48 protein-coding genes (1 of these 48 only partly in view) are annotated in these 56,541 nt (G+C 71.4%); 23 read left to right on the top strand and 25 right to left on the bottom strand.

All coding sequences use genetic code 11. The annotated features are described in order from the left end of the window. Positions 1-1,223, top strand: partial view of a glycoside hydrolase family 65 protein gene (locus E0493_RS14355; protein WP_160937752.1) — the 3' portion only. The gene continues 1,165 nt to the left of window position 1, outside the view; the window shows 1,223 of its 2,388 coding nt (coding positions 1,166-2,388); its start codon lies off the left edge, out of view; the stop codon is at positions 1,221-1,223. Between the two features lie 203 nt (positions 1,224-1,426). Here E0493_RS14355 and hydA read toward each other — a convergent pair whose 3' ends face one another. Further along, on the bottom strand, positions 1,427-2,923 hold the full coding sequence (hydA, locus tag E0493_RS14350) for a dihydropyrimidinase (RefSeq protein ID WP_160937750.1): 1,497 nt from the start codon (positions 2,921-2,923) through the stop codon (positions 1,427-1,429). Between the two features lie 129 nt (positions 2,924-3,052). On the opposite strand from hydA, the gene E0493_RS14345 reads away from it, so the two are divergent. From E0493_RS14345 to E0493_RS14335, 3 genes are all read left to right on the top strand, one after another. Further along, positions 3,053-3,916: an alpha/beta fold hydrolase gene (locus tag E0493_RS14345; protein ID WP_160937748.1), complete on the top strand. Its 864-nt coding sequence runs from the start codon at positions 3,053-3,055 to the stop codon at positions 3,914-3,916. Positions 3,917-4,196: 280 nt separating this feature from the next. Then, positions 4,197-4,973, top strand: coding sequence for an aquaporin Z (gene aqpZ / locus E0493_RS14340; protein ID WP_235913787.1), 777 nt, complete (start codon positions 4,197-4,199; stop codon positions 4,971-4,973). A gap of 104 nt (positions 4,974-5,077) precedes the next feature. Continuing rightward, on the top strand, positions 5,078-5,323 hold the full coding sequence (locus E0493_RS14335; protein WP_160937744.1) for a hypothetical protein: 246 nt from the start codon (positions 5,078-5,080) through the stop codon (positions 5,321-5,323). Between the two features lie 15 nt (positions 5,324-5,338). On the opposite strand, the gene E0493_RS14330 is transcribed toward E0493_RS14335, so the two are convergent. Both E0493_RS14330 and E0493_RS14325 read right to left on the bottom strand, forming a co-directional pair. Then, positions 5,339-8,479 carry an efflux RND transporter permease subunit gene (locus tag E0493_RS14330; protein ID WP_160937743.1) on the bottom strand — a complete coding sequence of 1,047 codons (3,141 nt, stop codon included), beginning with the start codon at positions 8,477-8,479 and terminating at the stop codon, positions 5,339-5,341. A gap of 10 nt (positions 8,480-8,489) precedes the next feature. Beyond that, on the bottom strand, positions 8,490-9,653 hold the full coding sequence (locus tag E0493_RS14325) for an efflux RND transporter periplasmic adaptor subunit (protein ID WP_160937742.1): 1,164 nt from the start codon (positions 9,651-9,653) through the stop codon (positions 8,490-8,492). 103 nt (positions 9,654-9,756) lie between these two features. Between E0493_RS14325 and E0493_RS14320 the strand changes: the two genes are divergently transcribed. Next, the gene (locus E0493_RS14320; protein ID WP_160937741.1) at positions 9,757-10,395 is read left to right on the top strand and encodes a TetR/AcrR family transcriptional regulator; all 639 of its coding nucleotides are present in this window, start codon (positions 9,757-9,759) and stop codon (positions 10,393-10,395) included. Between the two features lie 193 nt (positions 10,396-10,588). On the opposite strand, the gene mtgA is transcribed toward E0493_RS14320, so the two are convergent. The 6 genes from mtgA to E0493_RS14290 form a co-directional block, all read right to left on the bottom strand. After that, positions 10,589-11,263, bottom strand: coding sequence for a monofunctional biosynthetic peptidoglycan transglycosylase (mtgA, locus tag E0493_RS14315; RefSeq protein ID WP_160937740.1), 675 nt, complete (start codon positions 11,261-11,263; stop codon positions 10,589-10,591). Then, the gene (locus E0493_RS14310; protein ID WP_160937739.1) at positions 11,263-11,895 is read right to left on the bottom strand and encodes a thermonuclease family protein; all 633 of its coding nucleotides are present in this window, start codon (positions 11,893-11,895) and stop codon (positions 11,263-11,265) included. The genes mtgA and E0493_RS14310 overlap by 1 nt, the downstream gene beginning before the upstream one ends. A gap of 69 nt (positions 11,896-11,964) precedes the next feature. Beyond that, positions 11,965-12,879, bottom strand: coding sequence for a YihY/virulence factor BrkB family protein (locus tag E0493_RS14305; protein WP_160937738.1), 915 nt, complete (start codon positions 12,877-12,879; stop codon positions 11,965-11,967). After that, positions 12,824-15,124, bottom strand: coding sequence for a mechanosensitive ion channel domain-containing protein (locus E0493_RS14300; RefSeq protein WP_160937736.1), 2,301 nt, complete (start codon positions 15,122-15,124; stop codon positions 12,824-12,826). Before E0493_RS14300 ends, E0493_RS14305 begins: the two co-directional genes overlap by 56 nt. 239 nt (positions 15,125-15,363) lie before the next feature. Then, positions 15,364-16,302 (bottom strand): SAM-dependent methyltransferase, encoded by a 939-nt coding sequence (locus tag E0493_RS14295; protein ID WP_160937734.1) that lies wholly within the window; start codon positions 16,300-16,302, stop codon positions 15,364-15,366. After that, complete coding sequence (locus E0493_RS14290) at positions 16,299-16,697, bottom strand: DUF423 domain-containing protein (protein ID WP_160937732.1); 399 nt, start codon at positions 16,695-16,697, stop codon at positions 16,299-16,301. Before E0493_RS14290 ends, E0493_RS14295 begins: the two co-directional genes overlap by 4 nt. A 373-nt stretch (positions 16,698-17,070) precedes the next feature. Here E0493_RS14290 and E0493_RS14285 point away from each other — a divergent pair, with 373 nt between their 5' ends. From E0493_RS14285 to E0493_RS14270, 4 genes are read left to right on the top strand one after another with little or no spacing between them, the layout of a single operon-like run. Next, complete coding sequence (locus E0493_RS14285; protein WP_160937731.1) at positions 17,071-18,183, top strand: extracellular solute-binding protein; 1,113 nt, start codon at positions 17,071-17,073, stop codon at positions 18,181-18,183. 4 nt (positions 18,184-18,187) lie between these two features. Then, positions 18,188-19,021, top strand: a complete 834-nt coding sequence (locus E0493_RS14280) for an ABC transporter permease (protein WP_160937729.1) — start codon at positions 18,188-18,190, stop codon at positions 19,019-19,021. A 4-nt stretch (positions 19,022-19,025) separates the two neighbouring features. Beyond that, positions 19,026-19,814 (top strand): ABC transporter permease, encoded by a 789-nt coding sequence (locus E0493_RS14275; protein WP_160937727.1) that lies wholly within the window; start codon positions 19,026-19,028, stop codon positions 19,812-19,814. Positions 19,815-19,831: 17 nt separating this feature from the next. Then, positions 19,832-21,142 (top strand): NtaA/DmoA family FMN-dependent monooxygenase, encoded by a 1,311-nt coding sequence (locus E0493_RS14270; RefSeq protein WP_160937725.1) that lies wholly within the window; start codon positions 19,832-19,834, stop codon positions 21,140-21,142. Positions 21,143-21,196: 54 nt separating this feature from the next. On the opposite strand, the gene E0493_RS14265 is transcribed toward E0493_RS14270, so the two are convergent. The 6 genes from E0493_RS14265 to E0493_RS14240 all read right to left on the bottom strand — a co-directional run bounded on the left by E0493_RS14265 (position 21,197) and on the right by E0493_RS14240 (position 26,751). Next, on the bottom strand, positions 21,197-21,379 hold the full coding sequence (locus E0493_RS14265; protein ID WP_160937724.1) for a hypothetical protein: 183 nt from the start codon (positions 21,377-21,379) through the stop codon (positions 21,197-21,199). A 77-nt stretch (positions 21,380-21,456) separates the two neighbouring features. Continuing rightward, complete coding sequence (locus E0493_RS14260) at positions 21,457-22,191, bottom strand: ABC transporter ATP-binding protein (protein ID WP_160937723.1); 735 nt, start codon at positions 22,189-22,191, stop codon at positions 21,457-21,459. Then, complete coding sequence (locus E0493_RS14255) at positions 22,188-23,030, bottom strand: ABC transporter ATP-binding protein (protein ID WP_160937722.1); 843 nt, start codon at positions 23,028-23,030, stop codon at positions 22,188-22,190. The genes E0493_RS14260 and E0493_RS14255 overlap by 4 nt, the downstream gene beginning before the upstream one ends. 88 nt (positions 23,031-23,118) lie before the next feature. Continuing rightward, positions 23,119-24,018 (bottom strand): nickel transporter permease, encoded by a 900-nt coding sequence (nikC, locus tag E0493_RS14250; RefSeq protein ID WP_160937720.1) that lies wholly within the window; start codon positions 24,016-24,018, stop codon positions 23,119-23,121. Positions 24,019-24,034: 16 nt separating this feature from the next. Continuing rightward, on the bottom strand, positions 24,035-25,126 hold the full coding sequence (locus E0493_RS14245) for an ABC transporter permease (RefSeq protein ID WP_160937719.1): 1,092 nt from the start codon (positions 25,124-25,126) through the stop codon (positions 24,035-24,037). After that, positions 25,123-26,751, bottom strand: coding sequence for an ABC transporter substrate-binding protein (locus E0493_RS14240; RefSeq protein ID WP_160937717.1), 1,629 nt, complete (start codon positions 26,749-26,751; stop codon positions 25,123-25,125). The genes E0493_RS14245 and E0493_RS14240 overlap by 4 nt, the downstream gene beginning before the upstream one ends. A 171-nt stretch (positions 26,752-26,922) precedes the next feature. On the opposite strand from E0493_RS14240, the gene E0493_RS14235 reads away from it, so the two are divergent. After that, the gene (locus E0493_RS14235) at positions 26,923-27,591 is read left to right on the top strand and encodes a phosphoribosyltransferase (protein ID WP_160937715.1); all 669 of its coding nucleotides are present in this window, start codon (positions 26,923-26,925) and stop codon (positions 27,589-27,591) included. A gap of 94 nt (positions 27,592-27,685) precedes the next feature. Here E0493_RS14235 and E0493_RS14230 read toward each other — a convergent pair whose 3' ends face one another. Both E0493_RS14230 and E0493_RS14225 read right to left on the bottom strand, forming a co-directional pair. Continuing rightward, positions 27,686-29,845, bottom strand: coding sequence for an amylo-alpha-1,6-glucosidase (locus E0493_RS14230; RefSeq protein ID WP_160937713.1), 2,160 nt, complete (start codon positions 29,843-29,845; stop codon positions 27,686-27,688). 179 nt (positions 29,846-30,024) lie between these two features. After that, a complete protein-coding gene (locus E0493_RS14225) occupies positions 30,025-31,251 on the bottom strand; it encodes a histidine kinase dimerization/phosphoacceptor domain -containing protein (RefSeq protein WP_160937711.1) in 1,227 nt (408 codons plus the stop codon). 316 nt (positions 31,252-31,567) lie between these two features. Between E0493_RS14225 and E0493_RS14220 the strand changes: the two genes are divergently transcribed. Next, complete coding sequence (locus E0493_RS14220) at positions 31,568-33,241, top strand: alpha-glucosidase (protein ID WP_160937709.1); 1,674 nt, start codon at positions 31,568-31,570, stop codon at positions 33,239-33,241. A gap of 222 nt (positions 33,242-33,463) precedes the next feature. Here the strand turns inward: E0493_RS14220 and E0493_RS14215 are convergent, their stop codons facing one another. Beyond that, positions 33,464-34,102 (bottom strand): flavin reductase family protein, encoded by a 639-nt coding sequence (locus tag E0493_RS14215; protein ID WP_160937707.1) that lies wholly within the window; start codon positions 34,100-34,102, stop codon positions 33,464-33,466. Positions 34,103-34,261: 159 nt separating this feature from the next. Between E0493_RS14215 and E0493_RS14210 the strand changes: the two genes are divergently transcribed. After that, entirely contained in the window at positions 34,262-35,848 is a 1,587-nt protein-coding gene (locus E0493_RS14210; protein WP_160937705.1) for an ABC transporter substrate-binding protein, read from the top strand. Positions 35,849-35,876: 28 nt separating this feature from the next. Beyond that, the gene (locus tag E0493_RS14205; protein WP_160937703.1) at positions 35,877-37,043 is read left to right on the top strand and encodes a M20 aminoacylase family protein; all 1,167 of its coding nucleotides are present in this window, start codon (positions 35,877-35,879) and stop codon (positions 37,041-37,043) included. A gap of 218 nt (positions 37,044-37,261) precedes the next feature. On the opposite strand, the gene E0493_RS14200 is transcribed toward E0493_RS14205, so the two are convergent. Continuing rightward, positions 37,262-38,380: an extracellular catalytic domain type 1 short-chain-length polyhydroxyalkanoate depolymerase gene (locus E0493_RS14200; protein WP_160937701.1), complete on the bottom strand. Its 1,119-nt coding sequence runs from the start codon at positions 38,378-38,380 to the stop codon at positions 37,262-37,264. Positions 38,381-38,606: 226 nt separating this feature from the next. Here E0493_RS14200 and E0493_RS14195 point away from each other — a divergent pair, with 226 nt between their 5' ends. From E0493_RS14195 to E0493_RS14175, 5 genes are all read left to right on the top strand, one after another. Beyond that, entirely contained in the window at positions 38,607-39,392 is a 786-nt protein-coding gene (locus E0493_RS14195) for an SDR family NAD(P)-dependent oxidoreductase (RefSeq protein ID WP_160937699.1), read from the top strand. Between the two features lie 206 nt (positions 39,393-39,598). Next, positions 39,599-40,585, top strand: coding sequence for a YncE family protein (locus tag E0493_RS14190; protein ID WP_160937697.1), 987 nt, complete (start codon positions 39,599-39,601; stop codon positions 40,583-40,585). A gap of 8 nt (positions 40,586-40,593) precedes the next feature. Then, entirely contained in the window at positions 40,594-41,394 is an 801-nt protein-coding gene (locus tag E0493_RS14185; protein ID WP_235913786.1) for a polysaccharide deacetylase family protein, read from the top strand. An 18-nt stretch (positions 41,395-41,412) separates the two neighbouring features. Then, positions 41,413-42,360 carry a sterol desaturase family protein gene (locus E0493_RS14180; protein WP_160937696.1) on the top strand — a complete coding sequence of 316 codons (948 nt, stop codon included), beginning with the start codon at positions 41,413-41,415 and terminating at the stop codon, positions 42,358-42,360. Beyond that, positions 42,357-42,962, top strand: a complete 606-nt coding sequence (locus tag E0493_RS14175) for a DUF938 domain-containing protein (protein ID WP_160937695.1) — start codon at positions 42,357-42,359, stop codon at positions 42,960-42,962. Before E0493_RS14180 ends, E0493_RS14175 begins: the two co-directional genes overlap by 4 nt. 483 nt (positions 42,963-43,445) lie before the next feature. On the opposite strand, the gene E0493_RS14170 is transcribed toward E0493_RS14175, so the two are convergent. Beyond that, positions 43,446-44,711: a cytochrome P450 gene (locus E0493_RS14170; protein WP_160937694.1), complete on the bottom strand. Its 1,266-nt coding sequence runs from the start codon at positions 44,709-44,711 to the stop codon at positions 43,446-43,448. 149 nt (positions 44,712-44,860) lie between these two features. Between E0493_RS14170 and speB the strand changes: the two genes are divergently transcribed. Then, on the top strand, positions 44,861-45,751 hold the full coding sequence (gene speB, locus E0493_RS14165) for an agmatinase (protein ID WP_160937692.1): 891 nt from the start codon (positions 44,861-44,863) through the stop codon (positions 45,749-45,751). A 153-nt stretch (positions 45,752-45,904) separates the two neighbouring features. On the opposite strand, the gene E0493_RS14160 is transcribed toward speB, so the two are convergent. Both E0493_RS14160 and E0493_RS14155 read right to left on the bottom strand, forming a co-directional pair. Beyond that, positions 45,905-47,143 (bottom strand): type III PLP-dependent enzyme, encoded by a 1,239-nt coding sequence (locus E0493_RS14160; protein WP_160937690.1) that lies wholly within the window; start codon positions 47,141-47,143, stop codon positions 45,905-45,907. Between the two features lie 373 nt (positions 47,144-47,516). Then, entirely contained in the window at positions 47,517-48,971 is a 1,455-nt protein-coding gene (locus E0493_RS14155; RefSeq protein WP_235913785.1) for a DUF4403 family protein, read from the bottom strand. A gap of 169 nt (positions 48,972-49,140) precedes the next feature. Here E0493_RS14155 and E0493_RS14150 point away from each other — a divergent pair, with 169 nt between their 5' ends. Continuing rightward, positions 49,141-50,640 carry a M81 family metallopeptidase gene (locus E0493_RS14150; RefSeq protein ID WP_202397138.1) on the top strand — a complete coding sequence of 500 codons (1,500 nt, stop codon included), beginning with the start codon at positions 49,141-49,143 and terminating at the stop codon, positions 50,638-50,640. 462 nt (positions 50,641-51,102) lie between these two features. Here the strand turns inward: E0493_RS14150 and upp are convergent, their stop codons facing one another. Genes upp through E0493_RS14135 form a run of 3 tightly spaced genes read right to left on the bottom strand, consistent with a single transcriptional unit; the run spans position 51,103 to position 54,265 of the window. After that, on the bottom strand, positions 51,103-51,759 hold the full coding sequence (gene upp, locus E0493_RS14145) for a uracil phosphoribosyltransferase (protein ID WP_160937688.1): 657 nt from the start codon (positions 51,757-51,759) through the stop codon (positions 51,103-51,105). An 11-nt stretch (positions 51,760-51,770) separates the two neighbouring features. Further along, entirely contained in the window at positions 51,771-52,997 is a 1,227-nt protein-coding gene (locus tag E0493_RS14140) for a URC4/urg3 family protein (protein WP_160937686.1), read from the bottom strand. Further along, complete coding sequence (locus E0493_RS14135) at positions 52,994-54,265, bottom strand: GTP cyclohydrolase II (protein ID WP_202397137.1); 1,272 nt, start codon at positions 54,263-54,265, stop codon at positions 52,994-52,996. The genes E0493_RS14140 and E0493_RS14135 overlap by 4 nt, the downstream gene beginning before the upstream one ends. A gap of 139 nt (positions 54,266-54,404) precedes the next feature. Between E0493_RS14135 and E0493_RS14130 the strand changes: the two genes are divergently transcribed. The 3 genes from E0493_RS14130 to E0493_RS23425 form a co-directional block, all read left to right on the top strand. Then, the gene (locus E0493_RS14130; protein WP_160937684.1) at positions 54,405-55,103 is read left to right on the top strand and encodes a TetR/AcrR family transcriptional regulator; all 699 of its coding nucleotides are present in this window, start codon (positions 54,405-54,407) and stop codon (positions 55,101-55,103) included. A gap of 180 nt (positions 55,104-55,283) precedes the next feature. Beyond that, positions 55,284-56,138, top strand: coding sequence for a KPN_02809 family neutral zinc metallopeptidase (gene ypfJ, locus E0493_RS14125; RefSeq protein ID WP_160937683.1), 855 nt, complete (start codon positions 55,284-55,286; stop codon positions 56,136-56,138). Positions 56,139-56,355: 217 nt separating this feature from the next. Beyond that, positions 56,356-56,541, top strand: a 186-nt coding sequence (locus E0493_RS23425) for a hypothetical protein (protein ID WP_235913784.1), incomplete at its 3' end; no start/stop codon positions are given.

The following is a 56,541-nucleotide window of genomic DNA, read 5'->3' as shown; positions in this document are numbered from 1 at the left end:
TGCTCGGCTACCGCGGCGCCATGTTTCCCTGGCGCAGCGCCCGCGACGGCTCGGAGCAGACGCCGCGCTTCCAGTTCAACGACCTCTCCGGCGGCTGGACGCGCGACCACACCCACCTGGAACGGCATGTCGGCGCCGCCATTGCCCAGGCCGCCTGGCGCTACGTGCTCGCCAGCGGTGACGAGGCCTTCCTGGAGGCGCATGGCGCCGAGCTGATCCTGGAGATCGCCCGCTTCTGGGCCAGCATCGCGCGGCACGATCCGTCCACGGGGCGATACCACATCCGCGGCGTGGTCGGGCCGGACGAGTACCATCTCCGCTATCCCGGCGCGGCGCAGCCCGGCATCGACGACAATGCCTACACCAACGTCATGGCCGCGCGCAGCCTGACCCTCGCCCCGGCGGTGCTGGAGCGCCTGAGCCCGGCACGCCGCGCCGCCCTTTGCCGGCAGCTGCGCCTCGGCACCGAAGAGCTGGCCGGATGGGACCACATCAGCCGGCGGATCGCCCTTCCCTTCCGGCAGGACGGCACCATCGACCAGTTCGCCGGCTTCGAGCGGCTGCGCCCTTTCGACATCGGCGGCTTCATGGCCGCGCATCCCGGCCAGCGGGTGGACCATGTCCTGGCCGCGCGCGGCGACAGCGTGGATGCCTACGCCGTCGCCAAGCAGGCGGACCTGCTGATGCTGCCGCACACCCTGCCGCATGGCGAGCTGCAGCGGCTGCTGGCGCATCTGGGGCACGCAATGGACGACACGCTCCTGCGCCGTACCCTGGAGGTCCACCTGCCGCACCACATGCATGATTCCAGCCTCTCGCGCGCGGCCTGCGCCGGTGCGCTGGCGCGGCTCGACCCGGCGCGCTCCTGGAGCTTCTTCCGGCACATGCTGCGTTCCGATCCGGAGCAGGCAGCCTCCTCCTCGACCGCGGAAGGGGCGCATCTCGGCGCCATGGCCTGCGCCATCGACGTGCTGCAACGCCACTACCTTGGCCTTCGCGTGCAGGCGGACGCGCTGGCCCTGGATCCGGCGCCGCCATCGCAGCTCGGGCCGGTGCGGATGCGGTTCCGCTGCCGCTTCGGCATGTTCGAACTGCACTGGTCCGGCGAGGCGCTGCGCCTCTGCGGCGCGCCGGACAACGTCGCGACCGCGTTGGTGCGGTACCAGGGGGAGGAACGCCGCCTCGCTCCGGGAGCAACGCTGGAATTTCCTGTGACGGCCTGAAGGAAAGGCCTGAAGGAAGGCTGGGGGAATGAATTCCCCCAGACCCCCATTTTTCTTTTATCGGTTCTGCCTTCCAGGCCACAGTCGCCGGGGCTGTTTCAGCCGCGGTGCGAGCGCATTCCACCCGCGCGGAAAAGCTGGCGAAAAGAAGAAGAGGGGTCCCGAGGGAGAATTCATTCTTCCCCGGTTCCGGCCCTTGAAGGCTACGCCCAGGTCACCGCCGCCGCGTCGAAGCCGTCCGGAACCCGCCCCGTCGGCTTCGCAAGGTCATAGGGCCCGCGCGGCAGGAAGCGCCCGGTGCCGGGCGGTGCCAGCACCTCGCCCTCGCGCACCGCCACCGCGCCGCGCCGCAGCGTGACCGCCGGCCAGCCCTTCACCGCGAAGCCCTCCCAGGGCGTGTAGTCGATGGCGTGGTGCAGGCGCTCCTGGGCGATGGTGGTCTCGCGGTCCGGATCCCACAGCACCAGGTCGGCATCGGCTCCCGGCGCCAGGCTGCCCTTGCGGCCGCCGAGGCCGAAAAGCCGCGCCGCGTTGGCCGAGGAGAGGCGCACAAAGGTCGGCAGGTCGATCCGCCCCTTCGAGACGCCCTCGGAGAACAGCACGGGCAGCCGCGTCTCGATGCCCGGCACGCCGTTCGGGATGGCGTTGAAGGCCGGCATGCCGTCCGGCCGCTGCACCGCCGCGCCGGTGCCGTAGCTGCTGCTGCCGGCGGCGCGCTTGGCGGTGGCGAAGGAGAAGCCGCAATGGTCGGAGGAGACGATGTCCAGCGTGCCGTCCTGGATGCGGCGCCAGACGCGCGCGTTCTCCGCCTTCTCCCGCAGCGCGGGGGAGCACACCGCCTTGGCGCCGGCAAAGTCCGGGCCGGTGAGGTCCTCATGCGAGAGGGTGAGGTATTGCGGGCAGGTCTCGCCCCAGACCTTCAGCCCGCGCGCCCTGCCGCGCGCGATCTCCGCCGCCGCCTCCTCGCAGGAGACGTGAAACACCTGGATCGGCTGGTCCACCAGCTCGGCCAGGGCGATGGCGCGGTGCGTCGCCTCGCGCTCCACCACCGGCGGCCGCGACCAGGCATGCTGCAGCGGGTCGGTCAGCCCGGCCTTGAGCAGCGCCCCGATGCGCCAGCCGATGGCGTCGAAGTTCTCGCAATGCACGGTGACAAAGGCGCCGAGGCGGCGGGCGGTGGCCAGCACGTCGAGGAACTCGGCATCGGTCAGGCGCAGCGGGTCATAGGTCAGAAAGACCTTTAGGCTGCGGATGCCGCGCGCCACCAGGGCCGGGACCTCCTTCTGAAGCACCTCGGGCGTCGGGTCGGTGATGATCTGGTGGAAGGAATAGTCGGCGCGCGACTGCTCCGCCCGCGCGGCGTAGCCAGGGGCGCTGTCGGCCAGGCTGTGGCCCTTCCACTGCGGCAGGAAGCAGATGAAGCTCGTCGTGCCGCCGGCCAGCGCCGCGGCCGAGCCGCTCGCGAAGCTTTCCTCCTGCGCCGTGCCGTCCTGGCCCAGCTCCTCGATGTGGCAATGCGGATCGAGCCCGCCCGGCGTGACGATCATGCCCTTGGCCGACACTTCCTCGGCGCCGCGCGGCAGGTTGCGCCCCAGCGCGGCGATGGCACCGTCGCGGATGCCGATATCCGCCTCGAACACCTCCGCCGCCGTGGCCAGCGTGCCGCCGCGGACCACCATGTCGAACTCGAAGCCGCTCATCGGTTCATTCCCTGTCGCGCAAAGCCGGTGGGCATCGCCAAGCACGAACCGCGCCAATCCTGGCGCGGCGCCTCGACAGGCGTCATGGAAGCCCGCAAGCTGCCCGCCGGCAACCACGGAGGGCGCCCGATGACCAGCCTGCCCACGCAACCCCTGGCCATGCCCGGCGGCAGCGTGCCGCGCCAGCGCGGCTATCTCCAGCGGCCGGACTGCCGCATCTACTACGAGGTGACGGGCGAAGGGCCGGCGCTGGTCTTCGGCCATGGGCTGGGTGGGAACCACCTCTCCTGGTGGCAGCAGGTCGGCCATTTCGCCGGCAGCCATCGCTGCGTCACCTTCAGCCATCGCGGCTTCGCGCCCTCCGACACGCCGCCGGGCGGGCCGGACCCGGCCGCCTATGCCGAGGACCTCGCCGCGCTGATCGCGCATCTCGGGCTGGAGAAGCCGGTCTTCGTCGGGCAGTCGATGGGTGGCTGGACGGGCATCGGATTCGCCCTCGCCCATCCCGGCGCCTTGCGCGGCCTGGTGCTCTCGGCCACCTCCGGCCCGATCGACCCGCGCCGCTCCGGCGCGGCCGCCGCCGAAGCCCTTGCCCGCTGGTCGGAGGAGACCGCCTCGCGCAAGGCGCCGGGCGTGCACCCCGCCATGGGCGCGCGCGGCGCGGCGGAGCAGCCGGCGCTGCACTTCCTCTACCGCGCCATCGACGAGATGAGCGTGGAGCTGGACAAGGAGCGCCTGCGGAAGCGGCTCTACGAGGCCCGCACCCGCCCGGCCAGCGACCTCGCGGCCATCGAGACCCCCACCCTCTGGATCACCGGGGCGGAGGATGTGGTCTTCGCCTCCCCCACCGTGCCGCATCTGATGGCGGCGATGCCCCGTGCCCGGCATGTCGAGATCGAACGCGCCGGCCATTCCACCTATTTCGAGCGGCCGGCCGCGTTCAACGCCGCGCTGGAGGACTTCCTGCGCGAGCTGGGCGACAGGTCCGCCTGAAGCGAAGCCTGCTCTCGGGCTGGTCGACGGAAGCGGGGCCGGGGGCGCGAGCTTCCCCAGCCCTCCTTGATCTTCGGGCGGCCTTCGCTTCCGCCCATGGCGACGGCGCTCCTCGCCTCCCCCTTCAGGAGGGGGCTGGATTGAATTGCCTTCGCTCCCCACACTCCCGCGGGGCGGCCGCGCACGCACATGCACGCGAGCGTCAGGATTCTGCGCAGTATTTTCGTTTCGATTTCGGCTCATATGAACGCGGGCAAAATTCCTGGGGAAGGCGTTGTTCATGTCCCGCAAACTCGTGGCCGAGTTCTTCGGTACCCTGTGGCTTGTTCTGGGCGGTTGCGGCGCGGCCGTGCTGGCCGCCAAGTTTCCTGAGGTCGGCATCGGCCTGGTCGGCGTCAGCCTGGCTTTCGGCCTCACGGTGCTGAGCATGGCCTATGCGGTCGGCCATATCTCGGGCGCGCATTTCAACCCCGCCGTCACGCTCGGCATCGTCGCTGCCGGACGGCTCGATCGGGCCACGGCCGGCGGCTACATCCTCGCCCAGGTGCTGGGCGGCGCGGTCGGCGCGGGGTTGCTTTACCTCATCGCCTCCGGCCGCGGCGACTTCTCCACCGCCACCGGCTTCGCCGCCAACGGCTTCGGCGAGCACTCGCCCGGCGGCTATTCCCTGACCGCCAGCTTCCTGACCGAGTTCGTGATGACCTTCTTCTTCCTGCTGGTCATCCTCGGCGTCACCACCAAGCGGGCGCCGGCCGGCTTCGCGCCGCTCGCCATCGGCCTGTGCCTGACGCTGATCCACCTGATCAGCATCCCCATCACCAACACCAGCGTGAACCCGGCGCGCAGCACCGCCCCGGCGCTGTTCGTCGGCGGCTGGGCACTGGCGCAACTCTGGATGTTCTGGATCGCGCCGATCGCCGGGGCGGTCGCGGCGGGGCTCCTGCATTCCTGGCTCGGCGCCGTGGACGAGACGGCCGAGCGCGAGGAAGCCCGGCGTGCCGCCGCGGCCGAGCAGGGCGAGTCGCTGGCGCCCGCCACCGCCCGCCCGCCGCGCTGAGGCAGCCCGCTCTCCCGCGCCGGATGCCGGCGGCAGCCATGGGGAGGTGCGCACAACCTTCCATCCCTATTGCAACCGCTGATGGATCGTGGCGTAAAGGAAAGGTGCTTTACATCGCTCCCTTCATCCTTCTGCAGTGCCTGGGCGCCTTGGTCGCCTGGGCGCTGATCGCCCGCCGCGGGATCAGCGGCGCCATCCTGGCCGAGGCCGGCGCCGTCTGGCTGGCGCCCCTGCTCGTCGCCGGCGCCTTCGGTCTCACGGCCGATACGGTGGTCCGCATCGCCTCCTGCGGCATTGTCTTCAACCTGGTCAACTGGCTCTGGCAGGGCCTGCCGCAGCGTTCCGAATAGGCCGGGCGGGCGGCCTCACCGCTCCAGCGCCGGCTGCGTCCGCGCCGCGCCGCCACGCCGCAGCAGCCGGGCAAAGAACCGCCCGACATCGTCCACTACCGTATAGACCACCGGCACCACCACCAGGCTGAGCAGGGTGGAGGTGATCAGCCCGCCGATCACCACCAGCGCCATCGGCGCGCGGAACTCGGCATCGGCGCCGACGCCGGCTGCGATGTGCACCATGCCCGCCGTCATCGCCACGGTGGTCATGACGATCGGCCGCGCCCGCTTGCGCGCCGCCTCCACCAGCGCCGCGCCGCGCGCGAGGCCGCCGCGCCGCGCCTCGATGGCGTATTCCACCAGCAGGATCGAGTTCTTGGCGACGATGCCCATCAGCATCAGCACGCCGATCACCGCCGAGACGCCGAGCGCCTTCTGCGCCAGCAAGAGCGCCATCAGCGCGCCGCCGAGCGAGAGCGGCAGGGCGGACATGATGGTCAGCGGCTGCAGGAAGCCGCCGAACAGCAGCACCAGCACCAGGTAGATCAGCAGCACGCCGGCGCCGAGCGCCAGCACGAAGCCGCTGAACAGCTCGTTCATCACCTCGGTGTCGCCGGTCTCGCGCTCGTGCACGCCGGGCGGCAGGTTGCGCATGATCGGCAGCGCCTCGATCAGCCTGGTCGCCTCGCCGAGCGGCATGCCGTTCAGCTCCGCCTCCACGGTAGCCTTGCGCACGCGGTCCAGCCGGTCGATCTGCGCCGGGCCGGCGCCATGGCGGATCTCCGCCACCGCGTCGAGCGGCACCGGCAGGTCGGCCCGGCCGGCGACGCGCAGGGCCCGCAGCGTGTCGAGGTCGTTGCGCGCGCCCTCCTCCAGCATGACGCGGATCGGGATCTGCCGGTCCGGCAGGTTGAAGCGCGCCAGGTTCTGCTCGATGTCGCCGATGGTGGCGATTCGCGCCGTCTGGCCAATGGCCGCGGCGGAGATCCCCAGCTCGGCGGCGCGCTCCTCGCGCGGGACGATCTGCAGCTCCGGCCGCTCCAGGCTGGCGGTGGAGCGGGCGCCGGAAAGCGCGGGAATGCCGCGCATCTGCTGCTCCAGCGCGCGGGCGGCGGCGGCGAGCTGCGCCGCATCATCCCCGACCAGGGTCACGCTGGCCTTGGAGCCGCTCATGCCGTCCGCGCCGAAGCGCACGCGCATGCCGGGAATGGCTTCCAGCGCCGGCCGCACGGCGGCCTCGAACTGCTGCTGGTTCAGCGCCCGCTCGCCGCGCGGCTTCAGGGTGATCATCAGGTTGGCGTTGCGCGGGTCGCCCTGCGCCGTGGTGCTGCCCATGCCCGGCCCGCCCACCACGCTGGAGGTGCCGAGCGAGGCAAAGACCGATTCCACCTCCGGCCGCGCCTTCAGGATGGCGGTGGCGCGGCGCACCGCCGCATCCGTCTCGGCCAGCGTCGAGCCCGGCGGCAGTTCCATCGCCAGCGCCGAGCGGCCCCGGTCGGCGGCGGGGATGAAGTCGGAGGGGATCAGCGGCACCAGCGCCAGGGAAAGGGCGAAGAAGCCGGTGGCGGCACCCAGCGTGATCCAGCGGTGGCCCAGGCACCAGTGCAGCAGCGCCAGGTAGCGCCGGCCCACGGCGCCGTCCCCCACCTCCTCCGACCGGGCCTGCTTGCGGGGCTTCAGCAGGTAGGCGCCCATCAGCGGCGTCAGCAGCCGCGCCACCAGCAGCGAGAAGGTGACGGCCGCCGCCACGGTCAGGCCGAACTGCCGGAAGAACTGGCCGGGAATGCCGGGCATGAAGCTCACCGGCACGAAGACGGCCAGGATGGCGCCGGTGGTCGCCATGACGGCCAGGCCGATCTCCGCCGAGGCTTCCAGCGCCGCCCGGTAGGCGCCCCGCTGCGGGCGGGACTGCAGGTGGCGGACGATGTTCTCGATCTCGACGATGGCGTCGTCCACCAGCACGCCGACCACCAGCGTCAGCCCGAGCAGGGTGATGTTGCTGAGCGCGTAGCCCAGCCATTGCAGCACCAGGAAGGTCGGGATCAGCGAGAGCGGCATGGCGACGCAGGCCACCAGCGTCGCCCGCCAGTCGCGCAGGAAGATCCAGACCACCAGCACCGCCAGGCCCGAGCCGACCAGCAGCGCGTCGATCGCCGCGTGGTAGCCGGCCTCGACAAAGGCCACGGTGGAGGTCACGCGGCGGATTTCGGTGCCGGGATGCGCCGCCTCCAGCGCCGCCACGCGGGCCGCCACCTGCTCGGCCACCTTCACCTCGGAGGAGCCGCGCGTGCGCATCACCTCGAAGGCCACCACCGGCTCGCCGTCGAGCCGCGCGGCGGTGCGGATCTCGGCGGTCGAGTCGGTCACCTCGGCGAGGTCGCCGAGCCGCGCGGTGCGGCCGCCGGGCAGGATGATCGGCCGCGCGCGCAGCGCCTCCACCGTGGGGGCGGAGCCGAGGGTGCGGATGCTCTGCTCGCTCGCGCCCAGCGTGCCGCGGCCGCCCGGCAGGTTGAGGTTGGCCGAGCGGAGCTGCTCGTTCACCTGCACGGCGGTGATGCCGAGCGCGCGCAGCCGCTCCGGCCGCAGCGCCACGCGGATCTCCCGCTCCACTCCGCCGACGCGGTTCACCTGCGCCACTCCGGGCACCGAGAGCAGCGACTTGGCCACGGTGTCGGTGACGAACCAGGAGAGCTGCTCGGTGGAGAGCCCAGGCGACGCCACGGTGTAGGTGAGCACCGCCCCGCCCGTCACCTCGATGCGGCTGATCACCGGGTCGCGGATCGAGGCCGGCAGGTCGGCGCGGATCTGCGACACCTTGTCGCGCACGTCGTTGGTGGCGCGGTCCACGTCCTTGCCGAGGTTGAACTCGACGACGGTGGTGGAGGTGCCGTCCTGCACGATGGAGGTGATGTGCTTGACGTCCCCGAGGCCGGCCACGGCGTCCTCGACGCGGCGGGTCACCTGGGTTTCCAGTTCCGAGGGGGCGGCGCCGGGCTGCGCCACCGTCACCACCACCGCCGGCAGGTCGATGTCGGGCGTGTTGTTGATGCGCAGCATGGGGAAGGCGACCAGCCCGCCCAGCGTCAGCAGCAGGAACAGCACCATCGTGGGGATGGGGTTGCGGATCGCCCAGCCGGAGATGTTCCAGCCGGCGTCGTCGCGGGTCTCGGCCATGGCGTCCTCCTCAGCGCGGCGCGGCGACGCGCACGCGGTCGCCGGCGGACAGGAAGCCGGCGCCGGTCGCCACCACCCGCTCGCCGGCGGCGAGGCCTTCGGTCACTTCCACCATCCCATCGCGCCGCATGCCGGTGGCGATGGCGCGCGGTGCGACCTGCTCGGCGCCCTCCGGCAACACGAACACGGTTGGCCGGCCATCCCGGAACACCACGGCCTCCTGCGGCACCGTCAGGGCGGGGGCGGGCTCCGGCAGGATCTCGGCGCGGGCGAACATGCCGGGCCGCAGGCCGGAACCGGGCGGCAGCGCCACATGCACCACGCCGAGCCGCGTCTCGCCCGCCACCACCGGCGCCAGGGCGCGCACCGTGCCCATGATCTCGCGCTCGCCATGGCGCACCCGCACCGCCTGCCCCGGCCGCACGGAAGCGAAGTCCAGCTCGGGCACGCGGGCATCCAGTTCCAGCCGCCCGTCGCGCAGCAGGCGCACCAGCTCCTGTCCGGGCTGCACCACCGCGCCGGGCAGCACGGCGCGGCGCAGCACCGTGCCGCCGGCGGGGGCGAGGATGCGGGTCTGGGCAAGCCGGGCCTGCGCTTCCTGGAGCTGGGCGCGGGTGGCCCGGAGGCGCGCCTCGGCCTGCCGGGCGGCGGCCTGGCGCTGCTCCAGCACCTGCTGCGCCACGTTCTCGCTGCGCGAAAGCTGGCTCGCGCGGCGCAGGTCGGCCTGCGCGATGCCGAGCGCCGCCTCCGCCTCGGCCACCGCCGCCTCCGTCTGGGCCACCAGGGCGGCCGGCACCGCGTCGTCCAGCGCGACCAGGAGCTGCCCCTCGGCGACGCGGTCCCCTTCCTCCACCGGAACGGCCTGCACGCGCAGCCCGCCCGCCTCGGCGCCGATCACCAGCTCCTGCCAGGGCACCACCGAGCCGTCGCCGATCACCGGCCGCGCCAGGTCCCGCGGCCGGGCAGGCGCAAGGGTCACGGTGAGCGCCGGCGGCGGCTCCTGCGGCACGGCGGCGCCCGGAGGCGCCTCGGCACGGTGCAGCAGCCGTGGGGCCGCCAGCCCGCCCAGGGCGGCGATCAGCAGCAGGCCGAGCAGCGGCGGCAGCCAACGGCGCCGCCGGCGCGTCAGGCCATGCGGCGCGGCAATCTGGGCGGGAGGGTTGTGGTCCGGCATATCTTGTCCTGTGCGCGGCGCCTGCTTATTGACCATACGGTCAGTAAGTCCGTCTTATCTGGCAGAACCGGCGGCAAGATCAAGGACTCGGTCTGGAAAACGAATGAACGCAGGTTCCGATGCCCCGCAGGCACGCCGTCGGCTCCCGCCCGAAGCCCGGACCCCGCAGATCCTGCGCGCCGCGCTGGAAGAATTTGCCGAGCGCGGCTATGCCGGCGCCCGCATGGCAGCGGTGGCCAGCCGCGCCGGCATCGCCAAGGGGCTGATCTACCACTACTTCCCCTCCAAGGAGGCGCTGTTCCAGGCCACCGTGCACGCCTGCACACGGCCCGTCTTCGAGGAGGCGGAGCGGCAGCTCGCCGGCCATGCCGGCCCGGCGCGGGACCTGCTCGGCAGCTTGGTGCGCATAGGCTATGCCCGCATCGGCGCCGACCGGCAGGAGCGCATCCTGTTTCGCCTGATCATCACCGAGGCCGAGCGCTTCCCCGACCTGGCCCGGTTCTACCGCGACGAAATGCTGGCCCGCGCCACCGGCATCGCCCGCGCCGTGCTGCGCGCCGGCGTCGCCGCGGGCGAGTTCCGCCCGGAGGTGGCGGACATGCCGGGCCTGGCGGAGGTGGTTCTGGCGCCGGTGCTGATGGCCTCGGTCTGGCGGATGATCCTGGGCGAGACGGAGGCGCCGGCCCCCGAGTCGCTGCGCGACGCGCATTTGGACCTGCTGCTGCGTGGGCTGAGCGCGTGAAGGCCCGAGAAGGACAGCGCGTCGCCAAGCTGCGGGCGGAACAAGGCGGGGGGAGTGAACGCCGCCGAACCCCCTCCTTCGTCTGTCAGGCTTCCGCTTGTTCCGGCGAGTGCCAGGACGGCCCCCTGCCAGGGCGCGGTTGAAGCGGGCAGAAACAAGACAGGGGTCTCGGGGGCGTTCATCCGCTCCGGCCTTATTCCGTGCAGTCCAGCAACGGGCCGAGTTGCCCCACACGCCGCCGGATCAGTGCGGCGCGCTCCCGCACAAAGGGCCCGGGGTCGCCGGCCGACCATTCGCGCGGGTTGGGCAGCACCACCGCCAGCCGCGCCGCCTCGGTGGCGCTGAGGCGCGCCGCCGGGCGCTGGAAGAAGGCCCGGGAGGCCGCCTCGGCGCCATAGATGCCCGGGCCGAACTCGACGATGTTGAGATAGACTTCCAGCACCCGCCGCTTCGGCCAGAGCAGGGCGACCTGCGGCGTCAGCCAGGCTTCCAGCACCTTGCGGAGGGGGTCGCGCCCCGGCCAGAGAAAAAGGTTCTTCGCCACCTGCATGGTGAGCGTGCTGGCGCCACGTGGCCGCTCGCCGGCCAGCGCCGCCTCGATCTGCCCCCGCAGCGCCGGGAAATCGAAGCCCAGTGCCTGCCGGCAGAAGGTGTTGTCCTCCGAGGCGATGATCGCCTGCGGCAAGGCGGGCGCGATGCGGTCATAGGCCACCCAGTCCTTGCTCAGCCCATGGCCCTGGGCGCCGCGCAGCAGCATCAGCGGCGTGACCGGCGGCGGCACGAAGCGGAACAGCAGGATGAGCAGCGGCGGCCCAAGCAGCAGCAGCAGCGCGGCGCGCCGGAGCCAGCCTCGCCACCGTCCCCCCATCAGCGGCCGCAGGCGCCGGCGCGGTCGCGGTGCGACCAGGGATAGGTGAAGCGCCCGGCCCAGGCACCCGCCTTCGCCGCCTTGGCCTCCGCCTCCGCCGCGGCATAGCGGCCCTTGGAATAGCGCGGGCAGTCGAAGGCGAGGCCCAATCGCACCATGGCCTCGTTGAGGTCGCGCACCCCGCCTCCGGGCTCCGGCACGGTGCAGACCGCCACCGTGCGGCCATGCGTCAGCGTGCCGTCGGGAGTGCAGGTCACCTCGCTGCCGCCGATCAGCGCCGCCAGCTCGTCCCGCGCCTCCGTGCCGCAGGCGGATCGGCCGGCGCCGGTGCGGCTGCACTGCTGGTCATGTTCCAGCGCATCAATGCCCTGCATGCGCACGCGGATGCCGTTCAGCTCGAAGGTGTCGCCGTCGATGACCCGCGGGTGGCCGGAGAAGGGCTGCCCTTTGGCCGGCGCCGGCCCGCCGCCGGAACGGCGTTGCGGCTCCTGCAGGCTCTGCACCACGTCCCAGGCGGCGCGGCCGACGCGAAGCAGGTCCCGCTCGCTGACCTGCGCGGCCCCGAACAGGCCGATGATCGCGGCGGCGAGCGCGAGCCAGGGCGCGCGGGAGCGGCGGCCGCGCTTCTTCATCGGACGGGCAAGGGAGGAAACAGCCTCATGACAGCATGACCTACCTCTCCCAGGCCGCCAGGAGAAGGGTCAGCTGGCGGGCGGCAGGCCGATGGGCGGCCGTTCCGGGCCCTCCTCGGATAATGCGTCGCCCGTCTTGTGCGCGGCCCAGGCCTCGGCGTCCCGGCGCATGGCATAGGCCTTGGTGAACTCCGCGCCGAGCAGGAAGATCTGCGCCGAGTAATAGATCCAGAGCAGCACGATCACCGCCGAGCCGGCCGCGCCATAGGTGGAGCCGATGGCGGTGCTGCCGAGATAGAGGCCGATCAGCGCCTTCCCCAGGTTGAATAGAAGGGTGGTGACCAGCGCTCCCACCAGCACGTCCCGCCATTCCAGCTCGCGGTCGGGCAGCACCTTGTAGATGGCGGCGAACAGCACGGCGATCAGCGCGAAGGAGAGCACCGCGTTGATCAGCCTGGCCAGCACGGCGATGCCCGGCAGGCTGTTGTGCAGCATGTCGCTGAGCGCGGTGAGCGCGGCGCTCACCACCAGCGAGACCAGCAGCAGGAAGCCCAGCGTCGCCACCAGCCCCAGGCTGGCGGCGCGGGCGCGGAGCAGGCGGGACACGGTGCTGCCCCGCAGCTCCACCCGCCAGATCATGTTCAGGCTGGCCTGGATCTCGCCGAACACGCCGCTGGCGGTGACCAGCAGGGTGACGATGCCGAAGACGCTGGCCACCATGCCGGAGGTGGGGTTGGAGGCGCTGACGATGATGCTCTGCACCAGTTGCGCCCCGGCGCGCCCCATCAGGCCGGCGAGCTGCGAGACGATGGCGCCGCGCGCCGCCTCCTCGCCGAAGGCCAGGCCCGCGATGGCGACGGCGATGATCAGCACCGGCGCCAGCGAGGTGACGGTGTAGAAGGCGATCGCCGCGCCGCGGCTCAGCGCCTCATCCTCGATGAAGCCGAGCACGGTCTGGCGGATCAGCCACCACGCCTTCTGCATCGTCGTCCGCCGCTGGTTTCTCTTCGGAAGCGGAACGCAAGCTGCGCGGTGACGGTTGCGCCAGGGCGGGGCGCGGCGTCTCGTCGATGACGCGCACCGGCGGCGCCTTTCCCTGCTTGTCCTCGCCCATGTAGAGCGTGAGATGCGGGAAGGGGATCTCGATGCCGCGCGCGTCGAAGACCTCCTTGATGATCTCGTTGTAGGCGCGGCCGACGCCCCAGTGCTTGCCGGCCAGGGTCTTGATCCGCGCCCGCACCATCACCGCCGAGTCGGCGAACTGGGTGACGCCCTGCATGTCCAGCCCGCCGATGATGGAGGCGCCATGCTCGGTCTGCTGCAGCCGCTCGAAGGCTTCCTGCATCGCCGCCTTCACCTCCGGAACGCTCTCCCGGTAGGCGACGCCCATCTCGGCCACATGGAAGGCGAAGTCCTTTGTCATGTTCGACACGGTGCTGACCGAGGAGAAGGGCACCACATGCAGCGTGCCGTTCAGGTCGCGCAGCGAAAGGGAGCGGATGGTCAGCTTCTCCACCACGCCGGAAATGCCGCCGGCGGTGACGACGTCGCCCTCGTTCATCGCGTTCTCGATCTGGATGAAGGCGCCGGTGATGATGTCCTGCACCAGCTTCTGGGCGCCGAAGCCGATCGCCAGGCCGACCACGCCGGCGCCGGCCAGCAGCGGCCCGATGTTCACGCCGAGCTGGCTGAGCGCCAGCATCGAGATCAGCACCAGCAGCGTCAGCGTGGCGGCGTTGCGGAACAGCGCCAGCAGGGTTCGCTCGCGCGGCGTCGGCACCGTGCCGTAGTTGGGGTTGAGCCGGTACTCCACCCAGGAGGAGAGCGCGAGATGCGCCACCATGCCGGCCAGCACGATCACCGCGGCGGAGATCAGGGCGCCGGCGAAGCGCTGCCCGATGGGGGTGGCCAGCCAGCCCAGCACGTCGAACAGCGCCCAGGCCTGCATCAGCCCGAGCAGCACCACCCCCAGCACGATGCCGCGCAGCACGCGGAGAATGGCGGGGATGAAGGTGTTGAGCCGGCGCTGCAGCAGCGGCAGGCGCTCGGTCACCGCCTCCGGCAGGCTGATGCCGCCGGAGAACAGGTGCCGCAGCAGGTGCATCAGCATCGCGCCCAGCGCCACCACCAGCAGCGAATAGAGGGTGGCCAGCAGGATGAAGCCGAGCGCCTCGCGCGGGTTGGTCACCCAGGCGACGAACAGCGTCACCAGGTAGAGCATGGCGAGCAGGTGCCAGACATGCCCGAAGGCGACCCAGACACTGCCGAGCAGGCGGATGCCGCGACGGTGCCGCTGCGCCGCGATCCAGCGCCGCCCGGCATTGCGGTGCCGCAGCAGCGCGAAGATGCCCATGCCCAGCGCCAGCAGCATGACCAGGAAGCGGAGCGACCGCGCCGCCGCCCAGGAGGCGTTGGCGTTGAGCAGCGGCGCCAGCAGCATGAAGGTGTAGCCGATGATCGAGGTGGCGCGGCTGAGCCAGAAGAACCAGGCGCGCGCGCCCTCATCGCCCAGCGGCAGCGGCCGCAACGCCCGCAGGCGCGGCCGGAACAGCATGCGGATGGGCACCTTGATGCCCTCCACCGCCAGAAAGGCGTTGAGCAGCAGGGTCTGGTGCACGGCGATGACGCCGGTGACGCCGTAGGTGAGCGCGAACAGGTAGCCGCCCCCCCAGGCCAGCAGCACGGTCGCCGCCTCGATCAGCAGGGCGACCGGCTGCAGGGCCAGCCGGAACAGCCTGCTCCGCCCCTGCGCCCGGCGGCCGAGCGCGTTGAGCAGCGGCGCCGCCAGCGCCCGCAGCAGGGCGAAGAGGCCGCCCACCACCAGGACCAGCAGAAGAATCCGGAAGGTTCCGCTCCACAGCACGTCCCGGTCCGCCTGGGCCGCCTCGCCGGCAAGCTGGAGGAGGCCACGCCCCACCTCCGTCACCCGCCGCAGCATGGCGCCCCCCTGCTCGACGATACCCTGGCTGTATTCGGCAAGCTGCCGCGCCACCGTGGGCTCGGTTTCCGGCGGCAGTGTCGCGGCGTCGGCGGCCTTGACCCCTTCCGCCGCGCGCAGCCGGGCGATCAGGGCGGCGCGGGCGGTGTCGTCCTCCAGCACCCGCACCAGCTCCTGCAGCGAGGCCTCGGTCGGCGGCGTCGCGGCAGGCGCCGCCGGAACCGGGGCCTGGGCCTGTGCTGGGCTGAGACTCAGCCAGAGGCTGAGCAGGGCAAGCAGGAGGAAGCGCATCGGGCGGGATTGTCTCCGTGAATGAAGTTGGCGCCCGGCAGCATAGAAGGGGGTGGCGCACAGACCAAATCCTGGCAGCCACGCCCCGCGCCGAGCATCCAGCGGATAAAAACAGCGGGAGGAAAGAAGTTCCTCCGCAGTTCGTCTCATCCTCTAGTCAGAGCCGCCACAGGCGACGGTGGCAGGACCGTCAGCATTCCCCCTCGCCATTGCTCCCGTGCGGCGATGGAGGGGGAATGCTATCCCGCAAGCACGCCTGAGGCACTCTGTTCTCTCAGCAGGCAGAACATCAGCTCGTGCTTGTTGTGCGCGCCATGGAACAGTTGGGCGCCGGGAATGGCGGCGAAGGCGGCGGCGGTCTCGTGGTCGGTCTCGCCCTGGAACTTCAGGGTGCAGACGAAGTTCCGCGCCCTGCCCGCCTCCATCCAGCGCCGCACCAGCGCCAGCAGGCGGGAGGGGTAGCAGATGATGTCGCTGAACAGCCAGTCCACGGCCGCCTGCTTCTCCGGCTCCAGGCCGAAGGCGCTCTCGGTGCGGATGGCGACGTTCGGCAGGGCCGCCACGGCGGGGTCCATCGCCGCCTTGTCCACCGCCACCACCTGGCAGCCGAGTTGCGCCAGCGCCCAGCTCCAGCCGCCCGGCGCGGCGCCGAGGTCGAGCGCCACCTCCCCGGGTCCCGGCCAGCGGCCGATGCGGGTCAGGGCCTCCCAAAGCTTGAGGTAGGCGCGGGAGGGTGGCCCCTCGCGATCCTCCGCGAAGCGGACGGCGCCATGCAGGAAAGGGCTGGTCTTGCTGGGCGAGGCCAGCAGCCGGTCCGGCGCCAGCAGGGTCCAGGCGCCGAGATGGCCGGTCGGCGCCGGCTCCGGGAACGGCAGCGCCCGCGCCTTCAGCGGCGGCAGCGCCGCCTCGATCAGCGCCGCGCGGCGGTGATGCGCCATCGCCTCCAGCGACCAGTTGCGCTGGATCGCCCGCAATGCCCCTGCCGCAGCTTTGATCGAGGGCGCCGGGATCTCGCGCGGGTCGGTCCAGGTGTCGAGCGCCCAGGCGCAGGGCACCGGTGGCGCCTCGCTGAGCGCCAGCCGCCCGTGCCACCGCGCCACCGCCACGCCGGCGCGGCGCAACTCCTCCTCCACCTCCGGCTCGAAGCCTTCGGCGGCCAGGTAGGCGCTGCGGATCATGGCGTGCCGGGCCCTGCCGGGCGGCGCAGCCCGGCGATGGCCAGCAGCAGCCACCCCAGCATCAGCAGCGTGCCGCCGACCGGCGCGATGCCGGGCGAGGCCCCCGCCAGCACCCGCCACCAGATGGCGCCGCAGAAGCCCAGCATGCCCAGCACGAAGCAGCCGCCCGCCCAGTGCACCAGCCGGCCGGCGCGGCGCTCGGCCAGCAGGCCGGTGGCCAGCAACGCCAGGGCGTGCCAGCCCTGCATGGTCAGCGCGCTCTGCACCATCGTCGCCTCCACCGGGCCCAGCCGCGGCGCCAGGCCATGCGCGGCCCAGGCGGCGAGCGCCACCGCCAGCAGGCCGGAGAGGCCACCGATGAAGAGCCAGAGGCGGGCAAGAGGGTTCCCGGACATGCCGGGAGGCTTAGTCCAGCGGCATCGCTTCGGCCAGAGGCGCCGGTTCGGAATGGCGCGTCCTTTCCGGCGGCAAGCGATGGAACCGGGGGAGAAGGAATTCTCCCCCGGACCCCCTCTTCTTTCTTTTCTGTCAGTCTGGTGCGCAGGTGGGGCGGGCATCCGCCCGGGCTGCGACAACCCCGGCGACTGTTGGCGCGCGGATCATCGGCTGCGCCACCGCCTCGGGCGGGACCGCAAACTGACAGAAAAAAGGCGGGGGTCCGGGAGAGTTCCCTCCCCCGGCCTTTCTTCCCTCCCCTGGCACGGCTCGTGCTTGGCATCGGGCCTGACCGCGCCGCAGCGGCGCGCAGCCAGAGGGGGCCAGGTGCGTATGACACAGACCTTCCAGCAGGATTGCGTCGAGCTTCTGCAACAGCAGCACCAGCGCGGGCGGATCAGCCGCCGGGCCATGCTCTGGGGTCTTGCGGCGCTGGGCGCGGCGCCGGCGCTGCGCCGGCCCGCCGCCGCCGCGCAGGGAAAGCAGGAGCTCGTGCTGGTGAACTGGGGCGGCATCGCCATGAAGGGCTTCGACGAAGCCTATGGCAAGCCGTTCATGGCCGAGAACCCCGGCTGGACGGTGGTGCAGGACAGCAGCGGCCCCTCCGCCGGCCGCATCCGCTCCATGGTGGAGAGCGGCCACGTCACCTGGGACCTCTGCGACAGCTCCGCCGCCTCCGCCACCCTGCTGAGCGGCATGAACCTGCTGACGCCGGTGGACTACGGCGTGGTCAGGAAGGAGAACGTGATCGGCCCCGCCTTCGCGGTGGAATACGGCGCGGCGCCCTACTCCTTCTCCAACGTGCTGGCCTATGACAGCAGCAAGTTCCCGACGCCGCCCACCGGCTGGAAGGACTTCTTCGACCTCAAGCGCTTCCCCGGCACGCGGCTGATCCGGCGGGACGCGCGCACCTCGCTCGACATCGCCACCGTCTCGCTCGGCGCCGACCCCAAGGCGATGTATCCGCTCGATGTCGGCAAGGCGCTGAAGCGCATCGGCGACATCAAGGGCAACGCCGTGTACTGGAACAACGGCTCGGAATCCGAGCAGTACTTGCGCACCGGCGAGGCAGTGATGGGCTGCATCTGGCACACCCGCGCCAGCGTGCTGGAGCGCGAGACGCAAGGCCGCATCAAGTTCATCTGGGATCAGGGCATGCTGCAGGCCGGCATCATGGTCATCCCGAAGAACAATCCGGGCGGTGCCGCGGCGCAGCGGCTGCTGGCCTCCATGCTCGCGCATCCCGAGCCGCAGGTCGCCCTGCTGAAGCTAATGGGCAACGGCCCGACCAACCCGCGCGCCGCGGAGATGGTGCCGCCGGAGCTGCGCCGCCTGAACCCGACCGATCCGGCCAACGTGGCCAAGCAGTTCTACCTGGACGAGACCTGGTGGGGGAAGAACTACCAGGACGCCAACGCCGAGTACCTCGACTTCATCACCGGCTGAGCGGATGCGGCGCGAACTCGGATGGTGGGGCCTGATCCTGCCGGCCTTCCTGCTGATGACGCTGGTCTATCTGGTGCCGATCGGCCAGGTGCTGGTGATCAGCGTCACCGAGCCGCGCCTGGGGCTGGAGAACTACGAGCGCCTCTTCACCAGCGGCAGCGTGCAGAGCGTCATCCTCACCACGCTGCGCATCGGCGGCCTGACCACGCTGATCGCACTGCTGCTGGGCTATGCGCTGGCCTACAAGGTGACGATGTCGCCGCCGCACAGGCGCCGCTGGTGGCTGCTGGCCGTGCTGGTGCCGCTCTGGATCAGCGTTCTCGTGCGCGCCTTCGCCTGGGTCACGCTGCTGCGGCGCGAGGGGCTGGTGAACGAGGCGCTGCTGGCCGGCGGGCTGATCGACGCGCCGCTGCGCATGGTGTGGAACGAGTTCGGCATCGTCGTCGGCATGGTGCACTACATGGTGCCCTATGCCGTGCTGCCGATGCTGGCCAGCATGGGCGATGTGGATCCGCGCCTGCTGGCCGCCGCGCGCGGCCTGGGCGCCGGCCGCACCGAGAGCTTCCTGCGCGTCTTCCTGCCGCTCTCCCTGCCCGGCGTCATCGCGGCGGGCGTGCTGGTCTTCATCTTCTCGCTCGGCTTCTACATCACCCCCGCCCTGCTCGGCGGCGGCCGCACGCTGATGGCGGCGGAATGGATCAAGCTGCAGATCACCGACCTGCTGCGCTGGGGCCTCGGCGCCATGCTGGCCACGGTGCTGGTGGTCGCCATCCTCGCCACGCTGGCGCTGTTCTCGCGCGTGGTGGACCTGCGCCGCCTCTTCGGCGCGGGGAGCTGAGCCGATGGGCGGATACCGGCCGGGCTGGCTGAACTCCACCATCGCCTGGGCGACGGCGCTCTTCCTGCTCCTGCCTGTCGCCGTGGTGGTGCCCGTCTCCTTCACCGACCAGCGCTTCCTCTCCCTGCCGAAGCATGCGCTCTCCCTGCAGCACTATGCCGCGCTGTTCGGCAGCCCCGCCTGGCGCGAGGCCATCCTGCAATCCTTCGCCATCGCCCTCGCCTCCACGGCGCTGGCGGTGGTGGCGGGCACGCTCTGCGCCATCGGCTGCTGGCGCATCGGCCGGCGCAGCACCGAGCTGGTGCGGGCGCTGATGCTGCTGCCGATCATCATTCCCACCATCGTCTATGCCGTCGGCCTCTACCGCGCCTTCGCCATCGCCGGGCTGCTGGACCACTTCCTCGGCGTGGTGCTGGCGCATGGCGTCACCGGCATCCCCTACGTGGTGGTCACCGTCTCCACGGCGCTCGCCGCCTTCGACGGGCGGCTGGAGCAGGCGGCGCGCGGCATGGGCGCCTCGCTCGGCCAGGTGCTGCGCTGGGTGATCCTGCCGCGCATCATGCCCGGCATCGTCTCCGGCGCCATCTTCGCCTTCATCCATTCCTGGGACGAGCTGGTGATCGTGCTGTTCATCGCCTCCCGCAACGTCTTCACCCTGCCGCGCAAGATCTGGGACGGCATCAACGAGAACCTCGATCCTACCATGGCCGCCGTCGCCGTGCTGCTGGTGGTGGCGACGGTGCTGCTGCTGCTGATGGACCTCACCCTGCGGCGCCGCCGCGACGAACACTGACGGAAGGAAGCCGGCGCATGGCCGACAAGCGGTTCCACCTCGGATGGTTCCTCCAGGGCTCCAGCGTGCAGTCCTGGGGCGAGCCCTGGACCGGCACGATCGGCCAGGACTGGATGGTGCCGGAACTGTTCATCGACATGGCGCGCGCGCTGGAGCGCGCCTGCTTCGACTACGTGCTGATCGAGGATTCCTCCTATGTCGGCGAGAGCTTCGGCGGCTCGCGCGACGTCTACCTCAGGAACGCCATCGCCGTGCCGCGGCAGGACCCTTCCGTGGTGGCCACCCTGCTGGCGCGCGAGACGCGGCAGATCGGCATCGTGCCCACCTTCGCCACCTTCGCCTATCCGCCTTACCTCCTGGCGCGGCTGGTGGCGACGCTGGACCAGGTCTCCTCCGGCCGCATCGGCTGGAACGCCGTCACCGGCAGTTCCGACTTCGCCGCCCGCAACTTCGGCCTGGACGGCCTGCCCGAGCACGACACCCGCTACGACATGGCGGACGAGTACATGCAGGTGGTGAACGGCCTCTGGGGCTCCTGGGAACCGGGCGCCCTCCTCGCCGATACCGAAAGCGGCATCCTGGTGGATCCCGCCAAGGTGCACGCCGTCAACCACGAGGGCCGCTACTTCCGCTCGCGCGGGCCGCTGAACTCCGGCCCCTGCGTGCAGGGCCGCCCCGTCATCGCCCAGGCAGGAGGCTCGCCGCGCGGCCGCGCCTTCGCCGCGCAGCATGCCGACACCATCGTGGCCAGCATCAAGGGCACCGAGGGGATGAAGGCCTACCGGGACGACATCCGCGCCCGCATGGCCGCCGCCGGCCGCGACCCTGACAGTTGCAAGGTGCTGTTCCTGATCTCTCCCATCATCGGCGAGACAGAGGAGGAGGCCTGGGCGCGTAGGCGGCGGCGCGACGCCTACAACGCGGAGAACCTGCACCTCCGCATGGCGCATCTCAGCAAGATCACCAACATCGACTTCGCCGCCCTGCCGCTGGACGAGCCGCTCGGCAGGCTCACCACCAACGGCCACCAGCAGAGCCTGGACGAGTTCCTGCGCAAGGCGGGCAACCGCACCCTGCGCGAGGCCATGGGCCTCTACAACAACACCGGCTCGGTGGAGCTGATCGGCACGCCGGAGCAGATCGCCGGGCGCATGGGCGAGGCGATGGAGGCCGTCGGCGGCGACGGCTTCCTCTTCTCGCTGCCCGATGTCAGCCGCCGCACGGTGGCCGAGGTGGCGGACGGGCTGGTGCCGGCCCTCCAGCGCCGCGGGCTGATGCGGAAGAGCTACGAGCACGCGCTCTTCCGCGACAACCTGCTCGCCTTCTGAAGCAAGAAGGCCGGGGGAAGGAATTCCCCCGGACCCCATCTTCCTTTTGTCAGTTCAACGCGGGGCGAAGGTGAGCAGCGCCAGGGTGCCGAGCACGGCGGCCTTGATCTCGGCGTCCGGCAGCATGTCGCGCCCGGGGAAGACGTCGATCCCGAGCTTGCGCTTGGCGACATAGAGGCCCAGCAGCGCCACCGCGCAAACCCCGCTTCCCATCACCGCCGTCATCACGCGCCGCATCGCCATCATCCTCAGCCGCCAGACTGGCAGAAAAAAGAAAGGGGTCTGGGGGAATTCATTTCCCCAGCCTTTCTATCTCACGCTTCCAGCTCATGCGACAGCGCAATCAGGTCCTGCGTGTGCGAATGCCGGGCCTCGCCGGCGCGCAACTGCGCCTCGGTCAGCACCTCGACGATCCGCCCGCCCTGCATCACCGCCAGCCGCTCGCAGAGATGCGCGACCACGGCCAGGTTGTGCGAGACCAGGATGCAGGTGAGCTGCCGCGCCTCCCGCAGGTCGGCCAGCAGGTTCAGCACCTCTGCCTGCACGGAGACGTCGAGCGCGCTGGTCGGCTCGTCGAGCAGCAGAACCGAGGGGTCGGCCACCAGCGCGCGGGCGATCGCCACGCGCTGCCGCTGCCCGCCCGAAAGCTGGTGCGGATAGCGGAAGCGGGCCGCGCGCGGCAGCGCCACCTCCTCCAGCGCCCGGACGATGCGCGCCTCGGCATCGGGGATGCCGTGCACCTCCAGCGGCTCGGAGAGGATGCGGTCCACCGTCTGGCGCGGGTGCAGCGAGCCGTAGGGGTCCTGGAAAACCATCTGCACGGCCTTGAAGAAGGCGCGGTCCCGCCTGTGGCCCAGCGTCTTCCCCGCGACGGTGAGGGTGCCGTTCCAGTCCGCGTTCAGCCCGGCGATGGTGCGCAGCACAGTGGACTTGCCCGAGCCGCTTTCTCCCACCAGCCCGAAGGTTTCCCCCGCCGCGACGTTGAAGGAAACGTCGCGCACCACGTGGTTGCTGCCGAAATGGACGTTGAGATGCTCGACGCCGATCATGCGCGCGGCTCCAGCCAGGAGGCGTCGCGGCTCAGCGTGGGCAGGCGCGCACGCTTGTGGCTCAGGCTCGGCATGCATTCCAGCAGCCCGCGCGTGTAGGCGTGCCGGGCGCGGTGCAGGTCGCGCGCCGGCAGTTCCTCCATCACCTGGCCGGCATACATGACTACCACCCGGTCGCAGAAGCGGCTGACCAGCGGCAGGTCGTGGCTGATCAGCATCAGCCCCATGCCGCGTGCCGAGACCAGGTCCTCGATCAGCTTCAGGATCTCCGCCTGCACGCTGGCATCCAGCGCGCTGGTCGGCTCGTCGGCGATCAGCAGGTCCGGGTTCGGCGCCAGCATCATGGCGATCATCACGCGCTGGCCCATGCCGCCCGAGACCTCGTGCGGGTAGGATTCCAGCACGCGCTGCGGGTCGCGGATGCGCACCTGTTCCAACAACGCCAGCGCCGCCTCGCGCGCCTCCCGCTTCCCGCCCTTCTGATGCGCCAGCCAGGCCTCGGAAATCTGCCGGCCGACGGTCATCACCGGGTTCAGGCTGAACTTCGGGTCCTGCATGATCAGCCCGATGCGGCCGCCGCGCAGGTCGCGCATCTGCCGCTCAGAGGCGTTCAGGACGTCGATGCCGTCGAAGCGCAGCGCGCCGGCGCGGACGCGGGCGGCCTCCGGCAGCAGGCGCATCAGCGCGCGGCCCGTCACCGACTTGCCGGAGCCGCTTTCGCCGACGATGCCGAGCTTCTCGCGGCCCAGGCTGAAGGAGATGCCGCGCACGGCCTGCGTGAAGCCCGTCGGCGTGGGGAAGTCCACGCGCAGGTCACGGATCTCGACGAGGTTGCTCATGCCTGTTGCTCCCGCTGGGGAAGGCGCCGCCTTCCCCAGACCTCTTCCGCCTGGGTGACAGTGTCGCCCCGGGCCCCGCCATTCATGCTCATCGCTGCTTCGGGTCCAGCACGTCGCGCAGGCCGTCGCCCAGCAGGTTGAAGGCCAGCGAGGCGGTGAAGATCGCGATGCCCGGGATCACCGGCACCCACCACTGCTCCAGGATGAAGCGCCGCGCCGTCGCGATCATCGTGCCCCACTCGGGAATCGGCGGCTGCGCGCCGAGGCCGAGGAAGCCCAGCCCAGCCGCCGTCAGGATGATCGAGGACATGTCGAGCGTCACCCGCACCGTCAGCGAGGGCAGGCACATCGGCGTCACATGCCGCCAGATGATCCGCCAGGGCGAGGCGCCCGTCATCCGCACCGCGGCGATGTAGTCGGTGTTGCGGATGGTCAGCGTCTCCGCCCGCGCCAGCCGCGCATAGGGCGGCCAGGCGGTCAGCGCGATGGCGATCACCGCGCTCTCCACGCCCGGCTTCATCGCGGCGACGAAGGCCAGCGCCAGGATCAGCCGCGGGAAGGCCAGGAACACGTCGGTGACGCGCATCAGCAGCCGGTCCAGCAGCCCGCCGGCATAGCCCGCGACGCAGCCGACGATCAGCCCGAGCGGCGCCACCAGCACCACCACGGCCACCACCATGCCGAGCGTCACCCGCCCGCCATAGAGCAGGCGCGACCACACGTCGCGGCCGAGCTCGTCCGTGCCGAGCCAGTGCTCGGCGGAAGGCGGCTGCAGCCGGTTGCCCAGCTCCTGCACGCCGGGGTCATGCGTCGCCAGCAGCGGCGCGGCGATCGCCAGGATCAGCATGACGACCACCACCGCCAGCCCCGCCACCGCCAGCGGGTTGCGGCGGAAGGCCAGCCAGAGCTGGTAGCGCCGGCCCCACTTGGCCTGCGAGCGGGAAGCCGGCGTGTCGGTCAGCAGCCAGTCGCGCGTGGATGCGGACATGCTCACTTCGCCCTCCTTATTTCACGCGGGGATCGAGCAGCCGGTAGAGCAGGTCCGACAGCAGGTTCAGCACGACATAGATGAGGCCCACCACCAGCGTCGCCCCGAGCACCGCGTTCATGTCGGCGTTCAGCAGCGAGACGGTGAGATACTGCCCGAGGCCCGGCCAGGAGAAGATCGTCTCCGTCAGCACCGCGCCCTCCAGCAGCCCCGCATAGGACATCGCCAGCACGGTGACGAGCGGCACGGCGGTGTTGCGGAAGGCATGTCCCCAGATGATGCGGCGGCGCGAAAGGCCCTTGGCGCGGGCGGTGGTGACGTATTCGCTGCGCAGCTCGCCCAGCATGAAGGCGCGCGTCATCCGCGCGATATAGGCCAGCGAGAACATCGCCAGCACCGCGGCCGGCTGCGCGAGATGCGCCAGCGCGTCCTGGAAGGCGCCCCAGTCGCCGGCGAGCGCGGCGTCGAGCGTCAGGATGCCGGTCCGCTCGTCCACCATGCCCTCGAAATAGATGCTCTGCCGCCCCGGGCCCGGTGCCCAGCCGAGCCGGGCGTAGAACAGCAGCAGCGAAACCAGCCCGAGCACGAAGACCGGCAGCGAGTGCCCGGCGAGGCAGAACAGCCGCACCGCCTGGTCCACCCACTTGCCCTGCCTGGTCGCCGCCAGCACGCCGAGAGGCACGCCGATCACCACGGCGATGACCATGGCCACGGTGGCCAGCTCGAAGGTGGCGGGGAAGAAGCGGGCGATGTCCTGGGTCACGGGGTTGGAGGTCATCACCGAGCGGCCGAGATCGCCGCTGACGATGTGCTCCAGGTAGCGCCAGAACTGCACGTAGAGCGGCTGGTCCAGCCCGAGCTCCAGCCGGGTGCGCTCCACCACGTCCTGCGGCGCGCGGTCGCCGACGATCGCCAGCACCGGGTCGATCGGCACCACGCGGCCGATGAAGAAGGTGACGAGCACGAGGCCGAACAGCGTGATCGGGATGCTGGCCAGCGTGGCCGAGACGGCCTGGAAGCGCAGGCGGAAGGCGGAGGGGCGTCGGCGCCCCCCCGCAGGCTGCCCCCCCGGCGGCTGGTCCGCCGGGGAAGTGGTGCTGTCGCTCATGCCTTGGTGATGTTGGTGTAGGAGTGCCGGTCGTTCATCGGGCCCATGTCGAAGCCCGTCACCCCGGCGCGCGAGACCGCGACCTCGATCTCCTGCAGCATGATGACGAAGGGCGAGACCTTCTGGTGGTCGCGCTGCAGGTCCTCGTACATCTGCGTGCGCTTCTCGGAGTCGGTCTCCTCGCGCGCGGCGATGGCGCGGGCGGAAAGCTCGGGGATTTCCCAGCTCGCCCGCCAGGCGATGGTGCGGTTCTTGGCGTTGTCGCTGTTGTCGAGGTTGATCGAATAGGCCTCGGCATTGCTGTTCGGGTCGAAATAGTCGCTGCCCCAGCGCAGCATGGCGATGTCGTGCTGCCGCGCGCGGGTCTTGGTGATCACGGCGCGCATCTCGCCCGGCAGCATGCTCAGCCGGATGCCGATGGCGGCGAGGTTGGCCTGCACCGCCTGGGCGATGTCGGAGCTCGGCGCGGCCGAGGCATAGTCGAAGCTGACCTCGAAGCCATTGGGCAGGCCGGCCTTGGCCAGCAGCGCCTTGGCCTCGGCGATGTTCTGCTTGAAGGGCAGGTCGGTCACCGCGCCCGGCAGGCCGGCCGGCAGGAAGGCCTGGTGCACGGCATAGGTGGTGGGCACGATGTTCTTCTGGATGCCCTCGTAGTCCAGCGCCAGCTTGATCGCCTGCCGCACCTCGGGCTTGGCCAGGTTCGGGTTCTTCTGGTTCAGGCTCAGATACATCAGGCTCGCCTTGCGGGCCGACTGCACGCTGAACTTCGGGTCGCTCTGCACCTGCTTGATCTGGTCGGCCACCAGGTTGCGGGCGATGTCCACGTCGCCCTTCTGCAGGCCGAGCAGCTGCGCCGAGGGATCGGCCATGTGGCGCATGATGATGCGCCTGACCTTCGGCGCCGCGTCGCTGTGCGGGTTGGCCTCCAGCACCACGCTCTCGCTCGCCTTCCACTGGCGCACGGCGAAGCTGCCGGAGCCGGCCGAGTTCTGCTTCAGCCAGCCGTTGCCCCAGTCGTCACCCCCCTTGTCGTCCTTCTGGGCGTGGGACATGACGGTGGCCTTCTCGACCACCGAGCCCACCGCCGCCGAGAGGCAGTAGAGCAGGAAGGAGAGCGAGGTCGGCTCGGCGGTGGTCAGCACCAGCGTCTTCGGCCCGGTGGCGCGGATGCGCTCGGCCGCGTTGTCCTTGGTGAAGCCGAACTGGTTGATGATGAAGGCCGGCGGCTTGTTCATCGCCACCGCGCGGGTCAGCGAGAAGGCCACGTCCTCCGCCGTCACCGGCTTGCCGGAGGCGAACTTCGGCCCGTCCTTCAGGGTGAAGGTGAAGGTCTTGTTGTCGCCGGAGGCTTCCCATTTCTCCGCCAGCTCGCCCTCGATCTTGGAGGGGTCGGAGTTCGGCGTCGTCACCAGCTTCTGGTAGACGTTCCCGGCGATCTCGGAGGCCGTGTACTCGAAGGCCTCCTGCGGGTCCAGGCTGATGATGTCGTCGATCTGCTTCGCGAAGACCAGCACGTTGGGCGGGGTCTGGGCGGCCGCGCCGGGGGCCAGCAGGCCAGTGGGCAGGCCGGCGGGCAGGGTGGCGGCCGCTGCGGAAGCAAGCAGCATCGAACGGCGTGTGAGCATGGTGAAGGACCTCCTGAACCCTGTTTATGTAGCGCGCCGCGCCCCCGCTGCGCCATGCCCTGCGCAGGGCGGGCCGATCCATCCGCCGCGGATTTCCCCGCGGGTTTCCCCGCTGATTTCCCCGCGAATTTCCCTCTGGCACGACGCGGCCGGCCATGCCATCCGGCAGGCATGGAATATTGGCAGGACTTCGAGGCCGCCACGGCCGGAACAGCCTTCGGCGCCAGCTACCCGGCCCCCATGCCGGACGGGCGCGCGCTGCGCCTGCCGCTGCGCGACTACGGTGCCATCGCGGTGACCGGCTTCATCGCCAACCAGGCCGCCTTTCCCGTGTTGCGGGCGCTCTGCGGCTGGATGGCCGCCGCCGCCCGCCCCCTGGGCGCGGAGGTGGTGGTCGGGCTGCCCACCCTGGGCCACGTGTTCGGCGGCCCGGTGGCCGAGGCGCTCGGCCATTCCAACTGGGTCGCCCCGGGCTACTCGCGCAAGAGCTGGTACGACCCCGCCTATTCCGTGCCCACCGTTTCCTCCACCTCGCCGGACGCGCGGCGCATCTGGCTCGATCCCCGCCTGCTGCCGCGACTCGCCGGGCGGCGCGTGCTGCTGGTGGATGACGTGATCAGCACCGGCAGCTCGGCCCTGGCGGGGCTGGCGCTGCTGGCTGCGGTGGGGGTACAGCCGGTCGGCCTCTGCGTCGCGCTGGCGCAGGGCGACCGCTGGCGCGCCACCTGGCCGGCCGGGATTCCGGTCGCCGCCGCCTTCGCCACGCCGCTTTTCCGGCCCGGCGAGCAAGGCTGGGTGCCCGATCCGGCGAGCCGGCCGCGGGATCTGCTCCTGCCCTGAGGGAACCGGCGGCGAGGCGCTCCGCCAACCCGCGGCCGTTGACCGGGCGGGCTCGCGAAGGCCGCCCGGGAAAGCGCCTCCCCCGCCCCTTCCATCACCCGGCGTGCAGCGCCACGCTCAGGTCGCCGCTCTGCCGCAGCACCTCCAGGCGCGCCCTGTCGCCGTCGCGGTGCACCCGCAGGTCGAACTGGCCCTCGCCAAGCCGCAGCCGGCGCAACGTCACTGAGGGCAGGAAGTCCGGCAGCACCGGGCTTTCCAGCACCACCCTGCCCTGCTCGGGCGAGAAGCGCAGGCCAAGGCATGCGCGCAGCAGGGCAAAGGGCGTGCTCGCCGCCCAGGCCTGCGGGGAACACGCCACGGGGTAGAGCGTCGGCCCTTGCCCGTGCCGGCGAGGAAAGCCGCAGAACAGCTCGGGCAGGCGCCGCGCGGGATCGAAGCTGGCCGCTTGGAACAGCGCGGTCAGCAGCCGGGCGGCGGCATGGCCCAGACCGTAGCGGGCGAAGCCCTCGGCGATCATGGCGTTGTCGTGCGGCCAGACCGAGCCGTTGTGGTAGCTCATCGGGTTGAAGCGCGCCTCGCCCGCCGCCAGGGTGCGGATGCCCCAGCCGCAGAAGGAGGAGGGCTGCAGCAGGGTGTGCGCCACGCGCTCCGCCCGCTGCGGCAGGGCGATGCCGGCGAACAGCGCATGCCCGGCATTGGAGCTGCGCACCCGGCAGGGATCCTTGTTGCCATCCAGCGCCAGGACGTAGGTGCCCAGCGATTCGTCCCAGAAGGCGGCATCGAAGGCGACCTGCAGCGCGGCGGCACGCTCCTCCAGCCGCTGCGCCCGGCCCGGCTCGCCGAGCCGCGCCGCGATGCGGGCGGCGGCGCGCCAGGCCGCATAAACATAGCCCTGCATCTCAACCAGGGCGATCGGCCCTTCCGCGGTGCGGCCGTCGGCATGCGAGATCGAGTCGTGGCTGTCCTTCCAGCCCTGGTTCAGCAGCCCGTTCGGGGTCTTGCGGAGATACTCGACGAAGCCGTCGCCGTCCTCGTCGCCATAGGTGTCGATCCAGCCGAGCGCCGCCTCGATGTTCGGCCACAGCTCGCGCAGCGTCGCGACGTCGCCGGTGCGGTCGAGATAGGCGCCGGCCAGCATGATGAAGAGCGGCGTCGAGTCGATGCTGCCGTAGTAGTGGCGGAAGGGCACCTCGCCCAGCACCGCCATCTCGCCCTGGCGGGTCTCGTGCAGGATCTTGCCGGGCTCGGCATCGGTGTTCGGGTCCACCGCGGTGGCCTGGTGGGCGGCCAGGAAGCGCAGCACGCCGCGCGCCAGCCGAGGCGCGAGCCACAATGTCTGCCAGGCGGTGATCAGCGCGTCCCGCCCGAAGGCGGTGCTGTACCAGGGCACGCCGGCATAGGGGTAGGGCCCCTGCGGCGTGTGCGTCACCAGCATGGCGAGGTCGGCTCCCGCGCGGCGCAGCATCTCGTCGAACACGGCATGGCCGCTCTCGATCTCCACCGCCTCGGCGCGCAACTGCCGCAGCGCCTGGCGCGAGCTTCGCAGCGAGGCGCCGAAGGCGTCGCGCGGCCGCTCCGTGACGGCCGCGTCGCAGCGGATGGTGAGGAACAGCACCTGCCGGCCGCCTGGTGGCAGCTCGACCTCGTGCACGGCGCGCTGCGCCTCCAGATGGTTCGGCGCCGGCTCGAAGCGCAGCACCGTCTTGCGGCGCCGCGCGTCCAGCCCGGTATAGGCCAGGGTCACGCTGCTCGTGGAGAAGTCGGCGCGGTGATACTGCCCGCGCTGCGCCCGCTTGCGACCGCGCACCTCGAAGAGATCGGCGAAGTCGGCGGCGAAATGGGTTTCCAGCCGCAGGCGGTGCGCGCGGTCGTCGTAGTTGCGGACCGCCAGCCGCTCGTAGCAGGTGTCGCCGCACAGGAAGCGGGTCCGGCGCAGGTGCAGCCGGCCGCGCGGCAGCGGCTCCCTGCCTTCCTCCTCCCACTGCGGCGGATTGGTCAGGTCGCTGGTCAGCTCGGTGTTGTCGTCGAGCAGGCTGGCGCTGAGCAGTTGCGGCGCGGCGCCGTTCAGCCGGATGCAGAGAAAGGAAAGATGCCGGGTGTCCCTGTGGTAGAGGCCCTGCGACTCTCCCGCGAAGTCGCCTGCCGCGTTGAACACCGCGAAGCTTTCGCCATGCTTCAGGGTGAGGGTGCGGCCTGGCTGGGTGGCGGCGGTTTCCGCCTCCTCGGCGAGTGGCTGGGCAATGGGGCTGTCCATGCGGCGAAAGCTTCCCCTCACTGGCGGAGTATGATGCAGGCGCGGTGGCCGGACCGGGCCGGAGCGAGAGGCGCATCGCCTGCCGCTCCGGCACGCCCTGCTTATCCCATGGCCCTGATGAGAGGATCCTTCAAGGGCGTCCCAGCCGCCACCCCCGCGTTAAATCCGCGCGGGACGCTTCACCCGGGAGGCGGAAGATCCAGCACGATGCTGACCTCGGTGGGCGGGCCGCAGCGCACCTGGGCCGCCTCGCCGCCGGCGATGAGGCGAATCAGCCCGAAGCCCGACTCGTGTCCGGCATCGCTGGCCGCCCGCAGCAGGCGCTCCGAGCCCGGCCCCTCGTCCCGCACCGCGAGCCGGAAGCGGTGAAGCCCCGGCTCGCCGCGCAGCTCCAGCGTGACGTTCCCCTGGCCGTGGCGCATGGCGTTGGCCAGCAGTTCCCAGGCGGCAACGGCGAGGCGGGGTGCATCCAATGCGCTCACCGTCAGGTCGTCGCCCGCATGCAGGCGCACCTGCCGGCCGCTGCCCTGCCAGAGCCGCCCGAAGGGCCCGAGCAGGCCCTCCAGGCAGGCACGCGCGCCGAGCCGCCCGGCGCCGGGCTGGCGCTGCAGCAGCGCGTGGATCTCGGCCACCGCCTGGATGCGCCCTGCGGCGGCATTGAGCCGGGCCGCGCAGGCGTCCTCCTGTTCCGGCAGGGCCTGCAGGCAAAGCATGTCGCTGACCATCTGCAGCCCGTTGCGGACGCGGTGGTCCATCTCATGGATCGTGTGCGCCTGGCTGCGCAGCCGCGCCGCCTGCTCGCGCAGCGCCTGCTCGGCCTGGGCGAGGCGCTGCCTGTCCCCCTCCGGCCCCCGCGCCGCCTCGCGCCCGGCCATCAGCATGTCGGCCAGGGTTTGCAGCCGCGCCCGTTGGTGCGGTGCGAAGCCCTGCGGCTCGGGCGAAAGAACGGCCAGCACGCCCTGCTGCCGCCCCTGGTGGTCGCACAGCGGCGCCGCAGCGTAGAAACGGATCCTGGCCGGGCCGGTCACCAGGGAGTGCTGTGCCAGCCAGGCTTCCCTCCGGGCATCCTCCACCACGCAGGGACCGCTGCGCCGGGCCAGCATCTGCCAATCGGCCCAACCCACCGTGGCGGCGGCATCGAGCCCGTGCTGCACCACCGCCGGGTCCAGCGGGGCGCCGGCGAAGCAGGCCATCGCCGCCGGGGTTCCGAAGGCGGCAAGCGCCAGGTCCACGATGCGTTCCGTGGCCCGCCCGAAGGGCGTCGCATGCGTCATGCGCCACAAGCCGCCCGCCGCAGCGCCGGCTGGCGAGGCCAGGGCACTCCCCACCAGGGAAGCCTTCGGCGCGCCGGGCATGTCCAACAGGAAGGAGGCATGCTCCCTTTCCTGCCGCATCATCCGTCCCATGGCCGCGCACTCCCCGCCATGCCTGCGCCAACCGCCAACGCCCCTGGGCGCTGACCAAAGGGCGAGCCTTGCGCGCCATAGTTCTGGCAGCGACCGGGCAGAGCAACCGAAAGCTTTGTGTGCGGCGCAGGAACACGGTCACAAGGCGCTGAAAAGGCTATAGCGGCATCGCAGGCCCCGCGGCCGCGCCGCTGAAACACTTGCATTCATAAATCAGCAAGACTGTTCCCGCTTAGATTGCTATCACGCGCCGGTGATATCGCTTTGCCGTGAACGCCGGATGCCGCGGAAGGAACCAAGGGGGGAGGGACCTGCAATGGTCGCAGGCGCAGAGTGGTGGCGTGGTGCGGTGCTCTACCAGATCTATCCGCGCAGCTTCGCCGACAGCAATGGCGACGGCGTGGGAGACCTGGCCGGGATCGAGGCGCGGCTCGCCCATGTTGCCGCGCTCGGGGTGGACGCCGTCTGGATCTGCCCTTTCTACGCCTCCCCGGGCCGCGACTTCGGCTACGACATCTCCGACCATGTCGCGGTGGACCCGCAGTTCGGCCGGATGGAGGATTTCGACCGGCTGGTGGCCACGGCCCATGGCCTGGGCCTGAAGGTGCTGATCGACCTGGTCGGCGGCCATACCTCCGACCAGCATCCCTGGTTCCAGCGCAGCCGCGCCAGCCGCGGCGCCGCGGAGGCCGACCGGTACGTCTGGGCCGATCCCAGCCCGGACGGCACCCCGCCCAACAACTGGCTGAGCGTCTTCGGCGGCTCGGCCTGGACCTGGGAGCCGCGCCGGCGCCAGTACTACCTGCACCATTTCCTTTCCAGCCAGCCCAGCCTGAACCTGACGGATCCGGACACGCTGCAGGCTGTGCTGGAGGTGGGCGAGTTCTGGCTGAAGCGCGGCGTGGACGGCTTCCGGCTCGACGCCATCGACTTCCTGGCGCATGACCCGGCGCTGCGCAGCAACCCGGCCCACCCCCCCAAGGACGGCAAGGTGCCGGCCAAGCTCTTCGGCCTGCAGCAGCACGACCACGACATGATGCACCCGGAGACGCTCGCCATCCTGCGCCGCATCCGGGCGCTGACCGACCGCTATCCCGGCACCACCACCCTGGGCGAGGTGTCGAGCCAGGACGGCGCCTTCGAGCGCGTCCGCCGCTACACCGCCGGCGAGGACCTGCTGCACATGGCCTATACGCTGCGCCCACTGCGCGGCGGCTTCGACCACCCGACGGTCACCGACCTGATCCAGGCCTCCTCCGCCGGCGAGAGCGCGGAAGGCTGGCCCTGCTGGTCCTTCTCGAACCATGACGTGGAGCGGGCGGTCACCCGCTGGAACCCGGCGGGGCGCGAAGCCGGACCGGACCCGCGCTTCGCGCGCCTGCTCGCCAGCCTGCTGCTCTCGCTGCGCGGCAGCGTCTGCCTCTACCAGGGCGAGGAGCTCGGCCTGCCCGAGGCCGAACTGAGGCTGGAAGAGATCCGCGACCCCTTCGGCCTGACCTACTGGCCGGAATTCCGTGGCCGCGACGGCAGCCGCACGCCGATGCCCTGGCAGGACGGCGCGCCGCAGGCCGGCTTCACCACCGGCACGCCCTGGCTGCCGGTGCCGGCCGCGCACCACCCGCTGGCGGTGGACCGGCAGGAAGCCGAGCTTGGCAGCCTGCTGCATGCCTGGCGGCGCCTGCTGCTGCTGCGGCAGGCCCATCCCGCGCTGGTGCGCGGCGCCCAGCGGCCGCTGGACCTGCCGGCACCGCTGGCCGGGCTGGTGCGCGAATATGGCGGGCAGCGCATCCTGGCGGTGTTCAACCTCTCCGACGCGCCCGCGCGCTTCGCTGGGCCGTTGCTGGAAGGCGCCGTGCCGCTGCCGGATGTCACCGGCCAAAGCGCCTCGATGGAGGATGGCGGCGCGGTGCTGCCGGCCTATGGGGTGCTGCTGGCCAGCCTGGAGACGGCGCCGGCACCGTCCGCCCTGGTGCCCGAGCTGCAGAACTGAGCAAGGCTGGGGGAATGAGTTCCCCCAGTCGCCCTTCTGCTTCCCGCGGGCGGCCAGTACGGCGGCAACCCGATCAAAGTAAGGATTAGGAGCCGGGGGGATTTCTTCCCCCGGCCTTTTTCGTCTCAGGGCCCGTTCGAGAATGGCTGCGGGTCGGTCTGGCGGCCCCCGGCACGAAAACTCCCTCGCTGGCCCTCCACCGCCCCAGCCTCAAACGGGCTCTCAGGCGACCGGCCGCAGCATCTCGAACAGGCTGGTCACCTCGGCGTAGTCGCCGCGGTAGCCGCAGCGGGCGACCGGCCGCGCCGCCGCGGTGTCGAAGATGCCCTCCTTCAGGAACTCGTGGCGGATGTGCACGCCGACCACCTGGCCGAGCACGATCCGGCTGCCGAGCGGGCGTCCTTCCAGATCCGTCAGCGCCACGATCTGCAGCAGCTTGCACTCCAGCGCCGCCGGGGCGCGCGCCACGCGGGGCGGCCGCACCCGGGTGGAGGGCGCCGCCTCCAGCCCCGCGCGCCGCATCTCGTCCTCGCCGTGCGGCATCGGCGCGCAGGTCTCGTTCATGGCCTCGGCCAGTTCGCGCGAGACGAAGTTGCAGACGAACTCGCCCGTTTCCTCCACGTTGCGCAGGCTGTCCTTGCGCGGATCGCCGCCGCCGGGGCGCCGCTCGGCGGAAAAGCCCACCACCGGCGGGTTGCTGTTGAAGCCGTTGAAGAAGCTGTAGGGCGCGAGGTTCACCCGCCCTTCCGCGTCCAGGCTGGTGATCCAGCCGATCGGGCGCGGCGCCAGAATGGCCTTGAACGGGTCATGCGGCAGGCCGTGGCCCTCGCGCGGGTCGTAGAAATAGGTGGGGTCGGTCATTGGCTTTGCTCCAGGCGGCTGGGCGGCAGCAAGCCCCGGCGCGTGGCGCTTGTCGAGGGGGCGCGTCTTGCGAGGCGGCGCGCGGCGGTGTTTGCTGGCCGCCAACCGGTCCGCAGAGTCCGCCGCCAGTCCCCGCCCCGCCCTCAGGAGACAGGTTCCATGCACCGTCGCACCCTGCTCGCCAGTGCCGCCGCGGCCGCCGTCCTGCCGCGCCCCTCCCTGGCGCAGCCCGCCTCGGCGCGCGTGCTGAAATACGTGCCGCAATCCGACCTCACCATCACCGACCCGGTGCTCACCACCGCCTACATCACCCGCACCCACGGGCTGATGATCTGGGACCAGCTCTACGGGCTCGACGCCGACCTCAAGCCGCAGCCGCAGATGGTCGAGGGCCACACCGTCGAGGATGACGGCAGGCGCTGGACCTTCCGCCTGCGCGAGGGTCTCGTGTTCCACGACGGCGAACCGGTGCGCGGGCGCGACTGCGTCGCCTCCATCCGCCGCTGGGCGCAGCGCGACGCGCTCGGCCAGGCGCTGATGGCGCGCACCGACGAGATGTCGGCGCCCGACGACCGCAGCTTCACCATCCGCCTGAAGCGCCCCTATGGCGCCATGCTCGACACCCTGGCCAAGGTCGGGCCGCCGGCGCTGCTGATCATGCCGGAGCGGCTGGCGGCGACGGACGCCTCCAAGCCGATCCCCGAGATCATCGGCTCCGGCCCTTTCCGCTGGAAGGGCGACGAACGGGTGGTGGGCGCCCGCGTGGTCTATGAGAGGTTCGACCGCTACCGCCCGCGCCAGGGCGGCACCGCCACCTGGGCCGCCGGCCCCAAGCGGGTGTTCTTCGACCGCGTCGAGTGGCAGGTGATGCCCGATCCCGGCACCGCCACCGCCGCGCTGCAGAACGGCGAGGTGGACTGGTGGGAGAACCCGCCGAACGACCTGTTGCCGGTGCTGGAAGGCAGCCGCGACGTCGCCACGCAGCGCGCGGGGCCGCTCGGCACGATGGGAACGGGCATCTTCAACCACCTCCACCCGCCCTTCGACAACCCGGCGATCCGCCGCGCGGTCCTCGGCGCGGTCAACCAGCAGAACTACATGATCGCCGCCGCCGGCACGGAGCCGGACCTCTACAACGTGCCGGTCGGCATCTTCACCCCCGGCACGCCGATGGCGACGCGCGCCTCGCTCGACGTCTTCGGCACGCCGCCGGGCCTGGAGCGCTCGCGCCAGGCGCTGCAGGAGGCCGGCTACAAGGGCGAGCGCGTCATCCTGATGGCGCCCTCCGACCAGCCGGTGCTCGCCGCCCTGGGCGAGGTCTGCAACGACATGCTGAAGCAGCTCGGCATGAACGTGGAATACGTGGTCTCGGACTGGGGCACGCTGGTGCAGCGCCGCGCCATCAAGAAGCCGCCCGCGGAAGGCGGCTGGAACATGTTCAACACCACCTGGGCCGGGCTCGACATGATCAACCCGGTGGTGACCCAGGTGCTGCGCGCCGGCGGGGCCGACAACGCCTTCTTCGGCTGGCCGGACATCCCGCGCATCGGCGAGCTGCGCGAGCAGTGGCTCGACGCGCCCGACGTCGCGGCGCAGCAGACCGTCGCGCGCGAGATCCAGGCGGTGGCGATGCGCGAGGTGCCGTTCCTGCCGCTCGGCCAGTATTTCTACAAGACCGCCTTCCGCAAGCGCCTGAAGGACGTTCCGGACGGCCTGTTCGTGTTCTGGGGCGTGCGCCCCGCGTGACGCCGCCCACCCCTGGAGAACCCCGTTGATGACCGCCCTCGACCACCTGCGCCGCTACCACGACGAGCTGACCGCCATCCGGCAGGACCTGCACGCCCATCCCGAGCTGGGCATGGAGGAGCACCGCACGGCGGAACTCGTCGCGCGCAAGCTGGAGGAATGGGGCGTCGATGAGGTGCATCGCGGCGTCGGCGGCACCGGCGTCGTCGGCGTGCTGCGCGGCGGCAGCGGCAACCGCGCCGTCGGCCTGCGCGCCGACATGGACGCGCTGCCGATGAGCGAGCTGACCGGCCTGCCCTATGCCTCCACCGTGGCGGGCAAGATGCATGCCTGCGGCCATGACGGCCACACCACCATGCTGCTCGGCGCCGCGCGCTACCTGGCCGAGACGCGCAACTTCGACGGCACCGTGCACCTGATCTTCCAGCCCGGCGAGGAAGGCTGCGGCGGTGCGCTGGCCATGCTGGAGGACGGGCTGCTGGAGCGCTTCCCCTGCGACGCGCTCTACGGCATGCACAACGCCACCAGCCTCGATGTCGGCAAGTATGCCATCGGCGCCGGGCCGTTCATGGCGGGCGGCGCCTTCTTCGACATCACCGTGGAGGGCAAGGGCTCGCATGGCGCGCGGCCCGAGGCCAGCATCGACCCGGTGCTGACCGCCTGCCACATCGCCGCCGGGCTGCAATCCATCGTCTCGCGCAACATCGCCCCGCGCGACACGGCGGTGGTCAGCGTGACCAAGGTGACGGGGGGCGACGCCTACAACGTCATCCCGCAGACGGCCACGCTCTCCGGCACCGCGCGCTTCTTCAAGAAGGAGGTCGGCGAGCAGATCGAGGCGGCGATGCGCCGCATGGCCGAGGGCGTCGCCGCCGGCTTCGGCGCCAGCGCGACGCTCAACTTCCGCCTGATCTTCGCCCCCCTCGTCAACGATGCCGAAGCCAGCACCCATCTGGCGGACGCCGCCGCCGACCTGGTGGGCGAGGACCTCGTGCAGCGCGACCGCGCGCCGCTGATGGGCTCGGAGGACTTCAGCTTCATGCTGGAGAAGGTGCCGGGCGCCTATATCCATGTCGGCAACGGCGAGGGCGCCTCGGCGCACAACCCGCACTACAACTTCAACGACGAGGCCATTCCCTTCGGCGCGGCGCTCTACGCGCGCATCGTCGAGCGGGCGCTGCGCTCCGAAGGCTGAAACGCAGAAGGGCGGGGGAGAATGAATTCTCCCCCAGACCCCCTCTTCTTTCTTTTTTCAGTTTGATGTGCGGGTGGAGCGCGCTCGCGCCGGGGCTGCAACAGCCCCGGCGAGTGCGGCCGTGCCGATCATCAGCGATGGGTTGGCTCCCAGGCGCAGCCGAAACGAACAGAAAAAAAGAAGGGGGTCCGGGGGAATTCATTCTCCCGGCCATTTTCCTACCGCAGCCGGGCGAAGCGCAGCGCCTTGTCCAGCAGGCGCGCCGGATCGAAGCGGCGCGGCGTCACCTCCTGCGCCTCGCCCTGGCTGTTGACGCGGAACTGCCGCGGCACGTCCGCCCGGTCGGTGCCCAGGCCCCAGAAGCGCAGGATGCCGTGGGTGGAGGAGATCCCCACATCCAGCAGGTGCGGCCCCGCCACGCCGATCCGCCCTTCCCCGTCGCCGGCATGCAGCGGCACGCCGTGCTCCATGCCGGCGATGCTGTGGCTCTCCACCAGCACGCGCCCGTCCGCGCCCAGCCAGCGCCGCAGCACGTGCCCGTCGCTCCGCTCGACCTCATCCGGCGCGTCCAGCGCCAGACCGTGCAGGTCGAGCCATTGCTGCAGCACCGCCTCGGCGTTGCCGGCATGCACGGTGCTGTCAGCCTCGCCCTGCCAGACCGAAACGCGCGGCCAGGGGCCGGCATGCGCCGATGCCGCCCGCACCGCCTCGCCCCAGTCGCGCGCGCTGCGCCGTGACGCCTGCCGCATCACCTCCAGCGCCTCGGAAGGGTTGCTGGCAGCCCCATAGGGCAGCCCGGCCAGGATGGCGCCGGCGGCGAAGACCTCGGGATAGGTGGCCAGCATCACCGAGGTCATGCCGCCGCCGGCCGAAAGCCCGCTGATGAAGACCCGCGCCGGGTCGAGCCCGTGCTCCTCCACCATCCATGCCACCATCTGGCGGATCGAAAGCGCCTCGCCGGCATTGCGCAGCGTGTCCTGCGGGCCGAACCAGTTGAAGCAGCGATAGGCGTTGTTGTGCCGGTCCTGCTCGGGCAGCAGCAGCGCGAAGCCCAGCCGATCCGCCATCTCCGACCAGCCGCAGCCATGGTCATAGCCCGCCGCGCTCTGTGTGCAGCCATGCAGCGCCACCACCAGCGGGGCGCCGGGCGGCAGGCCGGGCGGCACATGGGCGAACATCCGCAGGTCCCCGGGATTGCTGCCGAACCCCGTCACCTCCGCGAGCCGCGCATTGGCCTCCGCCCCGGCCTCCTCCGCCGGAAGCCCTCCCGTCAGCAGGCGCGCCCAGCGCTGGCGCAACCGGATCAACTCGTCCAGCCCGGAAAGCGTCTCCGCCATTGAAGTCGATCCTTTTCGCCTCAGGCCAGCCCCGTCACAGCAAGGCCGTTTGCTGCGGTGCAGCATCCTAACGGCGCAGGCGCACAATGGTCACCGCAGAAAAGTGCGGGACTGCGTGGCAGGCCAGGCATGCGGCAGATTTGCCGCATCGGCCGACCGCCCCCTAACCTGCGGCCCGCGCCAGCCCGGCGGGCTGTTCAGCACACGGTACAGGATTGGAAACACGATGGACTTTGCTCAGGATCTGGCCGGCAAGCGCGTGGTGGTGACAGGCGCCTGCGGCGTGGTCGGCCGCTGGCTGGTGCAGGCCTTCGCGGAGGCCGGCGCCCGGCTCTGCCTGACCGACGGCGACGCCGCCGCCCTGGCCGCGATGGCCGCGAGCCTGCCGGAGGGCGGCTTCACCCATCCCGCCGACCTGCGCGACGCCGCCGCCATCGAGGCGCTGGTGGCCGCCATCGGCGAGCGCTGGGGCGCCGCCGACGTGGTGGTGAACAATGCCGGCGTCTATCCCAGCGGCTTCCTGCTCGACATCGACGCCGAGGAATGGGACCGCATCTTCGACATCAACCTGCGCGCGCCCTTTCTGGTGGCCCGCGCCGCCGCCCGGCAGATGATCGCGGCCGGGGTGAAGGGCAACATCATCAACATCTCCTCCGGCGCGGCGCGGAAGATGCGGCGCTCCGTGGTGCCCTACTGCACCTCCAAGACGGCGCTGGACCGGCTGACCAAGGGCTTCGCCATCGAACTGGCCGAATACGGCATCCGCGTGAACGCGCTGGAGCCGGGCTTCGCGCCCGGCAGCACCGCCAGCCCGCTGACCGACGCGCATGTCGAGGCCACCCTCGCCGCGATCCCCCTCGGCCGGGGCTCCTCCCCGGCGGATGTCGGCAATGCCGCGCTGTTCCTGGCCAGCAGCGCCGCCAGCTACGTCACCGGCGCGACGCTGACGGTGGATGGCGGCAACTCCATCGGCAGCCTCGCCGTGCACCAGGCGAAGAAGTCGGCGCTCTGAGCGCCGGCGGCCGGGGGAAGGAAACAGGCCTCCGGCCCCGGCTTCGCCCTTTCCGGCACGGAAAACGAAGGGTTGAAGGCATGAAGCAGCTTTCACGCACCGCGCCCGGTGCCGCGCTGGCGAGCCCGGAAGCGGACCTGCTACAACAGGGACCCCTCCGCCGCCTCGCCCTCCCCCCGGCGGCCTGATCTCTGAAGGCAGCGACCATGCGGGTGCCCCTGCTTCTCGCCCCCCTCCTCGCCCCCCTCGCCCTGGGTCTCGGACTGCTCGCGGGCAGCCTTCCGGCACGGGCGGCGGGGCTGGTCTACGTGCTAAACTCGGGCGAGGCCACCATCCAGGTGCTCGACGCCGACAGCCAGGCCGAGAAGTCGCGGATCCGCGTGCTGCGCGAGGTGCACCACCTGGCCCTGACGCCCGACGGCAAGACCCTGCTGGTCGGCGACTCCGGCGCCAACGAGATGCTGTTCATCAACCCCGGCACGGGCGAGCTGCTGAAGCGGGAGCCGCTTTCCAACCCCTACCACATGGGCTTCAGCCCGGATGGCCGCTTCCTGGTGATCACCAGCCTGCGGCGGGACCAGGTGGACGTCTACAATTGGGACGGCAAGGCGCTCACCCTCGCCACCCGCTTCGACCTGCCGGACATGCCGAGCCATCTCGCCTACAGCCCGGACGGCAAGGTGGTCTACGTGACGCTGCAGGGCAACGGGCTCGTCGTCGCCATCAGCCTGGAGACCATGCAGCCGCTCTGGAAGACCGAGGTCGGGCCGGAGCCGGCCGGCATCATCTGGCAGGACGGCAAGCTGCTGGTCGGCGTCATGGGCAGCGACCATGTGGCGGTGCTCAACCCCGAGACCCAGGCGGTGGAGCGCCGGATCACCGTCGGCCGCGGCGCCCATGCCCTCTTCCCCTCCCCGAAAGGCGATGTCCTCTACGTCACCAGCCGGGTGGACAGCCGCATCACCCTGCTCGACCCCAGGAGCCTCGACATCGTCCGCGTCCTCGACGTGCCGGGCGGGCCGGACTGCATCAGCTTCGACCCGCAGGGCCGGCTCTGGGTGACGCTGCGCTGGAAGGGGCGCATCGCGCTGGTGGACCCGCAGAAGGGCGTGCTGGAAACCCGCCGCGTCGGCCGCTCGCCGCACGGCATCCTCTACTCGGCCGCCGCCCCCGCCGAGCCGCTCACCAACTAGGCTCCCGCATGACAAAACCGCCCCCGCCCGGCCGGCGGACCCTGCTGCGGCTGGCCGGCCTCGCCCCTTGGGCGATGGCCACGCGTGGCGCCCATGCCCAGGCGCCCCTCGCCCGCCCCGCCCTGCCGCAATGCCGCGCCGGCACGCTGCACCTCACCATCGACACCGGCTGGGGCCGCGAGGCGGAGATGATCGCCGCCGCCCTGCAACGGCGCGAGGTGCGCGCCACCCTCTTCCTGGCCAACGAGCCGACCGCCCGCGGCGACACCAGCCTCGGCCCCGCCTGGGCCGGTTTCTGGCGCGCCCGCGCCGCCGAGGGCCATGCCTTCGCCAGCCATACCTGGCGGCACTGGTACTTCACCGGCGATGTCGGGCATGACCGCGTCCGCTACGCCAACCGCCGCGGCAAGGGCGACGAGGTGCTGGACGCCGCCGCCCTGCGCGCCGAGCTGTCCCGCCCGATCGAGGCGTTGCGGGCCATCGCGCCGGAGGCGCGGGTGCTGCCGCTCTGGCGCGCCCCGGGCGGCCGCACCACGCCCAACGCGCTGCGCCTCGCCGCCGCCGCCGGCTTCCACCACCAGGGCTGGAGCGCCAACGGCTTCCTGGGCGACGAGCTGAACAGCACCACATACCCGAACGACAGGCTGCTCGCCCAGGCGCTGGCCCGCGTGCGGGACGGCGAGGTGCTGCTGATGCACTGGGGCGTGCGCAGCCGGCGCGAGCCCTTCGGGCTGGTGGTCGAGGATCTTCTGGCCGGGCTGCAGGCGAAGGGCTACTGCTTCGCCCCGCTTCCCGCGCAAGGTGCCTGAGAGCGGAAGGGGTTGCCCATGATCGGGGCGCTGCAGGATAGCTGGAACAGCCTCAACGGCTGGATCTTCGAGACGCTGGTGCAGCCGGCGCTCTACAGCCTCGGCCTGATGGAATGGGCGGAGGACGCCTTCGACTGGATCGACTTCGCCCTGTTCGGGCTGGTGCAGGTCCTGGTCGTCTATGCCATCTGCCGGCCGCTGGAGGCCTGGCGCCCCGTCGAGCCGCGCACCGACGGGCGCAGCATCCGCACCGACATCCTCTACACGCTGCTCACCCGCCTCGGCCTGCTGCCGCTGCTGGCCTTCGTCCTCTTCGCCTCGATGGAATCGCGCCTCTCCGGCCTGGTGGCCAGCAGCGGCTGGGTGCCGCCGACGCTGGAGACGCTGTTTCCGGCGCTGCGCGACGCGCCGCTGCTGGCGCTGGCCGTCTACATCGTCGTGCTGGACTTCGGGGAATACTGGCACCACCGCTTCCAGCACCGCTTCGACTGGTGGTGGGCGCTGCATTCCATCCACCACGCCCAGCGGCAGATGACCTTCTGGACCGACGACCGCAACCACATCCTGGACGACATGCTCGGCGCCGTCTGGTTCGGCGGGCTGGCGCTGCTGATCGGCGTGCCGCCGGGGCAATTCCCCCTTGTCGTCGTCGTGCTGCGCGTGGCGGAGGCGTTCAGCCACGCCAATATCCGCCTCTCCTTCGGGCGGGTCGGCGAGCGGCTGCTGGTCTCGCCGCGCTTCCACCGCCTGCACCACAGCCGCTTCGGCTCCGCGCGCCTGGGCAAGAACTACGCCGTGCTGCTGCCGGTCTGGGACTGGATCTTCGGCACCGCCGACTTCCGTCGCGACCTCTTCCCCGCCACCGGCGACAGGCGCCTGCCGGAGGAGCTGGCCAGCGGCGGCTGGCTGCGGCAGCAATGGGCCGGGCTGCGCCAGCTCGGCCTGGCACTGGTGCGCCGCGCATGAGCGAGGCCCGCCGCTCCGCCCCCGCCGCGCTGCGCAACCGCGGGCCCATCCTGGAAGTGCTGCGCGAGCAGCTCGGCGACTCCGGACTGCTGCTGGAAGTCGCCAGCGGCACGGGCGAGCACGCCCTGCACATCGCCGCCGCCCTGCGCGGCTGGACCATCCAGCCCTCCGACCCCGGCCCCGAGGCCCGCGCCAGCATCGACGCCTGGGCCGGGGAAGCCGGGTTGCCCAACCTGCGCCCGGCGCTGGAACTGGACGCGGCGGCGCCGGACTGGCCCATCGCGGCGGCGGATGCGGTGCTCTGCATCAACATGATCCACATCGCGCCCTGGCGTGCGGCGCTCGGCCTGCTCGCCGGCGCGGCCCGCATCCTGCCCGCCGGCGCGCCGCTGGTGCTCTACGGCCCCTTCCGGGAGCCCGGCGTGCCGCTGGCCGAGAGCAACGCCGCCTTCGACCGCAGCCTGCGCGAGCGCGACCCGGAATGGGGGCTGCGCGACCTCGGCACCGTCACCGAGGCGGCCGTCGCGGCGGGATTCGTCGCCGGGCCGGTGGTGCCGATGCCGGCCAACAACCTCACCGTGGTGTTCCGCCGTGGCGGGTAGAAAAGCTCGGGGGAGGAGGGCCTTGTCCTCAAATGCACCCCCGAGCAGGAGCTCGCGCAAGGCTGGGGGAGAATGAATTCTCCCCCAGGCCCCCTCTTCTTTCTTTTCGATCCGTCTGGTGTGCCGGTGGAGCGGCCCCACGCCGGGGCTGGAGCAGCCCCGGCGACTGCCATCACCGTGCGGATCATCGGAAATGCCTTCGCCTCTTGGCGGAGCCAAAAACCGACAGAAAAAGGAGGGGGAATGGGGGAGTTCTCTCCCCCATCTTGCTTTCAGCCGGAAGTCTGAGGACAGGCCCGAATTTCCCCGAACTCCCATCCTTTCATCAGCTTGGTTGACCTCCCTGCGAGCTGCAGTCGCCGGGGCGCCTTGCGCCCTGGCGTGGGCGCTTACAGCGAGCGCAGCCGAAACTGACAAAAAGAAGAAGAGGGGGTTCCGGGGGAGAATTCATTCTCCCCCGGTTCCGCCGCCCGCCAGGAAAACTCAGGCCGCCGCCCGAGCCGCCTTCCCCCGCACCCGGCTCATGACGAAGCCGCTGGCCGGTGCCGCCGGCATCCGCGCGAGGCTGACGCTGAGGTCCTGCGGCGGCACCTCGAAGCGCATCTCGCGGCACAGCAGCCGCACCGCCTGCTTCAGGATGGCGATGGTGATCCATTCGCCAGGGCAGCGGTGCCCCCCGAGGAAATCGCCTGCTCCCTGCGGGATCAGCGTGTGGGGATCGCCCGCCCAGTTGCGGAACCGCTCCGGGCGGAACTGCTCCGGCTCCGGCCAGAGCCGCGCGTCGTGGTTGGTGCCGTAGAGGTCGAGCAGCACCCAGTCGCCCTCCGCGAACGCGTGCCCCGACCATTCGAAGTTCTCGCGGGCCCGGCCGCCGATCAGCGGAAAGAAGGGATAGAAGCGCCGCAACTCCTGCACGAAGGGCTCCAGATCCGCCTCGTCGCCCGCGGCGAAGCGGTCGCGCCAGTCCGGATGCTCGTGCAGCGCCAGGGCGGCGAAGGTGATGTAGCGGTTCACCGCCAGCAGCGGGCGCAGCAGGTTGATCAGCTCCACCGCCGCCACCGTGCTGTCCAGCAGGCTGCCATCCGGCTCGCGGTGCGCCACGATCACCGCGAGGGGCGAACCGGCCGGCGCCTGCGCCTCCCCGGCGCGGACACGCTCCACCAGCCGCCGCAGCCGCGCCTCGGTGCGCTGGCGCAGGCCGAGGGCCAGCAGCACCCCGGGCCCGACGCCGCCGGCATTCTCCACCATGGCCGCCAGCTCGCGCGCCAGTTCCGGCGCCTCATCCTCCGGCAGCGGCACGCCGCACCAGTCGCAGGCGGCGCGGGTCAGCACCTCGGCCGAGGCCTCCAGCAGGACAACCTCCTCCCGCGCCTCCCAGCGCGCCACCGCCTCGCGCCAGCGCCGCGCCAGCAGCGCCTCCATCGCGGCGAGGGCCTCCGGCGTCATCATCCCCATGAACATCTGCTTGCGCTGCCGGTGTGCGGCACCGTCGAGCTGCTGCACGCTGCCCGCGTCCTGCAGCAGCCACAGCGTGGTCTGCGGCATGGCGCCCTGCCGGGTGAAGCGGTCGCCGTCGTAGAAGATGCGGGCCGCCTCGGCGCCACGCATGCAGATCACCGGCTTCAGCATCAGGCGCGTGGCGAACAGGTCGGCGCCCAGCCGGTCGCAGCGGCGGGCGATGTAGGTGTAGCCCTCGCGGAGCAGGGCCAGCGAGTCGTCGAGGGTGGTCGCATGGGGGATGTCGGACATCCCGGCCTCCTGCCCGGCTGGAGTTTCTCTGGCATCAAACCGGGAGGCGGGCGGCGGAGTTTCCCCGGAAGCGTCTTTCCGCAGGCGAGCGTCTCGCCGCGCCGGCCCGTCATGCTAACGAGGCCGCCCACCCCCGCAGGAGGCCCGGCATGTCCCTGGTTCCCACCTTCGCCACCGCACCCAGCTTCCTCGGCGCGCCCTGGGGCCATCAGGCCGGCTTCACCGTGGCCGGCATCCCGCTCGACATCGGCACCACCAACCGCGCCGGCGCCCGCTCCGGCCCGCAGGCGATCCGCCAGGCCAGCCGCATGCTGGTGGACGGCGCCCATCCCACCCGCTGGGTGGACCCCGCCACCCTCCCCCTGGTGGATGCCGGCGACTTCCGCATCGCCCTCGGCGACCTGCCCACCAGCCTGCGGCTGATCGAGGAGCAGGCCGCGCCCCTGCCGCATCTGCTGGCCCTCGGCGGCGAGCACGGCATCACCCTGGCCCTGCTGCGCGCCCTCTCGAAGCGGCTCTCCGCTCCGCTCGCCCTGGTGCATTTCGACGCGCATGTGGACACCTGGCCGGACAATTTCGGCCAGCCGCTCGGCCATGGCTCGGTCTTCTTCCACGCCATCCGCGAGGGGCTGGTGGACCCGCGCCGGATGATCCAGGTCGGCATCCGCTCGCCCGTGCAGCGGGAGGTCTGGGACTGGACGCTGGACCAGGGCGTGACGATCCTGACCGGCCAGGAGGTGCAGGAACTCGGCCCCGCCGCCGTGGCCGAGCGCATCCGCGCCACGGTGGAGGAGGCGCCGGCCTATCTCAGCTTCGACATCGACGCGCTCGACCCCGCCTTCGCCCCCGGCACCGGCACGCCGGAAATCGGCGGGCTGGCGAGCTGGCAGGCCCAGGCCATCTTGCGCCGGCTCGATGGCCTGGATTTCCGCGGCATGGACGTCGTGGAGGTGGCGCCCGCCTTCGATACCGCCGAGATCACGGCGCTGGCGGCGGCGACGGTCGTCTGGGAATACCTGGCGCTGGTGGCGCCGCGATAAGAACAAGGTCGGGGGAATGAATTCCCCCGAACCCCCTTCTTTTTTCCATCAGTTTTGCAGCACGGACGACGCGCGTGCGCGCCGGGGCTGGCGCGACCGAAAACCTGCAGAAAAAAGATGGGGGCCTGGGGGAATTCCTTCCCCCAGACTTTTTCAGGCCGCCGCAGCGACCTCCTCGGCATGGCCCGGCGTCTCCAGCAGCGGCTGGTCCCGCACCTCGGCCATCCGCGCGCGGTCGAAGCCGTTGAAGGCCGTGCGCAGGCAGCCGCCATAGGCGCCGAGCTGCCCGATCTCGATCCAGTCGCCCTCGCGGATGTCCCCAGGCAGCAGGAAGGGGCCGCGCATGAAGTCGGCGCTGTCGCAGGTCGGGCCGAAGAAGGCGAAGGGCCGCAGCGTGTCGCTGGCCCCGCCCTCCGGGCGGATCATCCGGGCGGGGAAGCGGAAGCCCGGCGCGCCGGCATCCGAGAGGCTGCCATAGACGCCGTCGTTCACGTACAGCACGTCGCCGCGCCGCGCCTCCACCTGCACCACCACCGAGGTGCCGGCGGCCACCAGCGCCCGCCCCGGCTCGGCCCAGAGGCGCGCCCCGGGCAGGCCGAGCGCCGCGAAGCCTTCCCGGATGGCGGCGAAATAGTCGCCCAGCGGCGGCGGGGTGACATCCGGGTATGCGACCGGGAAGCCGCCGCCGACATCGATCACCTCCACCGGCACGCCGGCGCCGCGGATCGCCTCGCCGGCCAGCGCCAGGGCGCGGCGGTAGGCGGCCGGGTCCAGGCACTGCGAACCGACATGGAAGCTGAGGCCCAGCCGCACGGCATGCGGCCGCGCCGCCCGCAGCAGCGCCACGGCCTCCTCCAGCGGCGCGCCGAACTTGCCGGAGAGGTCATAGACCGCCCCGCCCTTCGGCATCGCCAGCCGCACCACAAGGCCGAGATCGGCCGCGCCGCCGGTCTCCTGCAGGATCTTCTCCAGCTCCTCCGCGCTGTCGAGCACGAAGTCGCGCACCGCGTGGCGCTCATAGGCCTCGCGGATCGCCGGGCGCGACTTCACGGGGTGCATGAAGTGGATCTGCGCGCGGGGGAACATCTGCCGCACCAGCCGCACCTCGGCCGCCGAGGCGCAGTCGAAGTGGCGCACGCCGCCGGCCCAGAGGGCGCGCAGCACCGCCGGCTCCGGGTTGCACTTCACGGCATAGAGCACGTCGCCCGCGAAGCCGCCGACGAAGCGGCGGGCGGCGGCGGCCAGGGTCGCCGGGCGCAGGCAGTGCATCGGCTCGGCGGGGCGGTCGGCGGCCACCAGCTCGCTCACGCCCGGCAGCATCAGGGGCGCGCGCACCGCCTCGGGGCGGCGGCGGATCGGAGCAACGGCGGCACGGGAACGGATCGGGGCCATGGGCAGAACTCGCAACGTCGCAGGAGGGGTGCGGCGGACCGGCCGGGCGGGCACAGGGCGGAAGGGAGAGGGCCAGCGGCCCGGCGCATCAGGCGCCCGGATGCCTCAGGCGTGGTTGCGATGGCATGGCATCGCCGCGTGACGGACAGCGAACATAGGCGTTTCCCTTAAGGACGCCGGCCCACGGGTGGCCGGCTCGACCGAAAAGGACGCGTTACGTCGTTGCTTGTGCCCGGGAAGTCGGGCTCGCGGCACGTGCGACAGCGTCATCAGGGCCTATATAGGACATCCCGCCGGAAAAATCACGGGGAGATGCGGGGCGCGCTTTGCATTCTGCCGGCCGCCGCCCTTCGCCGGACGCATGGGCCAGCCCTCAGCCGCCTGGCAGGGTGGTCAGCTCGGCCGAGACGGTGGCTTCCGCCGCGCCCAGCACCGTCAGGGCGTCGTTCTCCGGCACCACCCGTTCCAGCCGCAGGCTGGGCTTGGAGAGGGCCAGGCGCACGCCGCCGGTGCGCTCGGGGTCGGCCAGCGTCTTCTGCAGCGCCTTCAGGGCATCGGCGATGCCGCCACGAAGGTCATAGACGGCGACCTCGGCCAGCCGCGCGCGAATCGGCGCCTCAAGGACCAGGGTCGCCGCCGACCAGAGTAGGCTGTCCACATCGCGCGCGAAGTGGATGTCGGTAAGGCGGATGCGGGTGCCGCCGCGCTCCACCACCGGCCGGGCGGAGAGGGTGACCCGTCCGGCGGTGTCGAGCAGCGCCCCCGGCAGGTCCACCGTGAAGCCGATCGAGGCCACCACCGCCGGCGCGCTCGGGTAAAGAAAGATCTCCCGGATACGCAGCGTGCCCTTCCAGCCCGCCACCTCGAAGGGGATGTCCCGCTTGCCGAACTGCTCCATCAGCCAGTCGCGGATCATGTCGTAGCCGGCGCGGACGGGAATGGAGAGCTGCAGCCGGCCGTTCCGGTCCGGCACCCGGCGCAGCGGCGGCAGCGCCCCGGCCGGCGCCATTCCGCCGGCCGTGGCGGCCACCGCCGTGCGCGCCTGCAGGGCCAGCCCGAGGCGGAGATGGTCCTGCTCCACCGCCAGCCCGGAAAGGCCCAGCCCGAGCGGATGCACCTGCACATGCAGCGGCGGCGCGGCCGGAAGCTGCACGGGCACGTCGTAGTTGCGCCAGGCGTCCTGCATCTGCCGCCGGATCGCGTCGCAGGGGATGGCCTCGCGCAGCAGGCGCGGCAGGTCGCGCAGCGCCGCGTCCACACGCCCCCGCACCTGCCCCTCCACATTGACCCAGACGCCGCCGATCACCTCCAGCCGGGGCGACTTGGTCCAGCGGTAGGCCACATCCACACCCACCTCCGGGCACCAGTCCTCGCCGAGCGCGACGCCGAGATCGGCCTGCACCTCGGCGGCGGCGTCGAAGTTCTTGGTGCCGAGCGCCAGCAGCTCGGCCAGCCCGCCGCTCAGCCCGGCATCGCCGTTCACCACCAGGCTCGTGGTCACGCGCAGCCGGCCCTCCTCCGTGCGGGACAGCGCGAGGCCGCTGGTGCGCCGGACGGTGTAGCGGTAGCGGGTGCCTTCGCTTTCGCCGGCATCGCTGAAGGACTCCGGCAGCAGGCGCTCGGCGGTGTCGCGGATCAGCGGGAACGGGATGCGCAGCGGCAGCGCCATCGCACTCTCGCGGGCGGGCAGCGTGAGGCGGCTGGCGCGCCGCTCCGGCGCCTGCGAGAGCAGGAGATCATGCCCCTGGTACCACCGCACGCCCAGCCATGCCGGGCCGGTGGCCAGCAGCAGGACCGCCAGCAGCACCCATGCGCGACGCTTCGTCAACCGCTGCTCCCTTCATGCTGACGCGCCCGATAGAACCGCGCGGGCCATCCCAGCGTTGCCGGCGCCCGCTTCGCCTGGCTTGGCCACCCCGCACCCCCGGCCTAGTCTGCCTGCTCCCGCCCGTCCAACGGGCCGCGCAGCAGAACGCCTCCGGCGTCGCAGGGAACCGATGACAGACACGCAGCCGATCCGCATCGCGGTGCTCAAGTTCTCGCATGAGACCGTGACCTTCCTTCCCTACGACACCACGGCCGAGGACTTCACCTATGCCGGCTCCCCGGCCAGAGGCGAGGCGCTGCTGGCCGCCGAGCCGAGATCCTATATCGGCGGCTTCGTGAAGGTGGCGCGCGAGTTCGCCGGCGTGGAACTGGTGGGCATCGAGTCGCCGCTCGATTCCCGCCGCGGCTCCGGCTCCGGCTGGATCACCGCCGAGGCCTTCGAGCGGTTCACCGGCCGCATGGTGGAGGAGCTGGAGGCGCAGGGCCCCTTCCACGGCGTCTATCTCTCCCTGCACGGCGCCATGGGCGTGCGCGGCGTGCCCCGCCCCGAGGCGGAGATCGCCCGCCGCGTGCGCGCGGTGGTCGGCCCCAAGGCCTTCATCGCCGCCACCTTCGATCCGCACGGCAACGAGGACGAGGAATTCCTCCGCCAGGCCGACATGGCCTTCACCGTGAAATACTACCCGCATTACGACAGCTACCTGCAGGGCGAGCGGGCGGCGCGCACGCTGGTCCGCGCCATCCGCGGCGACTACAGGCCCGCGCATGTGACGGTGAGGGTGCCGATCATCTCGCCCACGGTCCTGCAATGGACCGGCGCCTCGCCCTGGATGGACCTGATCCAGCGCGCGCTCACCTGGGAGGCGCGCGAGCCCGACACCTACGTGAACGTCTTCTTCGGCTTCCCCTGGTCCGACGTGCCGGATGCCGGCATGACCTTCCAGGTGCTGACCAACGGCAAGCCGGAGCTCGCCGAGCGCATCGGGCGCGACATGGCGGAAACGGCCTGGCGCCAGCGCGAGGCGCTGCTGAACTCCACCAAAGTGCACAAGATTCCCGACGGCGTCGCGCTGGCGCGGCAGGCGGTGGCGGAAGGCCGCACGCCCGTCGTGCTCTGCGACCACAGCGACCGCTCCGGCTCCGCCACCTGGCTGCTGCGGGAGATCCTCGCGCACCGCCTGACGCGGACCCTGGTGGCGACGGTCGCCGACTCCGCGGCCATCGAGGCGCTGCTCGCCAAGGGCGCCAGGCCCGGCGATGCCTTCGACATGGCGATCGGCGGCCTCGCCGACGAATCCGCCGGCCAGCCGGTGCGCGTCACCGGCACCATCCGCGAGATCACCCAGGGGCTGCGCGAAAGCGCCACCCTGCCCTGGGTCACCGTCGATTTCGGCGAAGGCAACGTGCTCGTGCTCAGCCCCTATCTGGCGCAGATCATGGAGCCTTCCTTGCTGCGCAGGATCGGGCTGGACCCGGAAGCCTTCGACGTCATCGCCATCAAGTCGCGCGTGCATTTCCGCCGCGGCTTCGACGACACCGGCTTCGCAAAGGAAATCCTGCTGGTCGAGCCGCTGGAGCCCTTCCTCGGCACGGTGCGGCTGGATGGGCTGCGCTACGAGTATCTCGACCTGAAAAGCTACTACCCCTATGGAAATCCGTCCTTCCCGTAAGGGAGAAAGGTCGGGAGAATGAAGACCTGTCCTCAAACCTGCCCAGCGGCATGATCACGGGCAGGTCTGGGGAAAATGAATTCTACCCCCAGACCCCCTCTTCTTTTTTCTATCCGTCTGGTGTGCCGGTGGAGCGGACCCACGCCGGCGCTGGAGCAGCCCCGGCGACTGCCACCGCCGCGCGGATCATCGGCCGGAACCCTTGCCTCAGGGCGGAGCCGAAAACCGACAGAAAAAGGAGGGGGAATGGGGGGAGTTCTCTCCCCCATCTTGCTTTCAGCCGGAAGTCTGAGGACAGGCCCGAATTCTCCCAAACGCCCTTCTTCTTTTTATCTGTTCAGGAACGAACGGCAGGCAGCCGCCGGGGCTGCTTCAGCTCCGGCGCGAGCGCGCTCCGCCGGCGCAGCAAAACTCGCAGAAAAAAGAAGGGGGGCCTGGGGGGAATTCATTCCCCCCGGACTTTCACTTCGTCCCGTAGAGCCGGTCCCCCGCATCCCCCAGCCCCGGCCGGATATAGGCGTGGCTGTCGAGTTCCCGGTCGATGCTGCAGGTGAAGACCGGCACGTCGGGGTGCGCCTCCGTCAGCACCGAGACGCCTTGCGGCGCCGCCAGCAGACAGGCGAAGCGCAACTGCCCGGCGCCCGCCTGCTTCAGGCGGGAAAGCGCGGCGGCGGCGGAATGGCCGGTCGCCAGCATCGGGTCCACCACGATCACCAGCCGCTCCGAGACGTCGTCCGGCAGCTTCAGGTAATACTCCACCGGCACCAGCGTCTCCGGGTCGCGGTAGAGGCCGATATGGCCGACGCGGGCGGAGGGCACGAGATCCAGCATCCCCTCCATGATGCCGTCGCCGGCGCGCAGGATGGAGACGATGCAGAGCTTCTTGCCCGCGAGCCGCGGCGCCTGCATCGGCTCCAGCGGCGTCTCGATCGCCACGTCCTCCAGCGGCAGGTCGCGGGTCAGCTCATAGGCCATCAGCAGGCTGATCTCGCGCGCCAGGCGGCGGAACTCGCCGGTGGAGGTCTGCTTCTGCCGCATCAGCGTCAGCTTGTGCTGCACCAGCGGGTGCCGGATCACCGTCACGCTGTCGGGCAGGGTCGGGCTGGAGGCGTCGGTCATCGGGCGTTCCATCAGAATACGGTTCCATCGCTGACGACCTGGAGCGGCGGCCCGCCCCCGGGCCGCAGCGCGCGGGCGATGCGCCGCCCGGCGGCCCAGGTGCCGCCTTCCAGCACGCGCGCCAGCGGCAGCGCCGCGGCATCCAGCCCCAGGCGCTCGCGTACCAGCCCGGCCAGCCGGTCCAGCAGCGCCACCGTCAGCGCGCGCCATTCGACGATCGCGGGGTGGTCCACCGGCAGGGCTTCGCGCGCCAGCGCCGGGTCGCGCAGGGAAAGCACGCCGAGATCGAGCAGCAGCCCGCCGTTGCGGTATTCCGGCAGCCCGGTCAACGCGTCGAGCGCGAGGACGGGAATGCCCGCCTCCTCCAGCACCTCGGCCAGCGAGTAGCTGAGCCATTGCGAGAGCTTGTGGAAGGGCACCAGCCCCGGTGCCGGCCCTTCCGGCGCGGCCAGCGGGTGGCGCCAGACGTCGCCGAGATTCTCGCCCTCCAGCACGATCCGCGCCGGCCAGGCCGGCGCCAGCCCTTCCAGCACGGCGGCCAGGATGGCGTCGGCTGGCAGGCCATCCGGCGTGGCGGCGGCGCGCAGGTGGTCGAACAGCCCGCCCGGGCGCGGCGGCGCGCCGCCGAACAGCGCGGGGGACCGGCGCAGCGCGGCGCCCAGGTCGCGCAGCAGCGCGGCACGCCCCTCCAGCCCGGTCAGCGGGTTCGCCGGGCCAACCTGGAAGGCGGCGCCCAGCGCCTCGGCCGTCACCGCCTCCAGCCCGGCCGCATCCACCCGCAGCCGGTCATCGGGATCGCTGGAGAAGAGCCCGGCGGCGAAGGCGTGCAGGCTGGCCACGCCCAGCCCCTCGGAGCGGGCGAGCCGCGTTCCGTCCGGCTCGGCGAAGGCCCAGTCCGGCCCGGCACCGGCATCGAGCAGCACGGAGACGACGCAAAGGTCGATCCGCCGCCGCGCCACCGCCGCCGCATCCTCGCCGCCAAGCCGCGCGGCCGCCAGCGCGCCCCAGCGGTCCACCCCGCCCGCCGCGAAGTGCCGCCAGCGCGCATGGTAGGGAATGGCGAGGTCCGGATAGTTCTGCCGGATGGTTTCGGCCACGTAGTCGGCGGCGGCGGGCAGGCGCTCCGCGTGCAGCGCGAAGTGCGGCAGCGCCTCCGCCTCGGCCAGGCGCAGCAGCGCGTGGCAGCGCGCCCGGATCGTCTCCGGGCGGCGCAGCAGCGCCACGGCCGCGCTGGTCACAGCGCGCGGCCCTTGGCGATGGCCAGTTCCGCCGCATCCGGCACCGCCTCGGTGAAGTAGCCGGCCGCCTTCTTGGCATCCATCTCCACCCGCGCATCGGCCGGGATCAGCCCATCCGGGATGGGGATGCGCGCCACCACCGCGATGCCGCTCTCGACGATCGGCGCGAACTTCATGTTGCTCATCGAGACCAGCCGGTCGATGCGGGTGATGCCGAGCCAGTGCAGCACGTCCGGCATCAGCTCCTGGAAGCGCATGTCCTGCACGCCGGCGACGCATTCGGTGCGCTGGAAATACTGCTCCGCGCGGTCGCCGCCCTCCTGCCGCTTGCGCGCGTTGTAGACGAGGAACTTCGTCACCTCGCCCAGCGCCCGCCCTTCCTTGCGGTTGTAGACGATGACGCCGACCCCGCCCTCCTGCGCCATCTCGATGCAGGCCTCGATTCCATGCGCCAGATAGGGCCGGCATGTGCAGATGTCGGAGCCGAAGACGTCCGAGCCGTTGCACTCGTCATGGATGCGGCAGGCGACCTGCGTTTCCGGCTTGCCGAGCTTCTCCGGCTCGCCGAACAGGTAGACGGTCATGCCGCCGATCGGCGGCAGGAAGACGCGCAGGTCCGGCCGCGTCACCAGCTCCGGGAACATGCCGCCGGTCTGCTCGAAGAGGTGGCGGCGCAGCTCCGTCTCGGTGATGCCGAAGCGCGCGGCGACGCCGGGCAGCCACCAGACCGGCTCGATGGCGACCTTGGTGACGCGCACGTCGCCATTGGGCAGCAGCACCTCGCCATCCGGCGCCAGGCGGCCGGCGCGCATCGCCTGCGTCACCTCCGGCATGTTCATGTGCGCGCGCGTCACCGCGATGCTCGGGCGGATGTCCTGCCCGGCGGCCAGCTCGGCGGCATAGACCTCGGGCACCAGGTGCCCCCAGGGGTCGAGCGAGACGATCTTCGCCGGATCGCCCCAGGCGCCGAAGGGGCCGAGCGGCACCGCAGGCCGCGTGTTGCTGAAGTCCGGCCGGTGGTCGGCGCGGAGCTGGCCGGAGGCGACCGCCAGCGCGCGGTACAGCGCATAGGAGCCGGCATGGGTGCCGATGGCGTTGCGCGTCGCCGGGTTCTGCAGCGTCGCGATCACCGGGCCACGCTGCTGCGGGTCGGCCGCGCCCCAGTTCAGCGGCGGCACGGCGCCGGCGCCGCGATTGGGGTGGGAGGTCAGGATGATCGGGCGCGGCACGCCGCCCTTGCCATCGCGCAGTCGGTTCAAACCGGTCATCGTCGCGGTCGCACCTCCGGGGCCACACCGGCCTGCGCCCCCACGGGCGGGTTTGGTGCGGCGGCCAGGAGAGGCTAGGAGAAAGCTGACCAATCGGTCAATCTTGTTCGGTGGCGCGGCACCTGCCCAGGATCCAAGCATGGAAGTACCCCGAACGACGCAAAACGAGGCGGAAACGCCCCCTCGCGGCAGCCGGGCCTGGCAGCGCAGGCAACGCGTGGCGCATATCCTCGCCGCGGCCGAGGCGGTTTTCGCCGAAACCGGCTTCGAGGGCGCCAGCATGTCGGCCCTCGCCGCCGCCTCCGGCCTGCCCAAGGCAAACCTCCACTATTACTTCGGCACCAAGGAGGCGCTCTACACCGCGCTGCTGGACAGCATTCTCGACCTCTGGCTTTCCGCCACCGACAGCATCCGCCCGGAGAACGATCCCGCCGAGGCGCTCGCCGCCTATGTCCGCGCCAAGATGCACTGGTCCCGCACGCGCCCCTTCGCCTCGAAGGTCTTCGCCAACGAGGTGCTGCACGGCGCGCCCTATCTCGGCAGCTACCTGGCGGGCGAGCTGCGCAGCCTGGTGCGCGAGAAGTCGCGCGTGCTGGAAGGCTGGATCGCCGCGGGACGCATGGAGCCGGTGGACCCGCCCCACCTGTTCTTCGCCATCTGGGCGATGACGCAGACCTATGCCGACTTCGAGGCGCAGATCCGCGCCGTGCTGGACCGGCCGGAACTCACCGCGCAGGACCATGCGCAGGGCACCGAAACGGTGCTGCGGCTGGTGCTGAAGGGCTGCGGCCTGCGCTTCAAGGCCGCGGCAAGCATGGGGGCAAGCATGGGTGAATGAACTCCGCCGGGCTTCCTCCCTTCTTTGGTCAGCCTCCCGCGCGGGCGGGGATTTCTTTCCCCGGCCTTTGTTCTGCCCCTTGAGCGAAACCGCGGGGTCGCCTTGAAGGAGGCCATGCAACCGCAGGCCAGGCTGGCCACTTGTGCTGCCAGTCGGTCATGCAGATGAAAAGGGGCGGCCATGCGGCTGGGTGGACCAGAAAGCCGGAACGTTGAGGACCGGCGTGGCATGGGCGGCGTGCGGCGGGGCGGCATCGCCGTGGGCGGCCTCGGCGGCGTGGCGCTTGTGCTGGTCATGCTGTTCCTCGGCGTGGATCCCTCGGTGCTGTTCACCGACGACCAGGGCGGCGGCCCCGTCGCCACCCGCAGCGGCGCGCCGGCGGCCAGCGGCGACGACCCGGAGCGCCGTTTCGTCGCCCAGGTGCTGGGCGAGACCGAGCAGGTCTGGAAGGCGCAGTTCCAGCGACTCGACCAAACCTACCAGGACCCGTCGCTGGTGCTGTTCACCGGCGCCACCCAGTCCGGCTGCGGCACGGCGCAGTCGCAGGTCGGGCCCTTCTACTGCCCGAACGACCAGCGCATCTACATCGACCTCGGCTTCATGGCCCAGCTGCAGCAGAAGCTCGGCGCCAGGGGCGACTTCGCCGCCGCCTACATCATCGCGCACGAGGTGGGGCACCACGTGCAGAACCAGCTCGGCATCCTGAACCTGACGCGCCAGCTCCAGCAGCAGGCCAATGACCGGGCCGACGCCAACGCGATCCAGGTGCGCGTCGAGCTGCAGGCCGACTGCTTCGCCGGCCTGTGGGCCAAGCAGGCCGACGAGGCCCGCCACATCCTGGAGCAGGGCGACGTCGAGGAAGGGCTGAACGCCGCCGCCGCCGTCGGCGACGACCGCCTGCAACGCCGCGCCCAGGGCCAGGTGCAGCCCGAGACCTTCACCCATGGCAGCTCGGCGCAGCGCGTGCAGTGGTTCCGCACCGGGCTGCAGCGCGGCGAGCTGGCCGCCTGCGACACCTTCGCCGGGCTGCGGTAAGAGAACGAACCTGCCGGCGGGCGGCGCCAGCCCGCCGCGCAGGGCGCCTTGGCCGCCGGAGGGGGAGAACAGGCCGGCGGCGGAGTGCCTGAGGATTCCAAGGCGCCCCCCCTGGGGGGGCGTGTCCCGCAAAGGCGTGCTCCAGGAGCAGGCCGGGCCGCTCCGCGTCTGGCGCGAGCAACGCCCACCCGCCCCGCCGGCGTTTCCAGGCGGGCTGATGACCGGCGGCGATGAACGCCTGAATTTAGAAAATTCTAACGCATTTCGCGCGGACATTGTAGTGATGGCGCCGGAGCAAGGATCTGCTCCTGAAGGCCCGGTCTGGACCTGCACGGCCGCCGCGCTGGAACTCATCCAAGATGGAGACATTCATGGCGACCATCATCGAGGTCGAGGGCGACCG

This window comes from Teichococcus coralli (genome assembly GCF_009829925.1).
GTDB classification, from domain to species: Bacteria; Pseudomonadota; Alphaproteobacteria; order Acetobacterales; family Acetobacteraceae; genus Pseudoroseomonas; species Pseudoroseomonas coralli.
The sequence above is the reverse complement of the archived record's forward strand: the minus strand, read 5'-3'. Positions and strand labels throughout refer to the sequence as shown.

Bases quoted from the DNA above. Each gene is read 5' to 3' on its own strand.
- hydA (WP_160937750.1), bottom strand. From the start codon at position 2,923: ATGAGCGGCTTCGAGTTCGACATGGTGGTCCGCGGCGGCACGCTGGCC.
- E0493_RS14345 (WP_160937748.1), top strand. From the start codon at position 3,053: ATGACCAGCCTGCCCACGCAACCCCTGGCCATGCCCGGCGGCAGCGTG.
- aqpZ (WP_235913787.1), top strand. From the start codon at position 4,197: ATGTCCCGCAAACTCGTGGCCGAGTTCTTCGGTACCCTGTGGCTTGTT.
- E0493_RS14330 (WP_160937743.1), bottom strand. From the start codon at position 8,479: ATGGCCGAGACCCGCGACGACGCCGGCTGGAACATCTCCGGCTGGGCG.
- E0493_RS14325 (WP_160937742.1), bottom strand. From the start codon at position 9,653: ATGCCGGACCACAACCCTCCCGCCCAGATTGCCGCGCCGCATGGCCTG.
- E0493_RS14320 (WP_160937741.1), top strand. From the start codon at position 9,757: ATGAACGCAGGTTCCGATGCCCCGCAGGCACGCCGTCGGCTCCCGCCC.
- mtgA (WP_160937740.1), bottom strand. From the start codon at position 11,263: ATGGGGGGACGGTGGCGAGGCTGGCTCCGGCGCGCCGCGCTGCTGCTG.
- E0493_RS14310 (WP_160937739.1), bottom strand. From the start codon at position 11,895: ATGAAGAAGCGCGGCCGCCGCTCCCGCGCGCCCTGGCTCGCGCTCGCC.
- E0493_RS14305 (WP_160937738.1), bottom strand. From the start codon at position 12,879: ATGCAGAAGGCGTGGTGGCTGATCCGCCAGACCGTGCTCGGCTTCATC.
- E0493_RS14300 (WP_160937736.1), bottom strand. From the start codon at position 15,124: ATGCGCTTCCTCCTGCTTGCCCTGCTCAGCCTCTGGCTGAGTCTCAGC.
- E0493_RS14295 (WP_160937734.1), bottom strand. From the start codon at position 16,302: ATGATCCGCAGCGCCTACCTGGCCGCCGAAGGCTTCGAGCCGGAGGTG.
- E0493_RS14290 (WP_160937732.1), bottom strand. From the start codon at position 16,697: ATGTCCGGGAACCCTCTTGCCCGCCTCTGGCTCTTCATCGGTGGCCTC.
- E0493_RS14285 (WP_160937731.1), top strand. From the start codon at position 17,071: ATGACACAGACCTTCCAGCAGGATTGCGTCGAGCTTCTGCAACAGCAG.
- E0493_RS14280 (WP_160937729.1), top strand. From the start codon at position 18,188: ATGCGGCGCGAACTCGGATGGTGGGGCCTGATCCTGCCGGCCTTCCTG.
- E0493_RS14275 (WP_160937727.1), top strand. From the start codon at position 19,026: ATGGGCGGATACCGGCCGGGCTGGCTGAACTCCACCATCGCCTGGGCG.
- E0493_RS14270 (WP_160937725.1), top strand. From the start codon at position 19,832: ATGGCCGACAAGCGGTTCCACCTCGGATGGTTCCTCCAGGGCTCCAGC.
- E0493_RS14265 (WP_160937724.1), bottom strand. From the start codon at position 21,379: ATGCGGCGCGTGATGACGGCGGTGATGGGAAGCGGGGTTTGCGCGGTG.
- E0493_RS14260 (WP_160937723.1), bottom strand. From the start codon at position 22,191: ATGATCGGCGTCGAGCATCTCAACGTCCATTTCGGCAGCAACCACGTG.
- E0493_RS14255 (WP_160937722.1), bottom strand. From the start codon at position 23,030: ATGAGCAACCTCGTCGAGATCCGTGACCTGCGCGTGGACTTCCCCACG.
- nikC (WP_160937720.1), bottom strand. From the start codon at position 24,018: ATGTCCGCATCCACGCGCGACTGGCTGCTGACCGACACGCCGGCTTCC.
- E0493_RS14245 (WP_160937719.1), bottom strand. From the start codon at position 25,126: ATGAGCGACAGCACCACTTCCCCGGCGGACCAGCCGCCGGGGGGGCAG.
- E0493_RS14240 (WP_160937717.1), bottom strand. From the start codon at position 26,751: ATGCTCACACGCCGTTCGATGCTGCTTGCTTCCGCAGCGGCCGCCACC.
- E0493_RS14235 (WP_160937715.1), top strand. From the start codon at position 26,923: ATGGAATATTGGCAGGACTTCGAGGCCGCCACGGCCGGAACAGCCTTC.
- E0493_RS14230 (WP_160937713.1), bottom strand. From the start codon at position 29,845: ATGGACAGCCCCATTGCCCAGCCACTCGCCGAGGAGGCGGAAACCGCC.
- E0493_RS14225 (WP_160937711.1), bottom strand. From the start codon at position 31,251: ATGGGACGGATGATGCGGCAGGAAAGGGAGCATGCCTCCTTCCTGTTG.
- E0493_RS14220 (WP_160937709.1), top strand. From the start codon at position 31,568: ATGGTCGCAGGCGCAGAGTGGTGGCGTGGTGCGGTGCTCTACCAGATC.
- E0493_RS14215 (WP_160937707.1), bottom strand. From the start codon at position 34,102: ATGACCGACCCCACCTATTTCTACGACCCGCGCGAGGGCCACGGCCTG.
- E0493_RS14210 (WP_160937705.1), top strand. From the start codon at position 34,262: ATGCACCGTCGCACCCTGCTCGCCAGTGCCGCCGCGGCCGCCGTCCTG.
- E0493_RS14205 (WP_160937703.1), top strand. From the start codon at position 35,877: ATGACCGCCCTCGACCACCTGCGCCGCTACCACGACGAGCTGACCGCC.
- E0493_RS14200 (WP_160937701.1), bottom strand. From the start codon at position 38,380: ATGGCGGAGACGCTTTCCGGGCTGGACGAGTTGATCCGGTTGCGCCAG.
- E0493_RS14195 (WP_160937699.1), top strand. From the start codon at position 38,607: ATGGACTTTGCTCAGGATCTGGCCGGCAAGCGCGTGGTGGTGACAGGC.
- E0493_RS14190 (WP_160937697.1), top strand. From the start codon at position 39,599: ATGCGGGTGCCCCTGCTTCTCGCCCCCCTCCTCGCCCCCCTCGCCCTG.
- E0493_RS14185 (WP_235913786.1), top strand. From the start codon at position 40,594: ATGACAAAACCGCCCCCGCCCGGCCGGCGGACCCTGCTGCGGCTGGCC.
- E0493_RS14180 (WP_160937696.1), top strand. From the start codon at position 41,413: ATGATCGGGGCGCTGCAGGATAGCTGGAACAGCCTCAACGGCTGGATC.
- E0493_RS14175 (WP_160937695.1), top strand. From the start codon at position 42,357: ATGAGCGAGGCCCGCCGCTCCGCCCCCGCCGCGCTGCGCAACCGCGGG.
- E0493_RS14170 (WP_160937694.1), bottom strand. From the start codon at position 44,711: ATGTCCGACATCCCCCATGCGACCACCCTCGACGACTCGCTGGCCCTG.
- speB (WP_160937692.1), top strand. From the start codon at position 44,861: ATGTCCCTGGTTCCCACCTTCGCCACCGCACCCAGCTTCCTCGGCGCG.
- E0493_RS14160 (WP_160937690.1), bottom strand. From the start codon at position 47,143: ATGGCCCCGATCCGTTCCCGTGCCGCCGTTGCTCCGATCCGCCGCCGC.
- E0493_RS14150 (WP_202397138.1), top strand. From the start codon at position 49,141: ATGACAGACACGCAGCCGATCCGCATCGCGGTGCTCAAGTTCTCGCAT.
- upp (WP_160937688.1), bottom strand. From the start codon at position 51,759: ATGACCGACGCCTCCAGCCCGACCCTGCCCGACAGCGTGACGGTGATC.
- E0493_RS14135 (WP_202397137.1), bottom strand. From the start codon at position 54,265: ATGACCGGTTTGAACCGACTGCGCGATGGCAAGGGCGGCGTGCCGCGC.
- E0493_RS14130 (WP_160937684.1), top strand. From the start codon at position 54,405: ATGGAAGTACCCCGAACGACGCAAAACGAGGCGGAAACGCCCCCTCGC.
- ypfJ (WP_160937683.1), top strand. From the start codon at position 55,284: ATGCGGCTGGGTGGACCAGAAAGCCGGAACGTTGAGGACCGGCGTGGC.